This window comes from Pseudoalteromonas sp. 0303 (assembly GCF_013349995.1).
Classification (GTDB): Bacteria; Pseudomonadota; Gammaproteobacteria; order Enterobacterales; family Alteromonadaceae; genus Pseudoalteromonas.
On the sequence record NZ_JABVXF010000024.1, the window covers coordinates 1 to 57,671 of the forward strand.

A 57,671-nucleotide genomic window follows, 5' to 3' on the forward strand; every position below is an offset into this window, starting at 1 on the left:
AGTTAGTTGCCTAACTACGGATTGTGCATGATCATTCTGATCGGTCAACTGATCAACTTCTTAACTGATCAGCATTAGGCGAGCGTGCCGACTTTTTTTTTAGCTATTTTATAACGACTATTCGCGTGTCTGCCCTAAGTATCGTTTGGCTTTACTCGCTTTCACTTTATCTAAGTCGACAAGCACTAAACCATCGATGCAGTTATTAAACTCAGGATCGATGCTAAAACTTAAAAATTGTACGCCACCAGGTTCGCAAAGCTCTGTGTATTGTTTAAATAGGGTTGGGACTTGCGCGCCGATATTGGCAAGTACATGCTTAAGTTCAACAAAGTCTTCTTTAATATCATCCCCAGCAAATAACTGAGCACATTGCTTTTTTTGTGATTCGGTATGGCGATATTCATTCTTGGGGATAGCTAACACTTGTTTAGCACCATAATAATGCTGGTAATAATGAACGAGTAGTGATTTAGCTTGCTCGGGGAGTGCGTTAGATACGCTAACTGCGCCAAACAAATAGCGGTATTGCGGGTAGCGGTTCACAAATGCGCCAATGCCAAACCACAAATAGTCTAGGCTCTTTCTACCCCAGTATTTGGGTTGCACAAAGCTGCGACCAAGCTCAATGCCCTTTTCAAAATACGGCGCCATATCATCGCTGTAGCTAAATAGGCTGTCGGTATATAAACCTTTGCGGCCATGTTTTTCTATAATGTCTTGTGCGCAGGCAAGTCGGTATGCGCCGACTAGTTCAAGTTGCTTAGCATCCCACAGTACAAGGTGTTGATAATCCATGTCGTATTTATCTATATCTCGGCGTTTGCCACTGCCTTCACCGACTGCCCGAAACGCAATTTCACGTAGTCGCCCCAGTTCACGGAAAATCGGTGAGCTACCACAGTATTGATAAAAGTAAATTTTCATACCATCAGAGGTTTCTCCCAATAACTCACACTCTTCAATGGCTTTTTTAAGGTCTTTCGTTGCTTCTGGACTGGCAATAGGGGTTTGCGTTTTTAACGGCAGAGGCTTTTTTGTGATGAGTCGATACAACTGCTTTCTTATCAGCTGAGCTATTTCTTTGTCTTTTAAATTCTCGATTAAATATGACTCAGGTGGGATGGACGCGCCAATTTCAAACTCTAATGATTTTTGTCGTTGTTTAAACATCTCTTTGACTAACAGCAAACTGGCTAAGGGTTTGTAGATCATTGAGGTGCCGTAAAATAATGGGCTGTTTTTCGCTTTAATGTAAATAGGCAAAATAGGTGCGTTGGCTTTCTTTGCCATACGTAAAAAGCCAGTATTCCATTTACAGTCTTTAATACCAGTTGGACTTAAGCGTGACACCTCACCTGCAGGAAAGATTAATAACGCACCGTCTGATTTTAAATGCTTTTGGATATTAGCAAGTTCTTTCTTTTTACTTGTACCAGAGAGGTTATCAACGGGAAGGAGTAACGAGTGCATCGGAGTGATTGACATCAGCATGCGGTTTGCAACGACTTTTAAGTTAGGGCGTACACTTGATAAGACTTTGATTAGCGCTAATGCATCAAGAGAGCCGATAGGGTGGTTAGCGACAATAACGACATTACCTTCACTAGGAATATGTTCCATTTGCTTTGGCTTGTAGCGCGTGTCAAAGTCTAGCTCATCAAGTACTTGCTCTACAAACTCAAGTCCTTGTAAGTGTGGGTATGCATCACCAAAGGCAACAAACTCTTGCTCATGTAATAAATAACCCAGACCTTTCTTTACTAAGCCTTTTACTTTTGGTGAATTTTCTAACTGTGGTAAATTTGCTTCTATTACTTTATCAACACTGATCATACAAACCTCAAACATAAACGCATTCAGCGATGAGGTTAGGGTAAGAGTTCGCTGTGACAGTTAGGTTGCAGTTGTGTGACTTTTTAAAGAGCGCTTCGAGTACGAGGCAAAATGGAGAAGACAATGATTTTACTTGTAGCTGTAACAGGCCGAGATTGCAGCCAATTAATTGCCCGATTACAAGCGTTATTACCAGAGGTTGACGTGCAGCTTTGGTCTGAATGCACTGATTACCAAGCCGTGGAGTTTGTATTGGCTTGGAATGCCCCTGCTGATTTATGGCCTAAGCTGGTAAATTTAAAAGCGGTTTCTTCATTTGGGGCTGGCGTTGATAGCATCGACTTAACAAAGATAGCGGCGCACGTCCCCGTTGTTAGAATTGTTGATGATAATCTTGCAAATGATATGGCAGAGTACGTGCTGACCCATGTGTTGGCACACAAGCTGAGACTCAAAGAATATTATTTAAAACAATCAGCCAGTACTTGGAAGCCAAAGCGAGCGTATTCACATCAACATGTGGGTATTTTGGGTTATGGTGAACTAGGTAAAGTCTGTGCTAAGCGGTTACTCGCAAATGGCTTTAGAGTGAGTGCTTGGTCTAATAGTGAAAAACACGATGCTGAAGTAAGTACCTATTACACACAGCAGGGGTTAGATGACATGCTTGGTCAACTTGATTATCTCGTGTGCTTGCTGCCACTTAACCAACACACTCAGGGTATCATTAACAAATCACTGCTAAGTAAATTGCAAAATCATGCGGTGCTTATTAATGTTGCCAGAGGCAAGCATGTTGTCGATGAAGATTTGCTTGAAGCACTTGATAGTGAGCAATTACGCGGCGCTACCCTTGATGTGTTCAGCGAAGAGCCTTTACCTAAGTCGCATGCTTACTGGTCTCATGAAAAGGTGACCTTAACACCTCACTGTGCTGCATTGTCAGATTTAGAGACTGTGACTTTGCAAATTGCGGGTAATGTCAAAAGATTAATTGAAGGTAAAAATCTAATAAATCAGGTTGATAGAATAAAAGGTTATTGACAAATTACAAATTAGTTTAATATACACCTTGTTAACATCTGTAACTTTGCTATTCTGTTGTTGCTCAATAAAAAACAACAATAAAAAAGAGGCGTTATGAAATCTAATCAAGGTGGAGCTAAATTTAGTCTAGTCGTAGTGTCAGTAATCGTTCTTGGTGTTTCAGCATGGTTTAATCAAGCGAATGCGTCGGAGCAGCCAGCTCAGGCTATTGAAGTAAGCCAATCATAACCAACCAATCACAGTTAATATGTGCAGCATGTTTTTATGCTGCACTTCAATCACTTATTCTATTAACTTCTTTTTGAATGGATTTCTCTGTTCTCGTGTTTCTTCTCGTCTGACTTTTTAATCATCACATACGTCGCACCGCTACCACCATGATGCTTAAGGGCGCTATGAAAGGCTAAAACCGCTGGAATTTCTTGCAGCCACTTATTGGCATAGCTCTTTAAAATACCCGGCTGTGATTTATTTTTGATACCAATACCATGGCGAATTAGTACGACACGAATATTTCGTTTATGGCAGTCATCAATAAAATTAAAAAGCGTACTGCGCGCTCGTTGAAGAGGCTGACCATGCAAATCAAGCGTGGCATCGAGTTGATATTTAGCTAAGCGCAGATTTTTATATACTTGGCCTTGTACGCCATCTTTTTTAAATGCCAATATGGCATGAGGATCTAATAGCTCAACGAATTCAGTACGTAAATAGTTTTCATCAATTGCTAAATCACACTCAGCTGCTTTACGTTTTTCTTGTTGCGCTAAAGAAGGGCCCTGTTTCGTGGAATCAAATTGAACAGTGTCATGCTTAAGAGGTTTTACGTCTTCCATTGATGAGAGAAATAAGTCGAAGTCGTTTAATGACATAAGGTACCTCCAAATTAATTATACCCAAACCACCTCAAGGTGCGAGTTTCAGTTGGAATTAAAAGCGATTTAGGCAAGGCATTGATTGCAAATAATAGTGGTTCTATTGTTAAAATCAATAACGCAGTATAAATCGCTTTTAAACCAACCCTCTGGGCGTTTCACAGGCACTTACTCTCATCGTTGTTACTTCTTAAAAGGGACCACCATTCTTGCAAAGTAACGCCTTGATATTAAGCACCTGTGAAACGCTGAATTCTGCATCTTGAGGTGGCTTGGGTATATGTACGCCATTAATGGTATCTCAGTTCAATCATTTTGTAAGTAAAAAAAAGCCCAAGCAGAGGGCTGCTTGGGCATAAAAGCTGATAGATGGGATAGCCTATTCTATCAATTTATCTTAGGAGAAGATTAACCTTGATTGATATTCAATTGGCCAAATGTGTAGACCTTGAATAAATAAAATGTGTTGATCAACACCAAGCTCATATTTGAGATAACGCTTGATGACATCAGATCTAAACTAAACGATAAAAATAATAAACTACACGCGCTAATCGCTGCAAAACGCAGTAATGTAAGCTGGTTAATAAAAAATGCACCTAGTCCTAGTGCAAGTAACGTTAAGTTTAAAAGCCAATCTAGCTCGTTTAGCATGGTCGTATCTGATCGTGTCTGTGTTGAAAAAGGAGCGCCATTATGGTGATCTTTTACACAGCTTTCAACCAAGTAATTTTAAATTTTCGGATTAGATTTTTTAATCCATTATCAGCTTTTTCATGGCCGCAAAAAATCCACTTTGCTCTGTCACGCGATACTTCTGGCAGGTATCTGGTTTGCGCTTATCTTGGCACAGGTAAATAATGTTGCGGCTTAGGTCTGCACGGGGGCTGAGGGTTGAATCAAATAAGTTTGCACCATAGCCAAAAACCCCTGGCCAAAATATACTTTGTGAGACCATACCTAGCTTTTCATAAGTGATTAACACAGGTTTGGGCGTAATTAGCAGAATTAATACAACTGCTGCGAGCGCGTACCACCGTGTTTTACTTTTTTTAAGTTCGACTTCAGGAACGCTTTGCTGCGCAGCTTGTGCACGCGCTTGTTGCTGGGGGGATGGTCTTTGGCGCTTTGCTTGTGTTGGTTTTTTTCGTGCAGGTGTTTTACCAAGCAAAGATTGTTTTTTTATTTTATTAGACATAAAGCTTATCTGGCCTTTTAAACATAGGTCTCTATAATGAGATTATAACGAAGTTTTTGATATAATAGTCAAATTCAAATCACTTATAGCTTAAATGCGTTACACTCTACAGTGCAATGAGTGTTTATCTTCATAGTTTAAGAGGAATAGTATGGATACGCAGCTTTCAATTCTTATTGTGGACGACGTAGGCACAGTTCGCAGTTTTTTAAATCAAACATTAATGCACCTAGGTATCGATAATGTGCGTGAGGCTTCTACGGCCGCGCAGTGTTTAAGCGCATGTAAAGAAAAAGAGTTCAATATTATCTTTTTAGATATTGAATTACCCGATGGTGACGGCAAAGAGATTATCTCGCAAATCAACGAAATTTCGCCTGAAGCAAATGTGGTCATGGTTTCGGCTCATTCGACAGTAGAAAATGTTAAAGAGGCGATCGAAAAGGGGGCTAAAGGATTTGTTGTTAAACCTTTTACACCTAAGAAAATTGCAGCGATGCTGAAGAAGTTTTACCCTGAGCTGGAAATTGTCTAGCTAATTAATTTAATGAGGTAAATTGAGCGATTACTTTGTTAAATTCTAAATAAAAAAAAACCGGCATAAGCCGGTTTTTTATATATTCATCAAAAACAAATTATAGCGCTTTGATTTTAGCTGCTAAACGGCTCTTATGACGAGCTGCTTTGTTCTTGTGGATTAGACCTTTAGTTGCGTAACGGTCTAGGATAGGTGTTGCAACAGCGAATGCTGCTTGTGCAGCTTCTTTGTCGCCCGCTTCAATAGCAGTAACTACTTTTTTGAAGTAAGTACGCATCATTGAACGACGGCTTGCGTTATGTTGACGATTTTTTTCGCTCGTAATAGCGCGTTTTTTTGCAGACTTGATGTTAGCCAAGGTTTGCTCCTAACAATCTTAAAATAAGCTTAATTTAAAGGCCGTGGAATATGCCTGTTTTTATCATGAATGTCAACGAAATTTTGACATCTCAAGAAAAACTGCTCCTTATAACGAACATCAATTTGCCGCTTTAGCAGTTAATATCGCTATTGTAACAAAGGGTCGGGTTCGAGCCTAGTGCTTTAAAGATATTTTAGGCATAATCGCCCATCTTAGAAGTTTTTTGATAATGGGTTTAAGGTGGCAAAAGGATTATTTCGTTCTGGGATGATTGTTAGTGCAATGACGATGATCTCGCGTATTTTAGGGTTAGTGCGAGATGCTGTTGTGGCAAATCTGCTAGGTGCCAGTGCTGCTGCGGATGTGTTTTTGTTTGCCAATCGAATTCCTAACTTTTTAAGACGTTTGTTTGCCGAAGGAGCCTTTGCCCAAGCTTTTGTGCCGGTTTTATCTGAGATAAAAGAACAACAAGGCGATGATAAAGTCAGGCTGTTTGTTGCTCAAGCTGCCGGTACGTTAGGTACTATTTTATTAATTGTCACCTTGTTTGGGGTGATTGCTTCCCCTGTGATAGCGGCCTTATTCGGAACTGGCTGGTTTATCGATTGGTGGCAAGGAGGCGAAAATGGCGAAAAGTTCGTGCTTGCCAGTGCACTGTTAAAACTGACTTTCCCTTATTTATTTTTTGTGAGCCTGGTTGCCCTGAGTGGTGCGGTTATGAACGTATATAATCGCTTTGCTGTGGCTGCATTTACGCCTGTGCTGTTGAATGTGTCAATTATCACGTGTGCTGTTTTTCTACACGATAAATTTTCAGTGGGAGCATATGCGCTTGCCATCGGCGTGTTTGTAGGGGGCTTAGTACAGTTATTGTTCCAGTTGCCATTTTTGTATCGTGCCCGTATGTTGAGCCGGCCTAAATGGGGCTGGCAAGATGAAAACGTTAAGAAAGTCCGAAAACTTATGCTGCCAGCCTTGTTTGGCGTGTCTATCAGTCAAATAAACCTGTTACTCGACACCATGATCGCCTCTATGTTGATGACCGGCTCTATCGCGTGGCTCTACTACTCAGACCGTTTAATTGAGTTTCCTCTTGGCTTATTCGGTATCGGTATAGCAACGGTCATATTGCCTGCATTGTCTAAGTTACATAGCACCAATAGCACAAAAGATTTTCAACTAACCCTCGACTGGGGGGTGAGGTTTGTTATTTTCTTAGGCTTGCCAGCCATGTTTGGCTTAATGGTGATAAGCCCGCTCATTATTACGGTTTTATTTGATCATGGTGCGTTTCAAAACGGTGAAATTGATCATGTAAAAGCGGTAAGTTACGGTGTGATGGCCTACTCAGTGGGACTGGTTAGCTTTATGTTAATCAAGGTGTTAGCTCCGGGTTTTTATTCACGTCAAGATACTAAAACACCGGTAAAAATAGGCATTAAAACACTGGTGTTAAATATGGTGTTTAACATTATGCTAGCGCCCTTTATTGGCTATTTGGGGTTAGCGTTAGCAACCGCGATGTCGGCCAGTTGTAATGCCTATTTGTTGTACCATCAACTACGTAAAGAAGGCGTTTATCAGTTTTCTGCGATGAGCCTTGGTTTCACCTTTAAGTGTTTGTTTTCAAGTTTATTAATGGCTGCTGCAGTGTGGTATGTTGGCCAGCAATTTGCGTGGAAAACATGGTACTTTACTGAACAAGTACTGCTGTTGAGTGGGTTATTAGTGCTGGCTGTTTTTGTTTACTTTGCGGCCTTATTCATTTTAGGTGTGCGACTAAATACGATAAAAAGTGTTGCAACTACTGAATCAAACTAAAAAAAAGATTATAATCGGCGCTTCAAGCCCGATATCAATGTTTTGGGCTCGCTGATAAAGGCAAAAAGGTGGCATGGAGTTAATTAGAGGTATTCACAATATTCGCGCGCAGCATTATGGCTGTGTGTTGACCATTGGTAATTTTGATGGCGTGCACTTAGGTCATGCAGAAGTGATTAAAGGCTTGCTGCAAGACGCAGAAAAGCATCAATTGCCAAGTACCGTGATGTTATTTGAGCCTCAGCCACAAGAGTTTTTTGCTAAAGATAATGCACCCGCGCGTTTAACTCGACTACGTGATAAGCTCAGTTTGCTTGCTAAATTAGGCGTGGAGCGAGTGATTTGCATTAGCTTTAATCAGCAATTTGCCAACATGGAAGCAGAACAGTTTGTCAGCCAAGTATTAGTTGAAAAGCTAGGCGTTAAAGCATTAACTGTTGGTGATGACTTTTGTTTTGGCAAACGTCGTCGTGGCGATTTTGCGTTACTAAAAACCATGGGCGCTGAGCTGAACATGGATGTGAAAAGTACTGCAAGTTTTCGCAGACTCAATGATAGAGTAAGTAGTACCCTTATTCGCCATGCGCTTGCTGCAGGGCAATTAGAAGATGCAAAAACTATGTTAGGTCATGGTTATGCGATTTCTGGACGTGTTATTCATGGCTGGGCGAAAGGTCGTGAATTAGGGTTCAGAACCGCCAATATAGCTCTAAAACGCCAAGTATGCCCTGTAAATGGGGTATTTGCGGTTCGAGCAAAAGTTGGTGATAAAGAATTATATGGGGTTGCAAATATTGGCAACAAACCCACATTTAATGGAACACGCGCATTGTTAGAAGTCCATCTTTTCGACTTTGCGCAAGACATTTACGGACAATTTATGCACGTGGAGCTAATTAAAAAGCTTCGCGATGAGAAAAAATTCGAGACATTAACACAACTGACGGCGCAGATTGCAGATGATGTAACCGCCGCTAAGCAGTGTTTTGGTTTAAATTAGGTAGCCGATACGGAAAGTAGGATTAATGAGCGACTACAAACATACTTTGAATTTACCGGAAACAGCGTTTCCAATGCGCGGCAATTTGGCACAACGTGAACCAAAGATGCTTAAGACATGGTATGAAGACGATCTTTACGGTCAAATTCGCAGCGCTAAAAAAGGTAAAAAAACCTTCATTTTGCATGACGGTCCTCCGTATGCAAACGGTGATATCCATTTAGGCCACTCGGTAAACAAAATTCTTAAAGATATTATTGTTAAGTCAAAAACTTTGTCTGACTTCGACGCACCTTACGTGCCGGGTTGGGACTGTCACGGTTTACCAATTGAATTAATGGTTGAAAAGAAAGTAGGCAAGCCAGGTGTGAAGGTATCTGCTGCTGAGTTCCGTGAAAAATGTCGCGCATACGCAAAAAAACAAGTCGAAGGTCAAAAAACAGACTTTAAACGTCTTGGTGTATTTGGTGACTGGGACAAGCCTTACTTAACAATGAACTTTGACTTTGAAGCGAATGCAATTCGTGTACTTGGTCGCATCATTAAAAATGGTCACTTACACAAAGGTGCTAAGCCTGTTCACTGGTGTACAGATTGTGGTTCAGCACTTGCTGAAGCGGAAGTTGAATACCAAGATAAACAGTCTCCAGCAATCGATGTGCGTTTTCAGTTTGCTGATCAAGATGCTGTAATCAATGCGTTTGAACTTGCTGAAGGCCATGAAGGTATAGGTGCAGTTAGTACAGTTATCTGGACAACAACACCTTGGACATTACCAGCTAACCGTGCAGTAGCGGTTCACGAAAAGCTTGAATATGCCCTTGTTCAAATTGATGACGAAGGTGCGCAGCAACGTCTAATTTTAGGTTCTGAGCTAGTAAAAGATGCAATGGACCGTTATGGCTTCAAACATTACCACGTACTCGGTTATGTAAAAGGTGCTGCACTTGAGAACTTACAGGTTGCTCACCCATTCTATGACTTCACAGTGCCTGTGATTGTTGCTGATCACGTAACGACTGATTCTGGTACTGGTGTTGTTCATACTGCACCTGGTCATGGTCAAGAGGATTTCGCGGCAGGTCTTGCTTATGGTTTAGAAGTAGCTAACCCAGTTGGTGCTAACGGTGTTTACTTACCTGACACACCAATCTTTGCAGGTCAGCACGTATTTAAAGCGAATGCGAGCGTTATTGACGTATTAACTGAAAACAATGCGTTATTGCATCATCATGCGCTTACGCACAGCTACCCACATTGTTGGCGTCACAAAACACCTATTATCTTCCGTGCTACGCCACAGTGGTTCGTAAGTATGGACCAAGCTAACCTTCGTCAAGATTCATTAAGCGAAATCAAAAAGACTGAGTGGTTACCGGAGTGGGGCGAGAGCCGCATTGCAAATATGGTTGAAGGCCGTCCTGATTGGTGTATTTCACGTCAACGTACATGGGGTGTGCCAATTGCATTATTCGTTGATAAAGACACTGGTGCGCTTCACCCGAATACACAAGAGCTTATCGAAGAAGCTGCGAAATTGGTTGAAAAATCAGGTATTCAAGCTTGGTATGACTTAGACCCAGCTACTTTACTTGGCGATGACGCTGAGCAATACATGAAAGTACAAGATACGCTAGATGTATGGTTTGACTCAGGTGTGACTCACGCATGTGTGGTTGATGCACGTGAAGATTTAACCGGTCCTGCTGATCTTTACTTAGAAGGTTCTGACCAACACCGTGGTTGGTTTATGTCGTCAATGATGACATCGGTTGCTATCAATGGTCATGCGCCATATAAACAAGTGCTAACACATGGTTTCACGGTTGATGAAAATGGCCGTAAGATGTCTAAATCATTAGGCAACGTAATTTCGCCACAAAACGTGATGAACAAACTAGGTGCTGACATCTTACGTTTATGGGTTGCATCAACTGACTTTACAGCTGAAATGACTGTATCTGATGAAATCTTTAAACGTTCAGCTGACCGTTATCGTCGTATTCGTAACACGAGCCGTTACTTACTTGCGAACCTAAATGGTTTTGATCCTAAAACGGATCAAGTCGCCATCGAAGACATGGTTGAGCTTGACCGTTGGATTGTTGGTCGTGCAGCTGAGCTTCAAGATGAAATCTTAGCGGCTTATGACAAGTATCAAATGTTGCTTGTGACGCAAAAGCTAATGAACTTCTGTACTGGTGAACTTGGTTCGTTCTACCTAGACGTAATCAAAGATCGTCAATATACAGCGAAAAGCGACAGCCACGCGCGTCGTTCATGTCAAACTGCGCTTTACCACATTGCCGAAGCAATGACGCGTTGGATGGCACCGATTTTAAGCTTCACCGCGCAAGAAATTTGGGAAGCATTACCAGGTGAGCGTGACAAATTTGTATTCACTTCAGTGTGGTACGATGGCTTACAAGCATCTTCACAAGGTAAATTCAGCAACGATGATTGGTTAACAATCCTTAATGTTCGTGATGAAGTAAACCGTGTACTGGAAGCAGCTCGTAAAGAAGAAGTTATTGGTGCAACTCTACAAGCAAACGTAAGTATTTACGCAGGTGAAGAGCTAAGCGCGAAACTAGCTGCATTAGGTGATGAGTTACGCTTTGTATTATTAACTTCAGGCGTAACTGTTGAAACTGTGACAGCACAGCCAGAAGATACGCAAGCGACAGAAATCGATGGTTTATTCATTAAAGTTGCTGCAACATCCGCTGAAAAGTGTGAGCGTTGTTGGCATTACTGTGATGATGTAGGTGCTGATCCTGCTCACCCTGAAATCTGTGGCCGTTGTGTAAGCAATGTTGATGGCGATGGTGAACAGCGTCAGTTCGCATAGGAGTTGTTTGTGAGCAAACTAGCCGGAAAAAGTGGCTTGGTTTGGTTATGGCTTAGTCTACTACTTTTGGTAGTAGACTATGCGACAAAGTCACTTGTCGTTAGTACCATGGCCTACGAAGAGTCGATAGATATTCTGCCGTTCTTTAATTTCACTTATGTACATAACTATGGTGCAGCCTTCAGCTTTTTAAGTGATTCAGGTGGTTGGCAGCGCTGGTTCTTTAGTTTGATTGCAGTGTCGATCAGTGTGCTTTTAGTGTGGTGGCTTAAACGCTTACCAGCGTCGAACAAGGTGTTATGCTCTGCTTATGCGTTAGTGTTAGCTGGTGCAATTGGCAATTTATATGACCGCATCGCTTATGGCTATGTCATTGACTTCCTGCATGTATATTACGAAAACTGGCACTTTCCTGTTTTTAATATTGCCGATTGTGCAATTTGTATCGGTGCCGCATTACTTTTATTTGATGCCTTCACAGGCGAAAGTCCTAAGGAGCAACAAGCATGAGCCAAGCTGTAATTGGTGAAAACTCTGAAGTGATCTTTCATTTCTCAATTAAGTTAGAAGACGGCTCAGCAGCCGATTCAACTAAGGTACATAATAAACCTGCAAAATTGCGAATGGGTGATGGTAGCCTGACAGCAAACTTTGAAAAGTGTTTACTTGGTTTATCTGCTGGTGACAGTAAGTCATTTGCATTAGAGCCAGAAGATGCATTTGGTCAACCAAATCCAGATAACATTTATTATGTTGATCGCAGCAAGTTTGGTGCAGACACTCCTGCTGAAGTAGGTAATATCATTGCCTTTACTCAGCCTGATGGCACTGAGCTTCCGGGTCTTGTTCGTGAAGTTCAAGGTGACTCAGTCACGATTGACTTTAACCACCCTCTTGCAGGGCAGCGCTTAACCTTTGAAGTTGATATTTTAGAGGTAACAGGTTAATGGACATTTTATTAGCGAATCCACGTGGCTTTTGCGCGGGTGTAGACCGTGCAATTAGCATTGTGGAGCGTGCACTGGATATCTTTGAAAAGCCAATTTATGTGCGCCATGAAGTCGTTCACAACAGATATGTTGTTGATGGCTTAAAAAATCGCGGTGCTGTGTTTGTTGAAGAGCTAGACCAGGTTCCTGACGACAGCATTGTTATCTTCAGTGCGCATGGTGTTTCGCAAGCTGTTCGTAGTGAAGCAAAGCGACGTGACCTTAAAGTGTTTGATGCAACCTGCCCACTGGTAACAAAGGTGCATATGGAAGTTACACGCGCTAGCCGTAAAGGCACTGAGTGTGTGCTAATTGGTCACCATGGCCATCCAGAAGTAGAAGGCACAATGGGGCAGTACGACAACGAAGCAGGTGGTATTTACTTAGTAGAAACTCCTGAAGATGTTGCTGACCTAACGGTTAAAAACCCTGAAAACCTGTTTTACTGTAGCCAAACGACGTTATCTGTAGATGATACGGCAGATGTGATTGATGCACTTCGTACTAAGTTTCCGGCGATTGATGGCCCGCGTAAAGATGACATTTGTTATGCTACGCAGAACCGTCAAGATGCAGTTCGAGATTTAGCAGATAAAGTGGATGTACTGCTTGTAGTGGGGGCTAAAAATAGCTCTAACTCAAATCGTTTACGTGAACTTGCTGACAAAATGGGCACCACTGCTTATTTAATTGATGATGCGAGTAATGTTGAAGCGGATTGGTTTAACAGTGTAAATGCCGTGGGTGTAACTGCAGGTGCATCTGCACCAGAAGTTTTAGTTCAACAGGTTATTACTCGTCTAAAAGAATTGGGTGGTAATCAAGTTGTTGAAAATCCTGGTGAAGAAGAGAACATAGTATTTGCCGTTCCTGTTGAGCTACGCTAATCTAAGCAAATAGTAGTCAACAGTTAAAAGAGGAGCCCATGAGCAAACAGCCTAATTCTAACGGCTTGCTGATTGCGGCTCTTTTTCAATCTCGTGGTGTCCTTGCCACACTGATCGTCAGCCAAGTCATCGCTATTTTGCTCGCCTTCTCACCCATGAGCTTAGGTGATGTTTGGTTACGCCTTGCTATATTTAGTTGCTTTCTACATCTAATCTTTCTTTCAAGCTTATCGCTACTGTATGTGTGCCGAGCCTTACTTACAAAGCTGTCGCACCCTAAACAGTTATTCATTCTGATATCCACTTTACTGGCATTAACATCTGTTTTTAGCTGGCTGTTTTTGTCTGTGTTTTCAGATGTGTTCGCTATGGAGTCGAGAGCTCACTTTATTGTCAGTAATTTACTGATCATATTTTTGGTCACCGCGTTGTTCAGCCAATTCCTGCTTATTCATAATCAAAAAGAGCAACAAACGAAAGCGTTAGCGCAGGCTGAACTTGATGCATTACAAGCAAGAATACGCCCTCACTTTTTGTTTAATAGTTTAAACACTGCTGCTGAGCTTACCCACTATGATGCTGAGGCGGCTGAACAAGCAATTTTGGCGCTGGCGGCGCTGTCGCAGGCCGCAATGCGCAGCGGTAAAGCCATAAAGCTTGCTGATGAAATCACTTTATGCCAGCAGTATGTGGCACTTGAACGTTGGCGCTATGGCGAACGCCTAGCATTAAGCTGGAAATTGCCTGGTGAGTTGCCAGACATTGATATACCGTGTTTAACAATACAGCCGATTATTGAAAATGCTGTATTTTATGGCGTCGAGCCAGCAGAACAAGGCAATATTTCTGTTGAAATGCATCAATCGGATAAAGCTTATACCTTTATTATAATGAATCCTGTAGCTGCAGAAGTGAATAACTCACGAACAGGAAATGGGATGGCACTGGATAATATCCGCCAACGTTTGGCGCTTTTCTATCAACAAAAAGCACAGCTGACGACCACAATTCGTGATGATGTATTTAGAGTGAAGCTGGTAATACCAAAGCAGAGGAATGCATGATAAAAGTTTTGATTGCTGATGATGAACCACTAGCAAGGGCACGTATAAAACGTTTATTAGCTGCAAATGAGGGTTGCACTATTGTTGGTGAAGCAAGTAATGGTGAGCAAGCAATTGAACTTTGTAAGCAACTACAGCCCGATTTAGTGATGCTTGATATTAATATGCCTAAGCAGTCCGGCCTTGAGGTGGCTGCAGAGCTAAAACAGTTTTCGATCCCGCCTGCAGTTATGTTTTTAACGGCCCATTCAGAACATGCTCTAACTGCATTTGAGCTCGCTGTTGATGGCTATCTAGTTAAACCTGTGTCTGAGCAGGCATTAACCAAAGCAATGACGCAACTGAGTAAATTAAACCGTACTCAAGTAACCGCCCCCGAAAATAACTACATTAGTTATCAACTTGCAGGTGTAATACGACGAGTTAATGTAGATGATGTGGTTTGCTGTATCGCAGAGCAAAAATATACCCGAGTAGTGTTTTTTGAAGGTGAGGCACTTGTTGAGCAAAGTTTAAAGCAACTAGAGCAAAGCTATCCGCTGCAGCTACTTAGAATTCATCGAAATACCCTTGTGAATAAGCAACATATTGTTAGCCTTAATACTCCATCTTCAGGTGGGCATACAGTTACGATGAAGCAGTTTGAAGAGCCTTTGGCAGTTAGTCGCCGAGAGCTAAAAAATGTTAAAGCTGTAATGGGTAAATAATAAAAATCTACATTGCTGCATCTCATCTTCAATAATTACTTTCTTTATTAGTCATTATCTAACTTTGAGTAAGGTTAAGTACCGTTTATCGCGCATTTTGACCGCTCGTCCATATACAGGTTGTTATTTATTTGTGCCGTAATACTCTTAATGTATGTAAAAGTATCCATGAAACTTACCATGATTAAACATTCTGAGCAGCAAGGCTTTACCCTTATAGAAGTACTTATTGCCTTTGTTATTTTAAGCTTTGGTTTATTAGGCGCGGTGGCCCTGCAAGCAAAAGCGAAGCAGGCAAGCTTTGATTCTATGCAGCGTGCAGCTGCTGTAGCTCTAGGTAATGACATTATCCAGCGTATGCGAGCGAACGACTCACCTGGCTTTGCAGCGTTATATAATGGCACTTTCGATAGTGATACAGCTCTAAATACGAGTTTGAGTTGCTATAACTCAGCATGTAGTGCTCAGCAATTGGCAGAATTAGATAAACAACAGTGGGTGCGTGCAATTCAGGCTCGTGAAAACACTGGCGCTTTAGACGATGCAACTGTGTGCATTAGTAGTACTCCCGTTGCTGCAGGCAATGCCAGTGAGTTTAATATTGAGGTTGTGATCAGTTGGCAAGGCCGTCAAGAACTTAGTGCTAATAAAGATACCGCTGCAATTGATTGTGGTTCTAAAGGTGATAAGCGACGTTTGATTGTTCTACAAAGCTATATTTATTTAAGGTCTTGATATGAAACAGCATAATGGATTTACTCTCGTCGAGATGATGGTTGCTTTATTCATCGGAGGTGTGGTGCTCGGCGGGGTGATGTTTACCTATATAAGCATGAAGGCAACGACTCGTGACACGATGACAATTGGTGAGCTACAAGAAACTGGCAGACTGGCTATGAATATCATGCAACGTGATATTGAACAGATTGGTTTTTGGGGTACGTTTTATGAAGACTCTTTCTCAGATGCAAATACAAACAGTTTAGGAAATCCCGGTAATGATTGTTCAGAAGGCCTTAATAATGGCAGCTTTCCAGATACGGCTGCAACCAGTAACTTTCGCTCCGTTTATGCAGTGCAAACAACCGGTAACTCAGCCCTTGGATGTATAAACAATGTTGAGAAAAATACAGATGTACTGCAAATTAAGTTTTTAGAAGGCTTACAAATTCAACCTGCCAATACTAGCGATAACTATTACTATTTTATTGCCGAGCAAGAGCTTGCTGAGTTTCAGCGCGGTCCAATCGCGGCTGCAGCTGTAAATGGTAATGCCACGATTTGGCGTTATCGACATCATGTTTATTACATCGCCAAGCAAACGTACACCATTAATGACCAAAGAGTGTCTGTTCCTGTACTTCGACGTAAACGCTTAACTCCTAACAACGGTATGACAACTGAAACCGTTATGGAAGGGGTAGAAAATATGCACTTTGTGTTTGGTCTTGATACTACAAATAACAGTCGTGTTGATACATATAAAAGTATCAGCCAGATGACCAACACTGATTGGGAAAATCGCCGTGGTATTTTGACTGTGCAAGTATTTTTACTTGTGAGATCGCTTTTACCAGGTTCAAACCTTAAGTTAAAAAATCAAACTTATACATTGGGTGAAGATGCAAATAGCCGCGTCCTCACATTTGACGATAACTACCGACGCGCATTATTTACGACCACTATCCGCTTGAACAACGTTGGGGCAAATTTATGGCGCATTTAACTTTGATGCATAAGCAACAAGGCGTTGTATTGATTATTGCCCTGATCATGGTTATTGCGATTACCGGTATTGCTGTGACTTTGATGAGTAGCAGTAGTGTAGATATTAAAATCACAAATGCCGCTCAAGAGAGAGAAACGGCAGAGAATGAATTAATTGGTGATGTACAAAATGTAATTGCTAATGAAGCAAAAAAATTAGGTAACAGCCGGTTTTTCTTTAGTAGAGGGCAAGTTCCTGAAACAGGCCTTGATTTAGGTAATACAAATGACACCTCCAACACTATGTTTAACAAAAATGAAGGCCCTATGGCTTTGAGGTGCCCAAGGCGTTTTGATGATACTGCAGGTTTAAGATGCAATATGGTTGAGATTAATTCAGTGATTGAATATGGCTCTAAAAGTAAGCATAACCTCACTATTACAACAGGGATTGCTCAAGAAATGCTGAGCTTAAATAGTGGAAATTAATGGAGTAAGGCGAGTATGAGAATGAAGCTAAACAGCCTATTTTTTATTTTTGCATGTGTATTTTGCCAAAATCTTTATGCTGAAGATATAGATCTATATGTAAATTATGAAGTAGCGGAAGATGAAAAATTACGAGTACTACTTGTTTTTGATACATCAAATAGCATGGCATTCTCTATAGAGACGGGCAAAGCCTGTAGAAATGAGGGGAAACTTATACTATGTCCAGAAGGAAGTCGTTTAGAAGTCGCACAGGAGGCGATGATTAAATTAATAAACGACAATAGTGATATTGAATTTGGTTTAATGCGGCTTATGAAAGATACTGGTGGATATGTTATTCATGGAATTGGTACAAGTCATAAAGAAATTAAAAATACCATAAGAAACTGGGATGTAACGTCGTTACAGGCAGGAACTCCCCTTGTTGAAACCATTACAGAAGCATGGCGATACCTAACGGGTGATGAAATATCCTATGCTAATTTAGTAGAATCCGTTGTACGTGATACTTCTATTGAACAAAGTGGTAAGTATATTTCTCCTTTCAAGCGGTACTTGGGTGATCCAATTCGTTGCGATAATAGCGTTAATATCATATTAATGACTGACGGTGAACCTTATTGGGATGTTGATCAAGATGACTTTATTAAAGACTTGTACAAAAGTATTTATGGTAGTGTACCTGAACCAGTTGGTAACAGTCATTTATCATCAATGGCAACAATCCTTCATGGGATAGAGAAAGAAAATAGGGACATATATCCCGCAACGAGTATTGTAGATAGCGCGAATGTATACACGATTGGTTTTGGTAAAGGCTTAGGTAAAAACGCACAAGCTATTTTACAGGTGACTGCTGATAATGGTGGTGGTAATTACATCTTTGCTGAGTCTGCAGAAGCGCTAAGTGATGCATTTGATGATGTCGTCGCGAATATCAGAGAAGTCAACTCAACTTTTTCTTCGCCAACGGTAGCATCAAATAATTCAGATAAATTATCACATCGTGATGCAGTTTATTTTCCTATGTTTTTACCTTCAAATAATGCTCGTTGGAGAGGCAATCTTAAAAAGCTAAAAGTTTCCGGTGGTGTCGTAGTCGATGCTAACCTTGACTCCGCCCTTGGTAATGATGGGGCGATTTTATCAACAGCGAAAACATATTGGCAATCCAACAGCAATCTCATTACTGACGGTGGCTCTGTTGATAAAGGTGGGGTTAATGCTTATTTAGCAGAACAATCGAGTATCCCTAATAATGGCCGGAAAGTAATCACAAATTTATCGGGCGGTCGAATGCTCAACTTTACGGTTTATAGAGTTATTATCCACTATGTGAATCGATTTAAAGCTGCCGTTGATTTTAATGCTGACCCAGATGAAGTATTTGATCTCATAAATTGGTCACGAGGACTTGATGTTGATGATGAAGATAAAGACGGTTCAACAGACGACTCTCGCCATGATATTTTTGGAGATGTACTGCACTCTAAGCCTGTTACGGTAGATTATGGCAACAATGATGTTCGTATCCTCATTGGTACTAATGCCGGTTATTTACATATGTTTCAGGACAAAAATGATGTTTTAAGCGAGAGCTGGGCATTTATGCCAGCGGAATTGTATTCAATTATTAAGCCATTACGCGATAAAAAGAAAAGTACAAAAGTGTATGGAGTGGATGGTCCAATAACCGTTTATTTTGATGATAAAAACGAAGACGGCATCGTTAATAATGATGACAGGGTATGGGCATTTTTCGGATTACGTCGAGGTGGTAGCAGCTATTACGGTTTAGATATAACTAACCCTAATTCACCTTCTCTGATGTGGGGAGGGCCATTAAAAAGTGATGATGGAAAATTTTTAGAACTAGCACAAACATGGTCTAAACCTCAAATTACATTTATCAACCTTAAAGGTTATGAAGATAGACCGCTATTAGTATTTGGTGCCGGTTACGACACGAATAAAGATAATTCAATCTCAGCAGATTCTAAAGGTCGAGGCTTATACATTGTAGATGCAGAAACTGGTAAACAAGTATGGGCGTTAACAAGCTCAGAAGGTGGCTTTAAAGGTGAGCATAGTATAGCGTCTGACATACATTTACTTGATTCAGATTACGACGGCTACACTGACAGACTGTATGCAAGTGATACTGGCGGTGGGATCTGGAGAGTTGATTTAGCAACAAACAACCTAAAAAATTGGACGCACTTTCAACTTGCAAAATTAGGCAACAATAACCGCCGCTTTTTTTATGAGCCATATGTTTCAAGAACTTTGTTCAGTAAAGTAACAGAAACAACACTTGATGGTGAAACAACTCACTCAAGAATTGATACCCCATTTGATGCAGTACTTATAGGCAGTGGTGATCGCACAGATCCATTGAATTTAAAAGTTGCTGATAAGCTCTACATGATTCGAGATGTAAACACGGTAACACGAAGTTTTGAAGAAGATGAAATTCCAGGTTTAATTTGGCAATCAGATTTAATGAATGTAAATAGTGATCCGTTCGCCAAAGTGACCGACAGTTTGAAAGACTTTGTTGAATTAGAAGCTGATTTAGCTGAAAAAGATGGTTGGTTTTATAATTTAGGGTGGGGTGAAAAGGCAACCTCTAAGGCTACCGTGTTAGGGGGCGTTGCTTATTTTACTACATATAAACCAGATACCAGTTCTTCATCGGATTCACAGTGCTCAATTGCAGAAGGGCAAGGTTATCTTTATGCATTTCATCTTCACTATGGGACCAAAGTGTATGATTGGTTAAGAACCCCAACAGCGGCAGAGTTACCAGATACACCAACCATGTATGTTGAAGATGGTGAAGTGTATATATTTCCATTACCAAATAAAGACCCAAATTGTACTGAAAACTGTGAGAAAATTGAAGCTAAAGTAGTTAATGGGCCTACCCCTAGCGTTGATGAAAATGGCAATGTTCAGCTTTATGATGAGGAACCACTTAAATTAGAGGTTCATCAAAGTTATATTTATAAGCAAGAAAGAAATGATAATAGCTTATGATTAAACTGTTTGTTGCTTGATTTTTATATTTAATTTTTCTTTATTAAAACTGTGTTTTCAACCCGGGATTTTTTCTGGGTTGAATGCTTTTTATAATCACTTTTTCATTGCTAATTATCTAACTTTATAATCTATCAAAGCAACTTTGTACTGAAAGATTTACACTTAAATTTTTGTAATATCGATCTTTTTTTTATTTTAGCTTTAGGTGGTTTGTAACATTTTAAATTGATTGTAATTTTCTTTTTTACCTTTCTATATTTTCTTGAATTAAATCTTTAAATTTTTTAATAAATAACTGGAATGATATTGTGTATTTATTATAATACTAATTAGTTAGCATTAATAGGTTGTGTTTTTGGAATTTAAAAACACTTTTTACCTGATTTTTCTGACTTAGATACTACTAGGCTAAATGTAGATGAAATATCAACACGAAGGTTTGCTATGAAAAACTTTTCAATTAATCGAAATAGAAAATACAGTGTTCCTAATATACGCAAACAACAAGGCATAGTGCTTATTATTGCTTTGATTATGGTCGTTGCTGTGACAGGTATAGCTGTGACTTTAATGAATAGCAGCAGTGTAGATATAAAAATTACAAATTCAGCTCAAGAGCGTGAAACGGCAGAAAATAGCTTAATTGGTACTGTGCAAAAAGTTATCGCAAATGAAGCAGCAGCAGGTGGCAATAGTGCTTTTTTAATGAAGGCATCTGAAATACCTGAGGGCGGTTTTGGTATGGATGATATGGATGGCGCATCTAATACTATGACAAATCTAAATAATGGTGCGCTAGATTTACCATGCCCACGTAAATTTAACTTTACCGCCGGTGTGTCATGTAACATGGTCCAAGTAGATACCACTATTACTTATGGCACTAAGAGTAAACATACCTTAACGATCAGCACAGGCGTTGCCCAAGAAATGGCTAGCCTCAATACCGGTGGTTAGTGGAGAAAAGTTATGAATTTAGAAAAAATAACTCAATGTATACTGCTAACTTCTTTAGCAGTGTTTAGTTTTTTGGGTCACGCTGAAGATATTGAATTATATGTCAATCACAATGCCAATCTAGATGAAAAACCTCGGGTTCTTATTGTTTTTGATACCTCAGGTAGTATGGCTTTTTCAACTAGTTCAGGTAACAGTTGTGGCTTCTCAAATGGTTTATACATTCCATGTTCAGATAGCCGTTTAGGCGTTGCGCAAGATTCTATTACTAAACTGGTTGATGGTAACGATGACATTGATTTTGGCTTAATGCGTTTTAACAGCACCAATGGTGGCTATGTACTTACAGGCATTGGTTCAGATATATCTGCCTTAAAGACCACAATTGCAGGGCTGCCAGCCGATGGCGGTACACCACTGACCGAAACACTCTGGGAAGCATATCTTTATATAACAGGGCAAAGTCTCTTCTACGGCGAAAAAGTTGATGCCGTACTACGTGATACGTCCATAGAGAAGACCGAAACAAGTACATATATGGAGGAGGTATGTGAATGGCGCTATAACAGTGGGTGGAGGTATGTTTGTTGGGATGAGCCTCGCATTGCTTATAACAGCTCATATATTTCACCGTTTGATAATTCAGAAGAAGTAAAGCGCTGTGATAACTCAGTTAACATTATCTATATGACAGACGGTGACCCATCAGCTGGCTCTGATAATGAACAAGACTCTAATATTAGCGCGTTACACAAGTCGTATTTTGGTAATTATTTAAGTGATAGCGATAAAATTGCCGGAGTGTATTTACACAAGCTTGCAAAAATTATTCACGGTACTGATGATGTTGAAGTTGATTTAAGGCCAACGACGACAGACATTCACGAAACAGGTCGTGTCTATACCATAGGTTTTGGCTCTGGCATGAGTGATAATGGTAAGCGCTTACTATCAGAAACGGCAGCTGAAGGTGGCGGTAAGTACCTACATGCCAATACTGCAGAGCAACTTTCTGAAGCCCTTAAAAATACGATTACTCAAATTCGAGAAGTGAACGATACTTTCACGGCACCATCTATAGCAAGTAACAACGTTGACCAAACACGCAGCCGCGAATCGATTTATTATGCGATGTTTTATCCTAAAACAGGGGCTCGTTGGCGCGGAAATCTGAAAAAGCTAAAAGTATCTGGCGATCAAATTATCGATAGAGATGGTAAATCTGCCTTAAATGAAGATGGTTTAATCGATAAAGACGCTAAAACTTTTTGGCTGCCTAGCGGTGAAAGCGCTGATGGTAATTCAGTTGAGCTAGGTGGTGTAAATCTGTATTTGTCTAACTCTTCTAGCGTGCCGAATGAAGGGCGTAAAGTACTAACAAATGTCAACGGGCGCATGCTTAACTTTACCCGTTATCGGGTTGTATTCCATTACGGGACTATAGACAAGGCTGCCGTTGATTTTGAAGCTGATCCGGATGAAGTTGAAGATCTTATTAACTGGTCAAGAGGTCTCGATGTTGATGATGAAGACAAAGATGGATCGACAACGGATTCACGTAAAGACATCTTTGGTGATCCACTTCATTCAAAACCTGTAACAATTGATTATGGTAATGATGATATCCGAGTTTTAATAGGCACTAATGCCGGTTACTTGCACATGTTCCAAGATAAAAATGATGTGCTAAGTGAAAGCTGGGCGTTTATCCCTAGAAGCTTGTATAAAATAATAAAGCCACTTCGTGATAACCAAGCAGATACCAAGGTTTATGGTGTTGACGGGCCAATCTCAGTATTCTTTGATGATCAAAATAGTGATGGAGTAGTAAATGGCTCAGACCGAGTTTGGGCATTCTTTGGCTTAAGACGCGGTGGAAATTACTACTACGGACTCGACATAACTAACCCAGACTCGCCAAGTTTACTGTGGGATCAACCAATTGTAGGTGGCACAGGTGACTTTAAAGAATTAGGGCAAACTTGGTCTAAACCTACAGTGACGTATGTGAATCTAGATGGTTATAAAGACAGGCCCGTGCTTATTTTTGGTGCGGGTTACGATACAAACAAAGACAATGTTATTCGTACAGATGATACCCATGGACGTGGTATTTTTATTGTTGACGCGCAAACGGGCAAAAAAGTGTGGGCATTAACGCCGAATGAAAATGGCTTTTTAGGTAAGCATAGTATTGCGTCAGATATTAGTATCTTAGATTCTGACTATGATGGTTATATTGATAGGCTATATGCAACGGATACAGGCGGTGATGTGTGGCGTGTTGATATGCCTTCTAACAGTCCCAGCGATTCAGAAAACCCATGGACACATTTTAAATTAGCAAGCTTAGGGAGTGCACTTTCAACCCAAGATCGTCGATTTTTCTATAAGCCTTTAATTGCACGAACTATGTTCAGCAAAGTATCAGAAACGGCCGTCAATGGTGAAACAGTAACTACACGAATTGATACGCCATTTGATGCTGTGCTAATAGGCAGTGGTAACCGCTCTAAACCAACGGGCACTGTTACCAACGATCAGTTATTTATGATCCGTGATATCAATACGGTAACTCAGCCATTCCTTGGTAGTGATGTACCCGCAGCAATTACACAAGCTGACTTGATGAATATGGATTCTGATCCATTTGGAAATGCACTGGACGACGTTGATAAATTTACTGACTTAGAAGTTGAGTTAGGTGAGTATCACGGTTGGTATTACAATTTAGCTTCTGCAGGTGAAAAATCCCTTGCAGCAAGTACAGTTATCGGTGGTGTCGCTTATTTCACAACCTATACACCAGCTTCATCTACAGAAACAGCGAATCAGTGTTCACTAACTGGTGGTTCAGGAAGTTTATACGCTTTCCACTTACATTACGGTACAAAAGTGTATGACAGCTTGAAATTTACTACCTCGAATGATGTTCCTGATACTCCTCAACTTTATTTTGGTGTAGGTGACAGCTGTGTTGATGGTAATAGCGATGGTTACTGTGATGACAATACAGACGAAAAGGTTAAAGAGCAAAGCCAGTTTTTAACCATTGGCCCAGGTATTAAAGGTGAACAAAATCCACTGAAAGTACAGGAGATCCAAGGTCCAGGTTTAGTTATCGAAGATGGTAAAATTAAACTTGTTAGTGATGCAGTTCCCATTGGCTTTGGCTTTAAAACACAACAAACTTTCATCTATAAGCAAGAGCGAAACGATAATAGCCAATAAAGCACTAAGCGACTGCTCTGCCTTACATGTTAAGGCGGAGCATGTGTTAGCTATTTGAATACTCGCCTTAATTGCATAATTATTATTAGCCATCTAAGATAAGAACAAATAGAGGTAAATCCTCTAAAAACAATTATATAGGTTTTAAAAAAATGAACTTTATAAGAACAAAGGGTCATAACGGTTTTACGCTAATCGAGCTGATGATTACTGTAGCTATCTTAGGGATTATCGCGAGCATTGCTATTCCTAGTTATTTTGAGCACGTAAAACGTACCGCTAGAACAGAGGCAATTACTTCGTTATTAGATGCAGCTAATAAACAAGAGCAGTACTTTGTCGATAATCGAGAATATACAAGCACAATTTCTGATTTAGGTATATCTACGACAACAGAGAGTAACTTTTACACCATTAGTGTCGAGGTAGATAACGATGCGGGTACATTTACATTTATGGCAACACCTAAATCAGGCCCACCATTACAAGATGCTGAATGTGAAACATTGTCTATTTCTGATACGGGTTTAAAAACGTCAACAGGGTCTGCTGACTCAAGCACCTGTTGGGGTAAATGAGCTTTATCAATTATCAGTTTGACATTTATCAGTATCAATTAATCTAACTCGGCCTATCGGGCTGACCCTAATTGCAAGCCCTTTGAGGCTTGCTTTACTATATTCTGGGCAGTAGATAAATGTCCCGTTACCTAGCCCCATCGGCATACCTGCTGGGCTAAACGTAACTGCATGACGCGGGTAAGTCAGCATGTCGAACTTACTTATTGCTTCGACTTCCATTAGTTTAGTATCACCACTTTCAAGTACACCAAGCACGCCTCTATCTACAAAAACGGTTAACGATTTGTGCCATATAGCTTTGTTGCATCTGTTGTGTTTTAACGCGCAAAAGGTTACATAGGCATCATTTGTTTGCGCTTTTAGGCGAGTAAACTGCAGCGCTCTTTTCACCGTTTGCATATTGCTTTCTAAACGGTTTTTAGAAAGAAGTGGCTTATATTCAAATAAGGCTATATGCAGCAGGAGTGATAAAATTGATAGCACTACGAGGCTTTCAAACAATGTTGCTCCGTTTAGGCTGCGCAGAGTTATAAGTGCCTTCATCCTTGAAGACTCCGAATAATGGTTATTTATTTAACTGTAATAGAGGTTAAATAGTTGTCAATCTAGTAGTGCTAATTACATGTTTTTGTTGTTTTTCCTTCATACATTGCGGTGCCTGATTTTGAAATAGATAAGGCTTTATTGTTATCATTACTGCTTTTTGAAGGGCAATACACAAATGTACCTGGCTCAGTCCTAATCATACCGCTAGTTTCAAATCTTATAACTCTTGCACCATCAAAACTTAGCGAACTGTGATCGGGTATCTCTTCCATCACGCGCAAAATTATATCGCCTTGGTTAGGGTTAAAAGTACCGTTAGGGCTCTTATCTACAAATACAAAAATACTTCCCAGACTCCAGTCCCCCGAACAAAATACATAGCTATTTTTTTCAATTGCTTCTGTATCGCCTGCGCAAACAATGACTAATTCATCACTACTAGTCGCTTTTGCACGAGCAAAACTAAGTGTGCGTTTTAACTCTAATAAATAACTTTCTGCACGGTCATTTTCTAGCATATCTGAGCTATCCCATAGTGCTATCAGTGCAACGATACCTACAATGGCAAGCGTGACCATCAGCTCTAATAATGTAAAACCCCGTTGTAATGATTTCATTGTTGTCTCTATTTTGAATCACTTTGTTTAATAATATCATGATTGCTGATTTAATCACCGTAATTCATAGCTTTGTTTGCCATCAGCAATGGGATTGTCTAAAATCGAGGCAATCGAGAAATAATAAGTAACCCGAAAATGAAAAAAATCGAAGCAATTATTAAACCATTTAAGCTTGATGATGTACGCGAAGCATTATCAGATGTGGGCATCACAGGTATGACGGTAAGCGAAGTAAAAGGTTTTGGCCGTCAAAAAGGACACACCGAGCTTTATCGGGGTGCTGAGTATATGGTGGACTTTTTACCTAAGGTTAAACTAGACATCGTATTAAGCGACGAAGATGTTGACCGTGCTATCGATGTTATCGTTAAAACATCGCAAACAGGTAAAATTGGTGATGGTAAAATCTTTGTCACTGACGTTGAGCGTGTCGTACGTATTCGTACCGCTGAAGAAGATGAAGACGCGATTTAATTCCAACTGAAAATCGCACCTTGGGGTGGTTTGGGTATATTCGATCGCAAACAGTAAAAAAGGCGCCTAAGGCGCCTTTTTTACTTTAGTCTATTTTAACGCTTGTTAGCTTCTCGCGTTGCTTTAGCGTGTTCACTTAGCTCAGGTAAGCCAAGCTTGTTATAGCTTTTTTCCATGATCTCTAGTGCTTGATCAAGGTAGCTGCTTTGTGAGTAGTGCTCAACCACATATTTACCACGGTTTGCAGCAGCAAGGTATGCCTCACGCTCATAGTAGTATTCAGCAACTTTTAACTCGTAGCGTGCCATTTTATTCAGTAGCCACACTAAACGTTTTTTCGCTTCTGGTGCGTAGGCACTGTTAGGAAAACGTTTTAAAAGTGTTGATAAATCAGTAAATGCGACACGAGTACGGTTTGCATCTCTGTCGGCACGGTCTACACCAAAATATTCTTGGAATGCGTTTTCATCCGCTTTGATGTTTACCAAGCCACGCATGTAATACATGTAGTCTAAATCTTTGTGGTTCGGGTTTAATCGAATAAAACGGTCGATAGTTGCTAGTGCTTGTTCAGTATTACCTGCTTGATAATGCGCAAACACTAAGTCCATTTGTACTTGTTTTGATAGAGGACCAAAAGGGTAGCGAGAATCAATAGCACTTAATAGCTCAATTGCACGAGCATACAAGCCTGAATCTAATGTTTGTTTTGCATCTTCATATAAAGCTTGCGCAGATTTATTAGGAACGCGTTGGATATCTTCTTGATCTGGCGCTGATGAACAGGCACCTAAGCCAAGTACAGATACTGAAAAAACTATGGCGAACGCACGTTTCCCTATTTTATTTATCATTTTATTTCTTACCTTCGATGTCTTCGGCTAGGCCAAGTGAGGAAAACCGAGTAAACTATACGTATTATATTAAAGCGATTCTAACCCAGTCGAGCACAGCTTGCACTGGTAAATTGGGTAAAGTTACTAATGTCAGAGCAAATTTCTCTCCAAGCCGAGGTTCCAATTGACCTTGGCGGTAAACGTCTAGACCAAGTATTAGCGCAATTGTTCCCTGATTATTCTCGTTCACGTATAAAAACGTGGATTTTGGATGATAAAATCACTGTAAACGGCGAAATATTAAACACACCGCGCGAAAAACTACTCGGTGGCGAAGTGGTGAGTGTAGAAACAACCATCGAAGCCCCTCGTGAATACGAGGCACAAAATATCAAATTAAACATCGTTTATGAAGACGATGATATTTTGGTGATCAATAAACCTATGGGATTAGTTGTACATCCTGGTGCGGGTAACCCAGATGGCACGGTATTAAATGCTTTGCTACATCATTACCCTGACATCATTAATGTGCCTCGTGCAGGTATTGTGCATCGTCTAGATAAAGACACCACCGGTTTAATGGTGGTGGCGAAAACAATTCCGGCACAAACTCATTTAGTTTCTGCTTTACAAAAGCGTGAAAACTTCACCCGTGAATACGAAGCAATTTGTAATGGCACAATGACAGCGGGTGGCATGGTTGAAAAACCAATTGGTCGACATGCAACAAAACGTACTCACATGGCCGTGCATGAAATGGGCAAACCAGCTGTGACGCATTATCGTGTTGCAGAAAAATTCCGTGCACATACACGCTTACGTTTACGCCTAGAAACAGGCCGTACTCACCAAATTCGTGTACACATGGCTTATTTAAACCATCCATTAGTTGGCGATCAACTGTATGGTGGTCGTCCGCGCCCGCCAAAAGGCGCGACACCTGAGCTGTTTCAAATGCTACGCGACTTTAAACGCCAAGCATTACATGCTGTTAAGTTATCAATTGCGCATCCAATCACTGGTGAGCTAATGACCTGGCAAGCGCCAATTCCAGATGATATGGCTGCAATGACAGAAGCATTACGCGCTGATACTAAAGCAAACCCAAATATCGAGTTTTAAGCGTTATGATCACACCAGCATGGACTGCCCCAAACTCTGTTAGCGCGCTGAGTACCACCCGACAGGGCGGTGTTTCGGTTGCACCCTTTGATAGTTTTAATGTGGGTTTACATGTTGGTGATGATGAGCAAGCCGTGCTTGCAAATCGTGCCTTACTTGCAAATCAGCTGCCTAATCCTGCTGTGTGGTTAAACCAAACACATAGCAGCGATGTAGTCGTAATTGATGAGCAGTCTGACTTAAGCCAAGTACGCTCTGCTGATGCGCTTTACACCCGTTTAATAAAGCAGCCGCTGGCGATAATGACCGCAGACTGTTTACCAGTATTGCTTTGCTCGAGTTCTGGGGATGAAGTCGCTGCTGTCCATGGTGGCTGGCGTGGTTTAGCGCAAGGTATATTGGCAAACACGGTTTCGCACTTTCAAGCGCCAGCAAGCGATATCATTGCTTGGTTAGGCCCAGCCATCGGTCCTTTACAATTTGAAGTTGGGCAAGAAGTTAAAGAGTGTTTTTGCTCACAAAACCCAGAGCATCAACAAGCTTTTACAGCCAAGCACGAAAAATACATGGCTGATATCTATTTACTAGCACGCCAGCAATTGGCACAATTAGGTGTGGTCAAAATATATGGTGGTGAGCACTGCACCGTCACTGAAAAATCACTGTTTTTCTCTTATCGCCGCGATGGACAAACAGGCCGTATGGCTAGCTTGATCTGGCGCAATTAATACGCCTTTTTTGCGATTAAATTTTCTTCTTTTACTTGAACAAATCACTAAGCATACCCATTAATTAAGCAATTAGATTTTTTAATAGGTAAACCCTTATGCGTTTAGATAGATTTACAAGTAAATTTCAATCTGCGCTTTCAGATGCGCAGTCATTAGCACTTGGGCGCGATCATCAATTTATTGAGCCTGTGCATTTAATGTATTCATTGCTTCAACAAAATGGTTCAAGTGTGCGTGCGTTACTTGCACAAGCAGGCGTCAGTGCTGATGAGTTAAACACTAAGTTATCCCAAGAAATCGAAAAACTGTTTAAAGTTGAAGGTATTGGTGGCGATGTTCAGCTGTCAAATAACCTGATTTCGTTAATTAACTTATGCGATAAATATGCTCAAAAACGAAAAGATAAATTCATTTCGAGTGAGTTGTTTGTTCTTGCCGCGTGTGATGATAAAGGTCCATTAGGTGACATTTTTAAAGCGCTGAATATTACTTCTAGCAAGATTGAAGCTGCAATTGAAGCCATTCGTGGTGGCCAAAAAGTAGAAGACCCAAATGCTGAAGAAACTCGTCAGGCATTAAAAAAATTCACCATCGATTTAACTGAGCGAGCAGAGCAAGGTAAGCTTGACCCTGTCATTGGTCGTGATGACGAAATTCGTCGTACTATCCAAGTATTACAACGCCGCACTAAAAATAATCCGGTATTAATTGGTGAGCCAGGTGTGGGTAAAACAGCGATTGCTGAGGGCCTTGCACAACGTATTATCAATGGTGAAGTACCTGAAGGTTTAAAAAACAAGCGAGTATTATCCCTTGATTTAGGTGCTTTGGTTGCTGGTGCTAAATATCGTGGTGAATTTGAAGAGCGTTTAAAATCAGTATTGAATGAACTTGCCAAAGAAGAAGGCCAAGTCATCCTCTTTATTGATGAAATCCATACTATGGTAGGCGCAGGTAAAACAGACGGTGCAATGGATGCGGGTAATATGTTAAAGCCTGCACTTGCCCGTGGTGAGTTACATTGCGTGGGTGCCACAACCCTTGATGAATATCGTCAATACATCGAAAAAGATGCGGCACTTGAGCGTCGTTTCCAAAAGGTGTTTGTTGATGAACCATCGGTTGAAGACACCATTGCAATTTTACGTGGTTTAAAAGAGCGTTATGAGCTGCATCACTCAGTTGATATTACCGATCCGGCCATTGTTGCCGCGGCGCAGTTGTCGCACCGTTACATCAGCGATCGCCAATTACCAGATAAGGCAATAGATTTAATTGACGAAGCGGGTTCTTCAATTCGTTTGCAAATTGACTCAAAACCAGAGTCTTTAGATAAGCTAGAGCGTCGTATTATTCAGTTAAAACTGGAAGATAATGCGTTGGCGAAAGAAAAAGATGAAGCGAGTCAAAAGCGCCGCACTGAAATGCAAGAACTGATCACTGAACTTGAAGCGCAATACCGCGAACTAGATGAAGTGTGGAATGCTGAGAAGGCCTCACTGCAAGGCACGCAAGTTATCAAAGCAGAACTTGAGCAGGCACGTCTTGATTTAGATGTGGCACGCCGTGCCAGCGATTTACAGCGTATGTCTGAACTGCAATATGGTCGTATCCCTGAACTTGAGCGCAAACTCGACCTTGCTTCACAAGCAGAAATGCAAGAAATGAGCTTGCTTAAAAACCAAGTAGGTGAAGACGAAATCGCTGAGATTTTATCGCGTTGGACAGGTATTCCGGTATCGAAAATGCTGCAAGGTGAACGTGAAAAGCTTCTGCAAATGGAAGATCAATTACACCACAAAGTGATTGGTCAAGATGAAGCCGTTGTAGCTGTTGCGAATGCAATTCGCCGCTCTCGCGCAGGACTTGCTGATCCAAATCGCCCAATCGGTTCATTCCTATTCTTAGGCCCGACAGGGGTAGGTAAAACTGAGCTGACCAAAGCACTAGCCAGTTTCATGTTTGACACTGAAGATGCCATGGTGCGCATTGATATGTCGGAGTTTATGGAGAAACACTCGGTGGCACGTTTAGTCGGTGCACCTCCGGGTTATGTTGGCTATGAAGAGGGTGGCTATTTAACTGAAGCGGTACGCCGTCGTCCGTATTCTGTCATTTTATTGGATGAGGTCGAAAAAGCGCACCCTGATGTATTTAACATCTTACTGCAAGTTCTTGATGATGGCCGCTTAACGGATGGTCAGGGCCGTACCGTTGATTTTAAAAATACGGTGATAATCATGACCTCTAACTTGGGTTCGGATATTATCCAAGAGCAAGCAGGTTCAAATGATTATGCCGGGTTAAAAGAAAAAGTGATGGGCGTATTAGTCAGTCAGTTCCGCCCTGAGTTTATTAACCGCATCGACGAAACCGTGGTATTCCATCCACTTGCTAATGAGCACATTAAGGAAATTGCTGACATTCAGTTAAGTAAGCTACGTGAGCGATTAACTGAAAAAGGCTACATTCTTGAAGTTACGGATGCAGCTTTAGACCGCATCGCTGAAAGTGGTTTTGATCCTGTTTATGGGGCAAGGCCTTTAAAACGAGCTATTCAACATACCATTGAAAATCCGTTAGCACAGCGTCTGCTCGGTGGCGATTACCAACCAGGTGCCATCATCCATATTGATGCTGATGAGAATGGACTTGTTTTCTCGAGTCGTTAATTAGCCCTAAAAACAAAAGCCGCATCAATTATGATGCGGCTTTTTTGTATCAGTTAAGTTTAAACTTTAAAGGTTAACAGCATATCGTTAACTTTGCGTGAGCCTTCAACAAGCCCCGCTGCATCTTTAGCTACGTTGTAGCTAAGCTTCAAGTTCTCTTCGCTGTGTCCTTTAATGCTTTCTACATTTTCGCGTATATCGGTGCTGACAACTTGTTGTTCCTCAGCAGCCGTCGATATCTCAGTGGCAAGACCTGATATTTCATCAATTTGCGCGAAGATGCTCGCAAGCTCAGTTTGAGTGTGTGCAGTCGTATCAACACAACTATCTGCTTGCGCTTTAGTTGATTGCATCACTTTAGACCAGCGAAATAACGTATCTTGGATCTCTTTAATTGAGCTATGTATTTGTGCTGTTGCATTTTGAGTACGTGAAGAAAGTGCGCGTACTTCATCTGCTACAACCGCAAAACCTCGGCCATGCTCACCGGCACGTGCTGCTTCAATTGCTGCATTCAGCGCTAATAAGTTTGTTTGTTCAGCAATGCCTTCAATCTCACTCATTACTTGGCCTATTTTGTCTGCTTCACTAGCAAGAGAATTAGCGGTAGTGGCTGCTTGCTCTACTTGGTTAGCTAGATCAGACACCATGCTGCTATTATCTTCAATATGCAGTTTGATATCGTTACAGCTTTGGTAAGTGGTTTTAACCTTATCAGCAGTGTGATGAGTATTTGCTGAAATTTCGCCAATAGTCGCACTCATTTGTGTCATTGCCGTAGCAATATCACTTAAACGTTGGCCTTGTGCAGCAATACCTTGCTCGGTTTGTGACGATTGTTTATCTAAGTTAGTAGCAATGTCTTTGAATGAGTAAGTAGAGTCTTTCACGCGACCCAATACAGTTCTAAGCTTAGCGAACAACATCTGCTGATTATAGGCAGCAATACTAAATGGATGAGAGCCCGAATACACATAACGTGAGACTGAATCAAACTCTGCACGTTGCTGCTTTAAGTGGCTTGGCGTAACAACCAGTTCGTCATAATTTAGCGCAAAAAGTAGTGCTAAAAGGACACATGCGATTAAAGCAACCATCCATGAGGTGGTCATTGCTAACCCAGTAATACCTGCAAGCAATAAAATCGCAGACACTATTTGTCTAAGTGAAATATTCTCACGAAATGATGCGATTGATTTACCGCCATTTATTTTAGTGTACAGTGCCATCGCACGGGTTTTTAATTGCTCAGATGGCTTGGTACGCACTGATTGATAGCCAACTAGCTGGCCATGCTCATAAATAGGCGTAACGAACGCATCGACCCAATAGTAGCGACCATCTTTACAGAGGTTTTTTACCATGCCACGCCAAGAGTGGCCCTCTTTAAGTTTTTCCCACATCTCTTTAAATGCCGCTTTAGGCATATCAGGGTGGCGTACAATATTATGATTTTTTCCGAGAAGCTCTTCTTCGGTGTAACCTGCTATAGTACAAAATTCCTTATTTACGTATGTGATTACACCGCGTAAATCTGTGGTAGAGACAAGCTCTTGGTTATCAGAGTATGTCACTTCTTGATTGACGATTTCTTGCCCACGACGCATATGAGTCCTCGAAATATACTTTTTTATGGTGTGCGGATTATAGTCTCAGAAAAATGTAAGGGAAGGGGTGGCGTAGTGTTAACAGTGATACTTTTAATAATTTCACCTTCCCTTTGATCTAAAACAATATCTTGTCTGAATTATTATGTTTAGCCTCAGTCTTTTATATTAGTTAAAAGACCTAATATCCTCAAGGAAAAAGCCTAAATTGTATTTTTAACCGTTTTAGCAACAATGAAGTGCCACCAAAGCAATTGTATATTGTGACTCACAATGGCAAGATTGAGCTTCAAGTGTATGGGTAAATAATGAAACTGATGTTTCTGACTTGAGTAATTGTTTTTTGCCCCCATACACTTAGGATTACAGCCACGCGGCTCGAGGAAGCATTTTTGATAAAACATGATTTAAATAAAACGCTAGAAGCGTTAACGGCACAATTTCCTAACGCAATTAATGGGATTCAACGTGGTATCGAGCGAGAAGCATTAAGGATAAAACCAAGTGGTGTTATCTCTCAGCAAGGTCATCCACAAGGCGTTGGCAGCGCTTTAACGAATGATCATGTCACCACTGATTTTTCAGAATCATTATTAGAATTTATCACGCCGGTTAGTACATCTGCAGAGCAAACACTCGCGCAGCTAAAAGACTTGCAAAAGTTCACCTTATCGCAGATGGGCGATGAGCTGTTATGGCCGATCAGTATGCCATGCTTTATTGAACATCAAGATGACATTGTACTTGCACAGTTTGGTGACTCAAACATTGGCCGCATGAAAACACTTTATCGTGAAGGCTTAAAGAACCGTTATGGTAGCATGATGCAGGCCATTGCTGGTGTGCATTTCAATATCTCTTTCCCTGAGAGCTTATGGCAAAGCCTATATAGCTTAAACGGTAAACAAGGTACATTAGCTGACTTTATTTCGAGTGGCTATTTAGGGCTTATTCGTAACTTTAAGCGTGAGCTTTGGTTGATCAGCTTTTTATTTGGTGCATCACCAGCATTATGTAGTTCATTCTTACAAGGGCGCGAAACTGATTTACCATTCAAAAAGCTAGGTAAAGGTACCCTTTATTTAGAAGTGGGCACAGCGCTGCGTTTGGGTAACCTTGGTTACACTAATAGTGCGCAATCGTCTTTACGTGTTATGTATAACTCACTAGAAGAATATGTAGCAGGCTTAAAAGAGGCAATTCATACGCCATCGGATATCTATGGTCATATTGATGATTACACGAGCGCGGAGCCAAAGCAGTTAAATAAAAATATTCTGCAAATCGAAAACGAGTTTTACTCGCCTATTCGCCCTAAGCGCAATGCAGCATCGGGCGAAACACCGACCGATGCATTACTTCGCGGAGGTATAGAATATATCGAAGTACGTGCGCTTGATGTTAACCCGTTTAGTGAAACTGGTATCGATTTACAGCAAATTCGTTTCTTAGACGTATTCTTAACTTATTGCTTATTAAATGACTCGCCAGAAATGGATTGGCAAGAGCAAAAGTTAAGCACCACTAACCTTGATGCGGTTGTCAATGAAGGCCGAGCCCCTGAGCTAATGCTTAACAAGCAGGGTGAGATGGTGCGTCTAACTGATTGGGCTGAGACAATTTTTACTCAGCTATCTGAAGTTGCCCGTTACATGGATAATGCATATGGCGTGAGTTATTACAGTGAAACCATAGCTGAGCTTGCAACTTGGGTGAACAGCCCAAGTAAAACTTTCTCTGGCAAATATGTTAATGCGCTGGCTAATGAGAACCAAGATAATGGTCATTTCGCTTTAGCACTTGCACAGCAGTACAAGCAAAGCCACCTTGATGCTGATTACCAATTTTATGATCAAGCATTTTTGGCAAAGCAAGCGGCTGACTCTGTACTTAAAGAGCGTGAAGTTAAAGCAGCAGACAGTGTATCTTTTACTGCATTTTTAGATGACTATTTTGCTAAAGCTTAGTATGGTGAAGGCATAAAAAAACGCAGCCTAGGGAGGCTGCGTCAAAGATTCTTCAGGGATGAAACAATGCTATACTGCTGCATTCATAAGTTCAGACTGACCTGATGAGAAAAAGTTCAGCGAGATCCATAAAAAAATGAAAAAAAGTATAATTATTTTATCGCTGGCCGCATCTTTGGCTGGTTGTGCAACGGCTCCTCCTGAGCAACCTCATGATATATGTAAGATTTTTGAAGAAAAACCTGACTGGTACTACGATGCTCGTGATGCACAAGAAAAATGGGGTTCGCCAAAACATGTGCTAATGAGCATGATGTATCAAGAAAGCTCATTCCGCCATGATGCAGCGCCACCAATGGAATATTTCTTGTGGGTAATTCCAATCGGACGTGCTAGCTCTGCATATGGCTACTCTCAAGCAAAAACCCCAACATGGTCAGATTACATTCGTGAAACAGGTAACAGCGGTGCAGACAGAGATGATTTTGATGATGCTATCGACTTTATGGCTTGGTTCGTTTACAAAACTCATAAAGTAAATGGTATATCGAAATGGGACGCCTACGCGCAGTACTTAAATTACCACGAAGGGTGGGGCGGCTATAAGCGAGGCACTTATAAAAGTAAAAAATGGCTAATGAGCGTTGCTAATAAAGTTAAACATCGAGCTAGCCGTTATGGCGCACAACTCAAAAAGTGTGAAGCCGATTTAGACAAAAACTGGTTTGAACGTTTATTTAGTTAGTAAATTAACACAGTTTTTGGATGTTAAATTTTTACAACATTGATTTATAAAAAAGGCTATCAAATATTTGATAGCCTTTTTTATGCTTTATTCGTATTCGAGAGGGTCTGTAACCTTATTTAATGCAAAGGCTTCTAAGCGCTCTTGGCAAGCCCCACATTTACCACAGGCTTTATCGCGGCCGTTGTAACAGGTCCATGTTTGGCTGTAATCAAGACCCATTTTTAAACCGTCTGTCAAAATGTCGATTTTGGTATTGTTTAGGTACGGGCTGAAAATTTCAACAGCGTCGTAGTTGGCAATACGGCAAACATCATCCATTTTTTGTACGAACTCAGGGCGACAGTCCGGGTAAATTGCATGATCGCCTGAATGGGCACCGTAATAAACTTTACTAGCTTTTAAAGACACCGCATAACCTACAGCAAGTGATAGTAAAATCATGTTGCGGTTAGGCACAATTGTGCTCTTCATGCTTTCTTCTTCGTAGTGACCTTCTGGTACTTCGATATCATCAGTTAGTGATGAGCCACCAATCAACTGGTTGATTGCTGAAATATCAACAATCTTGTGAGAAACACCTAACTTTTCACATACTTGAGCTGCTACTTTAAGCTCTTTAACATGACGCTGGCCGTAGTCGAAAGACAGGGCATATACTTCATGGCCTTGTTGCAGGGCTTTATTTAATACGGTAAACGAGTCCATACCGCCGGAATAAATCACAACTACTTTTTGCGTCATATCTGTTTTGCTCTTACTTTTGATAGAGGTTTACTTCAGGGCGCGATATACTACACGGCTCGGGCCTAAATAACAATTTTTGCGCGTGTTTTTGGTTTTTTTGATGGTATGTATTTTATACCGTTGCGTCGTAAGTGAGATGTCTTTTGTACAAAATTAACGAAGTGTTTGAAACAATTCAAGGTGAAGCGAGTTTTACGGGTACACCTTCAATCTTTTTACGTTTACAAGGCTGCCCAGTGGGTTGTGCTTGGTGTGATACAAAACAAACATGGGACGTTGATAATGTATATAAAGTGTCACTTGATGACACTGTTGAGAAAAAAGCAGACTCAGATCATTGGGCTGAAGCTACAGCGGAGCAAGTGTTAGCGCTATTTAAAGAACGTGGCTACAACGCAAAGCATGTGGTGATCACCGGTGGTGAGCCTTGCATGTATGACCTAAATCCAGTGTGTGAATTATTACACGCAAATGGCTATTCGACTCAAATTGAAACCAGCGGTACATTTGAAATTTTAGTCCCTGAGCAGACATGGGTGACTGTATCACCAAAAATTAATATGCGTGGTGGCTATAAAGTATTACGCAGTGCAATGCAGCGTGCTGATGAGATTAAACACCCAGTGGCAATGCAAAAGCATGTGGAAGAGCTCGAAGATTTATTCTTAAAAACAGGTGTGAATCCGCGTTTAGTGTATCTACAACCAATTAGCCAAAAAACCTCAGCAACCAAACTTGCCATTGAAACCTGTATTGCAAAGAACTGGCGTTTATCGGTTCAAGTACATAAGTATTTAGGAATTAGTTAGGGTTTAGCCGTCAGCCGTCCCCGATAAAGTAGACACGGGGTTTAATATTTCTAGTTAAAAACAAAAAAGCGTTGCACCATGGCAACGCTTTTTTACTATGTTCTCGTAACGATCAATTCTGCGCTAAATAGTCCAACACCACCTGATGATGGTCTTTGGTTTTGAACTTATCAAACACATGTTTGATTTTACCGTCTTGGCCTACAAGGAAGCTAATACGATGAATTCCTTCGTACTCTTTACCCATAAACTTCTTATAGCCCCAAATACCAAAGGCATCAGCAATCGCGTGATCTTCGTCGGCTAGTAAATCAAAATTAAGCTCTTTTTTGGTTTCAAAATTCTTTAAACGCTTGATTGGATCTGGGCTGATACCCACAACACGCGTATTTAATTTAGCAAGCTCAGCTTTTTCATCACGTAAGTTCTCTGCTTGTACAGTACAACCTGGTGTTGACGCTTTAGGGTAGAAATAAACCAGTACTTGCTGCTCTTTTAAAAGATCAGCTAGCACGATAGTTTCGTCATTCTGATTTTGTAAGCTAAAAGCAGGGGCTGTATCGCCTGCTTGTAATGGATTAATTGTTTTCATGCTTTGCTCCTTAGCGAATGCGTCTGAAAATATAATCTACGTTCAAACTACGAGAAAGATCTTCAAAGCTCACTTTAAAGTTATCAATATCGACTTCAACAGGAATATTAAACTCGAGTTCGCAGCGCATTTTAAGCTCGTCATCTTCATCGTAAGTGTCTGACTTAAGAGAGCAAATGCTGATGTTGTTATCAGCAAAAAAGCGCGTAACTTTACTTAATGTTCCTGGTGTATCAATACCTGTGTATTCGAGGGTGTAACCGGCACAAAATTCACATGCAACATGGCTTGCGGTGCGTTTCATCATGGTTAAAAGACCAAGTTCCATACCTTTAGTTGGCAATGTATGTTCAATACGGCTAATTGCCGACATATCACCTGCTAATAGCATGATAAAGGTAAATTCGTTGCCCAAAATAGCAATGCGACTGTCAATTATATTGCAATGGCAATCACTCACTAACTGAGTTAATTCGCTAACGATACCGGGTCTATCTTCGCCAATCGCAGTGAGCACTATCTGATGATTTGTAAAAGCAGTCATGGAATTTTAAATACCTAGTAAATAACAATACCAATGGATATAAGCTTAAATAAGCTTTGATTTCACGTGAGTTTAATACCGCACGGCGGCGAAGTTTAACATAATTTGCTCCGTTAACGATAGCGGCGATTAATTAAGCCGTGAATAAAGTGCGCTCTTTCTTGTTTTTAGGGGCATCAGAAAGTACCATAGTTAAAATTTTGCAAGGCGATAAGCAATCAAGTACGTTAAGCTAGCCCAATCTATTCGGGTTTTTTGCATAAAAACAATAAATGTAAAGTTAAAAGTGATTTTACAGTGAACCAAATCGGCATTACCCACTCATATATTTGTTAAAAAAATTAAGGGTTTGCTAAGGAGAAATATCTGTGCAGTATTGGATCTCAAAGGCGCTTGCTGTAAGCGTAATGGTAAGTTTAACAGGGTGCGGTGTTTTTACCGATGAAGCGCACCACAAACGCAATTATCGTGCTAACGAAGCGGTGAAAGCTCCAGCAGGATTAGCGCAACCAGCTCAAGATCCAACTTATAAAATGGATGTTGCGCAATACGACAACAACCCTGAAGCTAAAAACTATCGTCCGCCAGCTCAAGTGATTACTATCGCTCAAGGTAGCTGGGTTGAAGAAGGTGATAAAGATGCGCGTGTCTACTTTGATAAAAATGACGGAATTGTCGATTTAGATGAATTTATCTGGGATTCTATCAAAGCTGTTTTAACTGAAAAAAATACCGGGGCTCTAAAAGAAGATAAACTTTTAGGAAGTGTAGAAACTGATTGGTACAGTATTATAAAGCCTGAAGACACCTGGTTTTGGGAAAACGATTTTGAAGTGTCCCAACAACGGTTTTTATTCACGATTGAAGAAAAGTCTCACCAACGTACTGCGTCTTTGAATGCAAAATTAGTTGATTACAAAAGCGATAGCCAACCACTTACACCGCTGTTGCAGCAACAGCTTGAAGTCCGTGCGTTAAATCAAGTCATCGCCGAATTTGATTATCGCTACCGCCAACTTGAAGTGGAAAACCGCAAAAAACAGGGCATTATTTCACTTGAAATGGGCTTTGATAACAAAGGAAATGCAGCATTAGTTACAGAGCAAGATTATTTTGTTGTATTTGATCGTTTCTCAGGTTTCTTAGAGCGTTTATCTTTCACTATCGTAGAGATTGATCAAGAACGTGGCTTGATCACGGCTGATTACAAAAAGCCTGAGTCAAGCGTGTGGGATTCAATTTGGGGCGAAGAGTTAGCTGAGCTGCCAATTGAAGATGGCCAATACCAAATACTTGTTAGTCGTACCAATGATGGCGGCACAAGTTTAACTTGGATGGACTCTGAAGGTTCGACATTAGAGCCTGGTACAATGAATGACCTCCAGCAAGCATTGGAAAATGCACTGCGTCAGCGCGGTATCAATATTTAATAACTAAAAAAGTCAAAACCACCACAAAAAGAGCTTAGCCGCTCTTTTTGTGGTTTTTACAGGTTGAAAATATGTCTAACTTAAACACAGCAAATCGCAGTGACTTGCGAACCTTGTTTACCTTTTTCGTTCCTTCACTTATAGGTGTCTTCTTGTTTATGACGCCGGTACCCATAGGTGAAGCAATGACCATTCCGATTGCTGTTATGGCAAAAGCAGTGCAAGAGTGGATTGGCCCATTTGCACTGGGTTTAATTACCAGCATTGTTTGCATTACCGGTATTTTATCTTTAGTGATAAAGTTGTTTAAACCGCAGCCATTACTTAAGTTCTTTATAATTAAACATTTATTTGATGTTAGTTGGCTTTGGCTGAGTGTTCGATTACTGGGTATGGTTTTTATCGTTTTGACCTACACAAAACAAGGGCCAGAAATGATTATTTCCGGTAATACCGGCGCACTGGTTTTAAACGACTTGTTGCCAGTATTGTTTTCTGTGTTTGTTTTAGCGGGCTTACTATTACCGTTATTACTAAATTTTGGCTTGTTAGAGCTAGTCGGTACCTTATTAACTAAAGTTATGCGCCCGCTTTTTGGTGTGCCAGGCCGAAGTGCGGTTAACTGTGTGGCATCATGGTTAGGCGATGGCAGTGTGGGTATTTTGATGACCGCTCGTCAGTATGAAGATAAACATTATACGCAGCGCGAAGCGGCCATTATTGGTACCACTTTCTCAGCTGTATCAATTACCTTTTGTTTAGTTGTGATTGGCCAAGTGAAGCTTGAGCACCTTTTCGCACCGTTTTACTTAACAGTGTGTTTAGCAGGTTTAGCCGCAGCGCTAATTGTGCCTCGTTTACCACCGCTACGCTTTAAAAAAGACCTCTATGTAGATGGAACAGAGCCTGATAAAGACGCAGAATCAGTGCCTGAAGGTAAAACACTGGTTTCTCATTCACTTGATGTGGCACTTGCTAAAGCACGCACTGCGCCGGGCTTTGCTGGTACAGTAAAAGAAGGCTTACATAACGCATTTGATATGGTATTTGCTGTATTACCTGTGGTTATGGCTGTGGGCACATTTGCCTTGATTATTGCTGAATATACGCCAATTTTTGAATATATGGGCAAACCGTTTGTACCATTCTTAGAGCTATTACAAGTACCAGAAGCTGAAGCTGCGGCACAAACAATTATGGTTGGCTTTGCTGATATGTTTATTCCGTCGATTCTTGCGGCTGGTAGTATCGAAAGTGATGTAACACGCTTTATCATTGCTGCAATGAGTGTGACGCAATTGATTTATATGTCGGAAGTAGGTGCACTGCTTTTAGGTAGCAAAATTCCGGTTAATATTATCGAATTGTTCTTCATCTTTATTTTAAGAACCTTAGTAACATTACCGGTGATTGTCTTAATGGCACACTGGTTAGTGTAAACTAAGCTGAAGTCTTAAATAGAAAAGCCCTGATTATTCATCAGGGCTTTTTTTATCTTCATTATCATCGCTTTTAGGCACTTTGAAGTCCATTTTTGCTGCATGCTTTAGCAACATAAGGTTACCAATTACTACACCAAATACGGCAACAAAAATGGCTATAATTTGCCAAGTTTCCATCTTTAAATCCTGCCGATATACATAGCGATATAGTAGCACTTAAAATCGTCTTGCATAAGACAGTGAAATAAAATCAAGGCCAGGGTTTGGGCTTTTGAAACCCGCATTTGAGTAATGTAAATATCTAAGTGCTAAGGTTGAGTTGTCACCTAAGTCTGTAACTAAACCCAATCTATCCTCAAACTGATAGTGAGTACTAACGTTTTTGCCAGCAAAATGGGTGTCATCCAACAGTGAAACGCCAATACCAAACTCTACATAAACAGGTATGTTTTTCACATTAAATACAGGGTATTGGATCACCGGAGAAATAGCTAACACGATATTTGTTTGATGTTTATTGTCTTTGCCATACTGCCAAATATTAAAACTAGACTCGAAGTACAAACGGGCGTGTTGAAAGGGCAGCTTTTCATTGGGGATATGGTATTGGTAGGCTAGCTTTAAGCCTTTTACATCACCTTCACCTTGAATGTAATCAACGGCATAGCCATGGTTTGAAGCAGCATAAGTCGGTGTTGCTAGTAGGGCGGCTACACCTAACATAAGTGCTTTTAGTGGGGGTTTTAGTTTCATCTCGGTACTTCTCATTATGACTGTGAGCAAGTAGATAAGGGCGGAGGTAAGAACTTTTCAATGTGCGTAAAAACACAGAAGCTGTGCACATTCTCATATTTTTTAGCAATTAACTGAAAACTATGGGAAAAATCGATTGGTGCTTAATTGGCATTAAAACGGTGTCGGATTGTTTCTTTTTTTATAGGTTTAATATCGGTATATTAGCGAAAATTTTCGTTGAGAGGTGAATACGATGACCAAACTAGTTAACTCATTTTTGCTAATTGCTGCGCTTTTTACTGCAACTGCTTTTGCCAGTGAAGACCGCTCGCCTAAGCAACTATTAGAATCAGTCACAGCAGATTTATTTGTTGATATCGCAAATGTAAATGCAAAAGGCGATGCAAGCTCAGAAGCAATGGCGAACATTGTAGAAAAACGCTTATTGCCGCACATGGATATTAAGTTTGTATCGTATAAGCTTTTAGGTAAGCACATTAAAGGCCTACGCCGTGAGCAAGCTGTTGATTTTATTGCTGCGGTTGAGCATTACTTAACAGTAACTTATGCTGGCGCACTAATGAAATACACAGGGCAAAAAGTTATTTTTGATCAATCGCAGCTCATCGACGATGGTTATGCAACTGTTAAAACGCAAATTGTTGATGATAATGCGCCAGCCATCGATCTGCACTTTAAATTACGTCAAGGCAAAGATAAGCAGTGGAAAGTATACGATATCGTTGCTGAAGGTATTTCACTGTTAAGCGCGAAGCAAAAAGAAGTATTGCAGCGCATCAGTCAAGTAGGTATTGACGAAGTCACAAGCGAATTAGCAAGTAAGTAAGTTAGCCAAAAGCTCGATTACCTTCACCTCATCGAGTATTTTAGCTACTTTCAGTCTCCAACCAAGCAGTGAGTACCGTCCATGTGCCGCTGCTTTTCTATTTTCTTTAAAAATCACCTACTTTGCGCTAGCACCTGTGACCCTCTGTGGTAGAATCATGCTACTTTTCTTGTTTACCAAAGTATCTGTTCAGATACTGTGTTATTGGTCGCAATATTAAGCAAACTGTCAGTTAAATTTTGCTATAACTAGTTGCTTAATAAGACATCGAATAATGTGCAGCGGAGTTGTGTTTTTTTAATGGAAAATGTACTGATTTGGCCAAAGGAATACCCGTTACTAATCAAAGGATTAGCTGAGCAAAACGGGGCCTATATTTTAGATGCTTTAGAAGCTTGGCCGGCATGTCGTTCTACTAATGAAGATGACGGTGTGTGTACGACGGTTCTTCCGCCTATTTACTACCTTACTTGGTTGACTCCTCTTGAACCGTTTGAAGAGTGTTATTTCCAACATATTTCTGAGTTTGATGAAGCTGCGTTGCATTATATTAATGCTATGAAAACGCATTTTTTAGAAAACGACTACACCCCTGAAAGTCTTGTTTTAATGTTATGCCAGCGCTTAGAGAAGTATGCTAGTGCATTTGCTCAATCGGCTGTTAAAACGCCTATAACTCTCATCCACCAGTTATTTAATCGTCGCTATTTTACTGTGATTGAACATGTTCTTAATCACGGTGCAAAAATGTCTGCGGACGATGTATTAGAGTTGTGGACCGAAGTTGACTTTAGAGAGCGTTTTAGTGGTTTTATTCCTGATTCAGTGGCTGATCTTGAACCATTAACAGCGCTTGCGGCTGAAAAAGTTGCTCACGGTGAAGATTACTTCACCTTACTAAAACTTGTATCACCAGATGTTGATTCAGCATCGTTACTTGAACAAGCTTTGCTTGCCCATTTAAGTCACGAAAATGCTAAACAAACCATGGCAAAGCGTTTTATTGAGCAAGGCGCAACCGGGGCATTAGCTGACGAAAACGGTAAAACTGCGTTTATGTGGGCAACTGAAAAAGGCTATGTGAATGTTGTTGAGACAATACTTGAACATCAAGATAAGAAGGCCCAAGACAATAAAGGTAATACAGCATTACATTACGCTGTATTAGCCGAGAATGGACCTTTACTGGTATTGCTTCTAAAAGCGGGTTATGACTTTAGAGTTCGTAACAACGACGGTCTAAGTTGCTATCGACTAGCAGTTAGCATTAAAGCGGATAACTTAGTGAAGTGCCTTGAGCATGACTTTGGCATTAAGGAACTTTCGCCAGAAGGGCAGTTTGATCGCGTTAAAAAAGTGCACTTACTACATGCGATTGTAACTGTGTTACTACCTGTGCAGTTGTTTTTCTTTTTTGACGATAGCATTGCTATTAAAAGTGAGTTAACGCTGAGTTTTACGCTGGTTTCGATCTTATGCTTTTTCTTTGCCACAAGCTTGAAACGCTGTGCGCTTTATCCGCATATTCGCCATCCATGGGGGCTGTTTATTTTAAGGTTGTTCTCATTATTTAGCTTAATAGGCCAAGTGGGTCTGGCAAGTATTGTCGCACTAGCCACCTTAGCAGAGTTGGTGTGATCGCATAAAAATTATATAAAGTGACATAAAAAAACGGCAACCTAAGTTGCCGTTTTTTGTTTCATTTTTTGATAAACGAATCGGTATTATTTATCGTGTTCATGAGCGGCTTTTTCTTCGGCCAGCTCTTCTTTTAATTTGCGTATCTTAAGGCCAAGCTCTTGTCCGCGATGGCGAGCATAATAGGTGCAGCCAATAAACATCAGACTAGCAAAGGTTAACTCAAGTAATACCCAAATCAGCTGTTCTTGTGCGACCCATAGTAATGTAAATCCATGAATAAAATAGAACATCACGATAAAGTTTGCCCACGCGTAGGTGTAAGGCTTATCTTGAATAATGCCCTTAAGTGGTAACAGTAGAGGCAGTATATAAACAACAAAGATAAAGGCGTTACTGTGGCCTTCTCTTGGGGCAATTAAAAACAGCCAAATTGGCATTAAAACTAATAAGCCGATATAACCAATCAGTGCAAAACGTTGGAATCGTTTTGTAATTGGTTTTTTGGCAACAGGCTGACTTAGCTCAGGTTCCAAGCTCATTGTAATTTACTCGCAATCAGTGCCAAGCGTTTTCCAACGCTTTGGCAAATTTTAATTTCGTCTTTACTTAACACATTGCTGTTATTGCTACCGGCCACATGACTCGCGCCGTACGGCGTACCGCCGGTTTCAGTTGCTAATAACTCAGGTACCTCATAAGGCACACCAAGCAACATCATGCCGTGATGTAACAACGGCAGTGATAGATTCAACAAGGTAGCTTCGTTACCACCGTGCATACTGCTTGATGATGAAAAAACGCAAGCAGGCTTATCTATTAGCTGACCTTTGAGCCATAGATCACTAGTGGTTTCCCAAAAGCTCTTAGCTTGTGAGGCCATCATGCCAAATCGAGTAGGGGTGCCAAAGGCTAAGCCATCACAATGAATTAGATCATCTTTACTGATCACAATATCGTGTGGCTGACGCTTTACGAACGTGCGCAATAAAGCTGTTGCACCGTGTTGCTCAATCGACTCGGCTATCTCATGTGCCATTGCTTCTACAGAGCCATGGCTTGAGTGGTATAGCACAACAATGTTTATAGCCATTAAAGTACGCTTAATACGTTTTCTGGTGGACGACCTAGAGCAGCTTTGCCGTTATTTTCAACAATTGGGCGCTCGATTAGTTTTGGATTGGCAGCCATTGCAGCAATTAATTTGTCTTCGTTTTGTTCGTTTTTAAGCTCAAGCTCTTTGTAGATGTCTTCTTTAGTACGCATTAATTCACGCGCTGAAGTAAAGCCCAGTTGGCTAATTAAAGTCGAGATTTGTTGTTCATTAAGCGGTGTTTTTAGGTATTCAACAACACTTGGTTGTACGTTATTGCTTTCTAATAGGGCAAGAGTTTCACGCGATTTTGAACAACGTGGATTATGATAAATAGTCACAGACATAGTGTGTTCTCACATTTAATAATTTGGCTTATTTTAGGGCAAGCGCCGCGAGACTTAAAGTCTCGCAAGCTCTTTTTGTAATTGACGGTATTGTGTAAGTAGGGCTTTTAAACGTTGTTGTTTAACTAGCTCTTCAGGCTCAACAAAGTTTAGTGCTTTTTGAATTTCATCAGCTGCTTTTAAATAAGCGCCATATTGGGCAAGCACATCGGCATGCGCTTCATGGTAGGAAGCCATATTTTCTTGCTTTTTATAGACATCAGCAATGAGCTCTTTGGCAAGATTGTTCTCAGGTTTTGCTAATAAATAAGATTTTAAGATACGTTCAGCAAGCTCAAATTGTTTAGCTTCAATAGCGGCATTTGCATAGTTTAAGGCAATCACCTGATTGTTAGGTCTATCGATATCTAGCTTAGCTAAAAACTCTACTGCTTCATTCGCTTTACCTTGCGCAATGAGTAAGTCGGTGTGGGTATCAATATAAAATAAGTTCTTTGGATCTTGCTCAAGCAATGGATTCAAAATGCTGGCTGCTTCATCAAGCTTTTTTTGGTCCAACAAGCTAACACCCAAACCATATTTAAGTGCAGTGTCGTTATGAACGGTATTTTCACGCATTAATTTACGAAATAAATCTTCCGCGGCTTTTGACTTTTGCTGATAGCGAGCAATGACACGGCTCTTAGCTAGGTTAAACTCTAGGCTGTCGGAGTAGTGTCTTTTTGGATACTGCTCGGCACGTAAGCGTACATCAGAGACACGGCTTTCAGGCAATGGGTGAGTGAGCAAAAAGGCTGGCGGCTTATATTTGTAGCGAATTTGTGCAGCAAGTTTAGTTAAAAACTCACTCGATTGGCGAGGATCAAACCCTGCATTGTTTAAGGTCTGCATACCAATACGGTCTGCCTCTTGTTCAGCAGCACGGCTATGAGTTAATTGACTAAATGCCGCTTGTGTTTGGTTTGCTGAGATAATGGCTATGCCGGCATCTGGTGCAACAACGGTTGCTAAAATACCTGCAATCATACCAGCGATAGTTAACGCGCTGTTATCTTGTTGCTGTTGAATACGACGGGCTAAATGGCGCTGCGTTACGTGAGCTATCTCGTGCCCAAGTACTGAGGCAAATTGGCTTTCGTTATCGGCTTGTGCGATAAGACCCGTATGCACACCTACATGGCCACCATAAAAGGCAAAAGCATTAATTTCAGCGTTGTTTAACCAGAAAAATGAAAATGGAAAACGTACATCGTTGGCGTTTGCGACTAAACGACGGCCCAAAGTGGTCAGGTATTCATCAAGAACAGGATCACTTACAACGGGTGATGAGCCACGAATTTGCATCATCATCACTTCACCGATCGCTTGCTCTTTTTCAATCGGCAAAGCCTGTAAAGCTGAGGTCCCTAAATCGGGCAGCTTGAAGTTTGTTTGCGCCTTCAACGGCTCACTATGCAGTATTGAAAATGTCAGCAATGCACTGCACAGTGTAATAAAGGCTGATTTTAGTCGCATCTTATTCCTTGTTGATTTGCTCACCTAACATGACTTTTGCTATGTCTATTTCGTCGCTGCATGCTCGGCTGTCTTTTTCGCACAATTGATAGAAATCTTTTATTGTGACTCCATCTAGCTTAACAACGTTCAACTCTCGTTGTAAAAAAGTTATGATTTTATGCGCTACTTTATGGGCGTGTAGAATTAAGGCTTTGTCAGCTTTATCGCCTCTTTCAAAGTAAAAAGCGATGAATTTATGAAGCTGGTTAAAGCGAATAAGGTTTTTCATGGTGTGCGGGTCCCACACCTTAAATTCCATAAAGCGGTTGTCTTTGATGTATTGGTCTACCGTCACATCTTTTGCATAAGGGTAGGCCCACAATTCGAAACCTCGGTCTGTAAAGCTTTGATGCAAAGCAATTCGCGGTTTTTGCTCACAGACAATTTCGCCCATGTCGGTTTCATGACCACCTAATAAATCAAGGTTCCAGTTGCGTGGGTTAATTAATTGCTTTACGGCATTATCAAAACCGTGGTCTAAAATCCCTTCAGATTCGCTAACCGATGATGCCACCATATGATAAAAAGGCGGTAGCTCGCCCCAGTTTATTTGTTTTTTATACCAGTTTATCTCTTTAAGAGTTGGATTCGCAGGTAATTGCGCTTTATTATGCGAGCCAGGCATGGAGTTTCCTTTACTACCAGTTATAGATTAAGGATAAACTATTGTTTTGCGTGTTTTAAGAAAAAAATGAGTTGTTTCTCATTATAAAGACTTATTTTCGCAAACGGCCTACACCTTATACTTATTATTCATATTAATAACGCAGTTGATTCGCTATGTTAACGGTTGATTTAAGAGGCTATAAGTGCCCTCAACAATTTATTCAGTTTAAATTAGGGTTGAATAAGGCAATATCAGTTAAACAGCCCGTGACTTTTACATTTAATGCTGCTGAGGCATCGGACGATATGCAGCGATTTTTAGAAAAACATCATTACCATTTTAAAATTGACCTAGAATTAGGTGTACTAACTGTGGAGCCCATTCGTGTTTGAGTATGTAAAAGCCTGGTACGAAAATAAATTTTCTGATCCCCATTCAGTAACCTTGTTGTTACTGCTTATTGCAACCTTTGCATTTTTCTACTTTTTTGGCTCGTTAATCGTGCCAGTTTTAGTTGCCTTGGTGATTGCCTATTTACTTGATTGGCCTGTTGCTCACTTAGAAAAGCTGGGTTTAAAACGCTTTACCGCAACGATTCTTGTTATGTTGGTATTCAGTGGCTTGATGATCATGATTATTGTCGGCATGGGGCCTGTGCTTTGGCAGCAAACCAGCAATCTAGTTCAAGAAACCCCTTACATGATTGAAAAAGGTAAAGCGCTGCTTTTACATCTTCCTGAAGATTACCCAAGTTTGATTACTGAAGATCAGGTTAAATCAATTGTTACCAGCGTAGAGACCAAAGCGATTGAGTTTGGTCAGTTGGTGCTATCGGTGTCACTTACCTCGATAAAAGATGTGGCAGCTTGGCTGATTTATCTGATCTTAGTGCCGCTCTTGGTGTTCTTTATGCTTAAAGATAAATTAGAGCTCACACAAAGTGCCGAACGCTTATTGCCTAAGCAGCGCCGCTTGATCATTCAAGTATGGCAAGAAATGAATCAGCAAATCATGAATTATATCCGCGGTAAGGTATTTGAGATTTTAATTGTGGGTACAGCATCATTTATTGCTTTTGCAGTGCTTGATCTTCGCTATGCGGCTTTACTCGGCGTGTTGGTTGGCTTATCTGTGCTTATTCCATTTGTTGGGGCGGCATTGGTGACCATTCCTGTCGCTGCGGTGGCGTTATTCCAATTTGGTTTAGAAACACAATTTTGGACCATATTAATTATCTATGGCGTGATCCAAGCACTTGATGGCAATGTGTTAGTGCCGTTACTGTTCTCTGAAGCGGTAGATTTAAACCCTGTGTTTATCATCGTTGCGGTATTGTTTTTTGGCGGTTTATGGGGCTTTTGGGGCGTGTTCTTCGCAATACCGCTGGCTTCATTAGTAAAAGCGCTTATTAATGCCTGGTCTTCTAAGCAGGTTGAGCTAATTGAAAGTTAGCTTAGTCTTAAAAAGTATAGAAAACGCACTTTACTGACTAATTGATTATTATAATTTAGCCGTGAAAAATGTAAAATAGGTTATAAGATATATCTTTTAGTAATATGGTGCGTTTTACATGGCAAATTTTTACCTTCCTGACGATGCTAATCAGCAAATATATTTAGATGCGAATGCAACGACTCCTGTACTTCCTGAAATTGCCGATGTGGTTTCGCACACGATGCAAGTTTGTTTTGGTAATCCATCAAGCTCTCATATTACGGGTATTCAAGCAAAACACTTATTAGAACAAACACGTAACAAAGCACGTGAAGTCATTGGCGCTACCGATGGCGATATTTTATTTACCTCAGGTGCAACAGAAGGTATTCAAACGGCGGTTGTTTCTACGCTTATTGCTGCAAAAAATCATCAAATCGAGAACCCTGTATTACTGTATGGGGCAACAGAGCATAAAGCGGTGCCAAATACCCTAAAACATTGGAACAGTGTGCTTGATATAAACGCACAGGTATTAGCTATTCCTGTCGATAATAACGGTATTTTAGATCACGATTTTATTCGCAAACATGCTGCGAATGCACTGATGATTTGTACCATGGCAGTGAACAACGAAACCGGTGTATTCCAAGATTTAAGTGCTATTGAGCAAGTCATTCGTAGTGAAAACAGCCATGTGGCTTGGATGGTTGACTGCGTACAGGCATTAGGTAAAACCAACTTAGCGCTAAGCCAAACAACCATTGATTACGCTCCATTCTCTGGCCATAAATTGTATGCCCCTAAAGGTATTGGCGTACTTTATATTCGTAAAGGCAGTGCGTATACACCATTTATTGCTGGCGGCGGTCAAGAAAGCGGTATGCGTTCAGGCACCGAAAACTTACCAGGCATTGCCGGTTTAAATAAGCTGTTCTCGTTATTACTTGATAAACAAAACCAAACATTCAAGCCAATTGAGCAGCTACATGCTTTTCGCGAGCAATTATTAGCTGCATTAACAGGCACCTTTGGTAGCATCACGTTTAATCACAGTTTTGAGCATTCAGTGCCAACAACATTAAACTTTGCTGTGAACGAATTAACCAGTAAAGAGGTGATGGATTTATTTGATGCGGCGGGTATCCGTGTTAGTGGCGGTTCTGCATGTAGCTCAGGCGCAAATCGTAGTTTTGTTTTAGATGCGATGGGAGCCAGTGATTGGCAAAGTGAAAACGCGATACGTATGTCGTTTGGCCCAGCTGTTAACCAACAAGAGATTGACTTTGCTTGCGATAAAATTCGTTCATTAAAACCGATTCTAGAAGCAAACTGCTTGGTTGTATCTGATAGTACATCGCCTCAACACGAAGTGTGTGCGATTGGCTTAACACAGCTACGTCATCAAGCAGCGTGCTGTTGGCTATATGTAGACAGCGATAAAAACGCAGTGGTGATTGATCCTATTATCGAGCTTATTCCGCGTATGGCGAAAATAGTCGCAACACAAGGTCTAACAGTAAAAGCGATTTTAGATACCCATAATCACCAAGAGCGTTTATCGGCTCGTTGTTTATTATCAAAAGAGCTCGCAGAACGCTTTGTTGCTAATGAAATAGATGAACTTGGCTGGCCTAAAGATTCAGCAACCATCGAATTAAGCGATGCACGCTTAACTAAAGTAGCGACATCGGGTCATAGTGACGATAGTGTTAGCTATTTATTGTCAGATACACAAAGCGGTGATATCAGCTATTGCTTCTGTGGTGATTTAATCTTACCAGGTGGCTTAGGTAACACAGCAATTAGCGGTGGCGATGCTGCGAAAATGGCTCAATCATTAAAACAGCTTGCTATGGCAATACAAGATTCTACGGTAATTTGTTCAGGGCATGATTATCAGCAATGTTTTGCTATGGATTGGCATGCTCAAAAGGCAACGACGCCGTTATTAGCAAAACTATTAAGTGAACAAGTATCAGATGATGAGTTTGTTGAATTAAAGCAACATGCGGATGAGCAAAAGCATACTGTAAGTCATTCTCTTTGTGGCTATGTTGAAACACTTGAAAGTGCGCCAATGAAACAGCTTGCTGCAAGTGATGCTAAAGTAATGCTAAACGATAAAGCCACTTACTTAATTGATACTCGTGAACCGTATGAGCATGGTGCGAATAATTTGGCTGAAATATTCACAATTGCTGATAGCAAAGTGATCAATATTCCACTCAGTCGTATGGCAAACGCCATCGTGCAAGGGCAGCTTGAGAAAGACCATAGTTATATTTTGGTTTGCCGAAGTGGTAATCGTTCAAAACAAGCGGCAAACAATCTGTCGCAGTTAGGGTTTGAAAACGTTTATAACTTAAATGGCGGTTTAGCATTGCTTTAATGTTTAGTAATTACATATAAATCAGTCATTAAAAAAGCCGCTATAGAGCGGCTTTTCCGTAACTTGAATAAATTAAGCTGAGGTTGGGCCTGAGCTTTCCCGTACCACTAATGAAGGGGTAAAGGTCGTGATGATGTCTTTATCTTGATTACGTGCACCACGGGTTTTTCTAAACAGTAAACGCGCTGCATGCTGCGAAATCACATCATTCGCCTGATGAGCTGTAGTGAGTTTAGGCCAAGTCTGACGCGAGAACGGTGAGTCCTCGAAGCCGGTAATTGATAACTGCTGTGGAATTTCGATCCCCATTAAGCGTGAGGCGAATAACGCGCCTGCTGCCATTTCATCGTTACCGCCTAGTAAGGCAGTGATGTTTTTAGGGTTATTTTCACCCAGCAATGCTTTTGCACCTTCTACACCTGATTCAAAAGAATACTGGCCTTCATAGATCAGCTCATCATTCATCGAGATGCTGTGATCTTTTAATGCGGCCTGATAACCCTCTAAGCGTTCAGTTGTTGATTTATGCTCTTTGTCACCACATAAAAAACCAATATTCTTATGGCCTAGCGAGAGTAGGTGAGAAGTAATTTCGTACGCAGCGGCGTAGTCGTTCACATAGATACAAGTGTCTTGGTCTTCTTCTGTAGGGCGACCAGAGAGTACGCGTACATAATGAATACCCATTTCATCAAGCATCTCGATGATACTGCTTTGCTCTGACAGCGGTGGCGTTAATACAAGGCCTGCTAAGCGAGAGCGCTTGATCATGGTTTTAAAGTCTTCTTCCATGTTGCCATCAAGGTAGTTACATGGATGAATCACCAGCTCATAGCCTTCTTCTTTACAGCGCGACAACACACCATTTTGCATATCGATGACATAATAAGCATTCGGGTTGTCATAAACTAAACCAACAGTAAAAGACGATGTGCCTGCTAGGTTTCGAGCTGCAAGGTTTGGTTGATAGTTCAACGTGTTAACAGCGTCCATCACTATGTCGTACGTTTTTTTTCTGACCGATGGCTCTTTATTAATTACTCGCGATACGGTTTTCATTGAAACACCAGCGAGTTTGGCTACATCATTTATGGTTACTTTCATACTGTTACTTTATAGTTAGTTATATTTGTATTATAATAATATTGAAAAGTGTTCACCAGAGCGCTTTTTCTGAATAGGTACATCAATATTTAATATAAGTTAGTTAGTGTATCTAATGTTCTACCAAATTAGCAGTAAAATAATTGAGATAATTTTTATGATACCGGTGTCAAAAGAGAAAAATTGCGCTATTATCTCGACTATAAAATGTAAAAGTAGAACATTGACAGCGTTGTCATTTTAACTTAGTGTTAATTTTCATCGTGTTTTTAATTGCTGTCTTTATTCAACATTAATAAAAAGATAGTTAAAAATCAGTTTGTTGCAAGTTTTGAGGGGATTATATATATGAGCAGCCGTTCGCAATTAGCTAGTTGGCAAGCACTATCTGAAAGTGCCAAGAAGATGAAACAAATTCATCTTAAAGATTTATTTGCCAAAGATAGCACGCGTTTCGAGCAATTCTCTGCTCAGATCCCAGGTGTATTATTCGATTACTCAAAACAACAAATTGATAAGACTGTTTTTGAACAATTAATTGCTTTAGCGAAAGAGTGCGATATCAGCGCATGGCGCGAAAAGATGTTCAGTGGTGAGAAAATTAACATTACTGAAGACCGTGCTGTACTTCATACTGCTTTACGTAACCGCGCTAACACAGCTGTAATGGTTGATGGTGAAAACGTAACAGACGCTGTTAACGCTGAGCTTGCTAAAATGAAAGCCTTTGTTGGCAAAGTACGCAGTGGCGAGTGGTTAGGCTACACAGGTAAAGCTGTAAAAGATGTTGTTGCTATTGGTGTAGGTGGTTCAAACCTTGGTCCGCAAATGGCAACCGAAGCACTTGCTGCTTATGCTGACGACACATTAAATGTTCACTATGTATCAAATGTTGATGGTGTTCAAATTGCATCTGTTTTACAGGCTTTAGATGTTGAGACAACATTATTTGTTATCTCATCTAAAACATTTACAACCTCAGAAACCATGACTAACGCTAAATCGGCTGTTGAGTGGTTTTTACAAACAGCACAAGCGCAAGAACATATTGCTAAGCACTTTGTAGCTGTAAGCACTAATTTAGAAAAAACAGCGGCCTTTGGTATCGCTGATGAAAACGTATTCACAATGTGGGATTGGGTCGGCGGTCGCTTTTCTTTATGGAGTGCGATAGGATTACCAATCGCACTGTACCTAGGCTTCGACGCGTTCGAAGAGATCCTAGAAGGTGCGTTTGAAATTGATGAGCATTTTAAAAATGCTGAATTTGAAAATAACGTACCATTGTTAATGGCGCTTTTAAGTGTTTGGAACACTAGCTTTTTAGGTTATACGGCACAAGCTATTTTACCGTATGACCAAGCACTACACATGTTACCTGCGTATTTACAGCAAGGTGAGATGGAAAGTAACGGTAAGCATGTTACTTTTGCTGGTGAAACGGTTCCTTACACGACGGTTCCAATTATTTGGGGTATGACAGGTATTAATGGTCAACATGCTTTTTACCAATGTCTGCACCAAGGTAATGTAATTGTACCTGCTGACTTTATTGCCTCAATTGAGCCGCAAGTAAATGTTGGTAAGCACCATGATATTTTATTATCAAACTTCTTTGCACAAACCGAAGCGATGATGGCTGGTGTTGATGCAGAGCAAGTAACTGCAGATTTAACCGCAAAAGGTAAATCTGAAGCAGAAATTGCAGAATTATTGAATCATAAGATTCACCAAGGCAATCGCCCAACAACGTCAATGTTGTTAGATAAAGTTGATGCGAAAACGGTAGGACGTTTAATTGCGCTTTATGAGCACAAGATCTTCTGCCAAGGCATTATCTTAGAAATCTGTTCATTTGACCAATGGGGTGTAGAGCTAGGTAAGGGACTTGCCTCTAAAATTGAAGCTGAATTATTTGATGACGCAGTCAGTCATCCACACGACAGCTCAACCAACGGACTGATCGCTTACTATAAAACACATCGTAAGCAGTAATAGATTCGCAGCAACAGCTGCAAACCGAATACCTTTGAACGGGTAGCGCTGGAGTTCTTAGGGCCTGTATTTTTGTGAGAGGATTTACAGAGCCCCTAAGACTCATTTACTTCAGCCAACATAAGAATAATGAGCAAACTACTTACAACAAATTCAACAGGCTTTGTTAAAGGGATCATCTAACACAGCCAATCAACCAGATAACAACACGCACTGCCATACTGTATGAGTCGATTAACATGGCATTGCCAATGTAGAGAGTGATATATGTTAAATCCATTTGATATCGTAATTTTTGGGGGCGGCGGTGATCTTGCGTTACGTAAGTTACTTCCTGCAATGTATCGCGCTTATCAAGAGGGCAACCTTCCTCAAGGTTCTCGTATCCTTCCTACGGTACGTGAAGAAAGCAAACGTAAAGAATACATCGAAACAGCACATAAAGCGTTACAAGACTTTTTAGGTAAAGGTGAGTACAACGCAAAAGATTGGAAAGCATTTTCAGCTTATCTTGTGCCAGTTGTAACGAATGTAACCGAAGCCGATGATGACTGGGATAAACTAAAAGATATCCTTGATGAACACGATGCTGATAAGTCTCGTGTTTTTTACCTTTCATTACCACCTGCAGTGTACGGTAGCTGTTGTGAAATCTTATCTAAGAAAGGTCTGATCACAGAAACGTCACGCGTTGTTGTTGAAAAACCGATTGGTTACTGTGGTGAGTCTGCTGAAGCAATCAATGCAAAAATTGCTGAATACTTCAAAGAAGAGCAAGTATTCCGTATTGACCATTACTTAGGTAAAGAAACAGTACAAAACTTAATGGCACTGCGTTTTTCAAACTCACTGTTTGAAAACCTGTGGGATGCAAAATCAATCGATAACATCCAAATCAGCTTATCAGAAACAGTGGGCCTAGAAAGCCGCGCTGGTTTCTACGATAAAGCGGGTGCATTACGCGATATGGTACAAAACCACTTGTTACAATTACTTTGCTTAGTGGCAATGGAATCACCAAACAAATTAAACGCGAACAGCATCCGTACTGAGAAATTAAAAGTACTTGAGTCGTTACGTCCGTTAGTGGCTGAAGATGTTGATGCAAACATTGTACGTGGTCAGTATGTACCAGGTAACTTAGACGGTAAAATCGTCCCAGGTTACTTAGAAGAATTAAACGAAGGTGCGAGCAAAACAGAAACTTTTGTTGCTATTCGTGCGCACATCGATAACTGGCGTTGGGCAGGTGTGCCTTTCTATCTTCGTACTGGTAAACGTATGAAAAAGCGTTGTGCTGAAATCGTTGTTGAATACAAAAAAGTATCTCACAACGTTTATACTGACAACGTAGGTAACATTGAGCCAAATCGTCTTGTTATTCGTCTGCAACCAGAAGAAACAATTCAATTAACACTGATGTCTAAGCGCCTTGATAACCTTGAGATGCAATTAGAACCAGTAACCATGAACATTGAGTTATCGCAAGCGTACAGTAATGGTTTCCATTCAGATGCTTACAAGCGCTTAATGTTAGATGCCGCAGCAAATAACCCATCACTGTTTATTCACCGTGATGAAGTGCGTCAAGCATGGAAATGGATTGACCCAATCATTGAGCGTTGGCAAGAAAAAGGTGCACCATCGTTATACCGAGCTGGTACATGGGGCCCTGAAGATGCAGATGAGCTTTTAGAAGAAAACAACCACGTTTGGTTTAACACAGGCGATAAGGCGTAATTAAGATGGCAACAATTGTTGAAAAATTCTTTGCAAACAAAGACGAATTAACAGCTGAGCTTTCTTCAAGCCTTGAACAAAGCCTTGTTGCTGGTATTAAAGAAGATGGTC

The 57,671-nt window shown here is 40.7% G+C and carries 55 protein-coding genes (1 of these 55 running past the window's edge); 35 read left to right on the top strand and 20 right to left on the bottom strand.

Annotated elements, in window-relative coordinates:
• Positions 1–117: 117 nt before the first annotated feature.
• Positions 118–1,836, bottom strand: coding sequence for a lysophospholipid acyltransferase family protein (locus tag HUS62_RS15225; RefSeq protein ID WP_175080194.1), 1,719 nt, complete (start codon positions 1,834–1,836; stop codon positions 118–120).
• A 123-nt stretch (positions 1,837–1,959) separates the two neighbouring features.
• Between HUS62_RS15225 and HUS62_RS15230 the strand changes: the two genes are divergently transcribed.
• Positions 1,960–2,880: a glyoxylate/hydroxypyruvate reductase A gene (locus HUS62_RS15230; protein ID WP_175080195.1), complete on the top strand. Its 921-nt coding sequence runs from the start codon at positions 1,960–1,962 to the stop codon at positions 2,878–2,880.
• A 96-nt stretch (positions 2,881–2,976) separates the two neighbouring features.
• Positions 2,977–3,111 carry a hypothetical protein gene (locus HUS62_RS23155; protein WP_258535966.1) on the top strand — a complete coding sequence of 45 codons (135 nt, stop codon included), beginning with the start codon at positions 2,977–2,979 and terminating at the stop codon, positions 3,109–3,111.
• Between the two features lie 62 nt (positions 3,112–3,173).
• Here the strand turns inward: HUS62_RS23155 and smrA are convergent, their stop codons facing one another.
• The 3 genes from smrA to HUS62_RS15245 form a co-directional block, all read right to left on the bottom strand.
• The gene (gene smrA / locus HUS62_RS15235) at positions 3,174–3,755 is read right to left on the bottom strand and encodes a DNA endonuclease SmrA (RefSeq protein ID WP_175080196.1); all 582 of its coding nucleotides are present in this window, start codon (positions 3,753–3,755) and stop codon (positions 3,174–3,176) included.
• A gap of 411 nt (positions 3,756–4,166) precedes the next feature.
• The gene (locus HUS62_RS15240; RefSeq protein WP_054551958.1) at positions 4,167–4,412 is read right to left on the bottom strand and encodes a hypothetical protein; all 246 of its coding nucleotides are present in this window, start codon (positions 4,410–4,412) and stop codon (positions 4,167–4,169) included.
• Positions 4,413–4,512: 100 nt separating this feature from the next.
• Positions 4,513–4,956: a hypothetical protein gene (locus tag HUS62_RS15245; RefSeq protein WP_175080197.1), complete on the bottom strand. Its 444-nt coding sequence runs from the start codon at positions 4,954–4,956 to the stop codon at positions 4,513–4,515.
• A 151-nt stretch (positions 4,957–5,107) separates the two neighbouring features.
• Between HUS62_RS15245 and HUS62_RS15250 the strand changes: the two genes are divergently transcribed.
• Entirely contained in the window at positions 5,108–5,491 is a 384-nt protein-coding gene (locus HUS62_RS15250) for a response regulator (RefSeq protein ID WP_054561914.1), read from the top strand.
• Between the two features lie 100 nt (positions 5,492–5,591).
• On the opposite strand, the gene rpsT is transcribed toward HUS62_RS15250, so the two are convergent.
• Complete coding sequence (gene rpsT, locus HUS62_RS15255; protein ID WP_054561913.1) at positions 5,592–5,852, bottom strand: 30S ribosomal protein S20; 261 nt, start codon at positions 5,850–5,852, stop codon at positions 5,592–5,594.
• Positions 5,853–6,095: 243 nt separating this feature from the next.
• On the opposite strand from rpsT, the gene murJ reads away from it, so the two are divergent.
• From murJ to HUS62_RS15330, 15 genes are all read left to right on the top strand, one after another.
• Positions 6,096–7,676, top strand: a complete 1,581-nt coding sequence (murJ, locus tag HUS62_RS15260; RefSeq protein ID WP_282658478.1) for a murein biosynthesis integral membrane protein MurJ — start codon at positions 6,096–6,098, stop codon at positions 7,674–7,676.
• A gap of 73 nt (positions 7,677–7,749) precedes the next feature.
• Positions 7,750–8,676 carry a bifunctional riboflavin kinase/FAD synthetase gene (gene ribF, locus HUS62_RS15265; RefSeq protein WP_062564282.1) on the top strand — a complete coding sequence of 309 codons (927 nt, stop codon included), beginning with the start codon at positions 7,750–7,752 and terminating at the stop codon, positions 8,674–8,676.
• 25 nt (positions 8,677–8,701) lie between these two features.
• Entirely contained in the window at positions 8,702–11,527 is a 2,826-nt protein-coding gene (gene ileS, locus HUS62_RS15270) for an isoleucine--tRNA ligase (RefSeq protein WP_175080198.1), read from the top strand.
• Positions 11,528–11,536: 9 nt separating this feature from the next.
• Positions 11,537–12,037: a signal peptidase II gene (gene lspA, locus HUS62_RS15275; RefSeq protein ID WP_054561910.1), complete on the top strand. Its 501-nt coding sequence runs from the start codon at positions 11,537–11,539 to the stop codon at positions 12,035–12,037.
• A complete protein-coding gene (gene fkpB / locus HUS62_RS15280) occupies positions 12,034–12,474 on the top strand; it encodes an FKBP-type peptidyl-prolyl cis-trans isomerase (protein WP_058585475.1) in 441 nt (146 codons plus the stop codon). Before lspA ends, fkpB begins: the two co-directional genes overlap by 4 nt.
• Positions 12,474–13,403, top strand: coding sequence for a 4-hydroxy-3-methylbut-2-enyl diphosphate reductase (gene ispH / locus HUS62_RS15285; RefSeq protein WP_175080199.1), 930 nt, complete (start codon positions 12,474–12,476; stop codon positions 13,401–13,403). Before fkpB ends, ispH begins: the two co-directional genes overlap by 1 nt.
• A 38-nt stretch (positions 13,404–13,441) precedes the next feature.
• Entirely contained in the window at positions 13,442–14,467 is a 1,026-nt protein-coding gene (locus tag HUS62_RS15290; RefSeq protein WP_175080200.1) for a sensor histidine kinase, read from the top strand.
• A complete protein-coding gene (locus HUS62_RS15295) occupies positions 14,464–15,174 on the top strand; it encodes a LytTR family DNA-binding domain-containing protein (protein ID WP_220095046.1) in 711 nt (236 codons plus the stop codon). The genes HUS62_RS15290 and HUS62_RS15295 overlap by 4 nt, the downstream gene beginning before the upstream one ends.
• 180 nt (positions 15,175–15,354) lie before the next feature.
• A complete protein-coding gene (pilV, locus tag HUS62_RS15300) occupies positions 15,355–15,909 on the top strand; it encodes a type IV pilus modification protein PilV (protein WP_062564361.1) in 555 nt (184 codons plus the stop codon).
• A gap of 1 nt (position 15,910) precedes the next feature.
• Positions 15,911–16,900, top strand: coding sequence for a PilW family protein (locus HUS62_RS15305; RefSeq protein WP_175080201.1), 990 nt, complete (start codon positions 15,911–15,913; stop codon positions 16,898–16,900).
• Positions 16,888–17,370 (top strand): pilus assembly protein PilX, encoded by a 483-nt coding sequence (locus HUS62_RS15310; RefSeq protein WP_175080202.1) that lies wholly within the window; start codon positions 16,888–16,890, stop codon positions 17,368–17,370. Before HUS62_RS15305 ends, HUS62_RS15310 begins: the two co-directional genes overlap by 13 nt.
• A gap of 21 nt (positions 17,371–17,391) precedes the next feature.
• Positions 17,392–20,412 carry a PilC/PilY family type IV pilus protein gene (locus HUS62_RS15315; RefSeq protein WP_175080203.1) on the top strand — a complete coding sequence of 1,007 codons (3,021 nt, stop codon included), beginning with the start codon at positions 17,392–17,394 and terminating at the stop codon, positions 20,410–20,412.
• Positions 20,413–20,859: 447 nt separating this feature from the next.
• The gene (locus HUS62_RS15320; RefSeq protein WP_175080204.1) at positions 20,860–21,372 is read left to right on the top strand and encodes a pilus assembly protein PilX; all 513 of its coding nucleotides are present in this window, start codon (positions 20,860–20,862) and stop codon (positions 21,370–21,372) included.
• Between the two features lie 12 nt (positions 21,373–21,384).
• Complete coding sequence (locus tag HUS62_RS15325; protein WP_175080205.1) at positions 21,385–24,603, top strand: pilus assembly protein; 3,219 nt, start codon at positions 21,385–21,387, stop codon at positions 24,601–24,603.
• A gap of 152 nt (positions 24,604–24,755) precedes the next feature.
• Positions 24,756–25,181 (top strand): type IV pilin protein, encoded by a 426-nt coding sequence (locus HUS62_RS15330; protein ID WP_175080206.1) that lies wholly within the window; start codon positions 24,756–24,758, stop codon positions 25,179–25,181.
• Between the two features lie 6 nt (positions 25,182–25,187).
• Here the strand turns inward: HUS62_RS15330 and HUS62_RS15335 are convergent, their stop codons facing one another.
• Together HUS62_RS15335 and HUS62_RS15340 are read right to left on the bottom strand one after the other, a co-directional pair.
• Positions 25,188–25,685: a GspH/FimT family protein gene (locus HUS62_RS15335; protein WP_175080207.1), complete on the bottom strand. Its 498-nt coding sequence runs from the start codon at positions 25,683–25,685 to the stop codon at positions 25,188–25,190.
• Positions 25,686–25,798: 113 nt separating this feature from the next.
• On the bottom strand, positions 25,799–26,347 hold the full coding sequence (locus tag HUS62_RS15340; RefSeq protein WP_175080208.1) for a GspH/FimT family pseudopilin: 549 nt from the start codon (positions 26,345–26,347) through the stop codon (positions 25,799–25,801).
• Positions 26,348–26,485: 138 nt separating this feature from the next.
• Here HUS62_RS15340 and HUS62_RS15345 point away from each other — a divergent pair, with 138 nt between their 5' ends.
• Positions 26,486–26,824 carry a P-II family nitrogen regulator gene (locus tag HUS62_RS15345; RefSeq protein WP_054551748.1) on the top strand — a complete coding sequence of 113 codons (339 nt, stop codon included), beginning with the start codon at positions 26,486–26,488 and terminating at the stop codon, positions 26,822–26,824.
• Between the two features lie 95 nt (positions 26,825–26,919).
• On the opposite strand, the gene HUS62_RS15350 is transcribed toward HUS62_RS15345, so the two are convergent.
• Entirely contained in the window at positions 26,920–27,678 is a 759-nt protein-coding gene (locus tag HUS62_RS15350) for an outer membrane protein assembly factor BamD (protein WP_054561898.1), read from the bottom strand.
• 129 nt (positions 27,679–27,807) lie between these two features.
• Here HUS62_RS15350 and rluD point away from each other — a divergent pair, with 129 nt between their 5' ends.
• The 3 genes from rluD to clpB all read left to right on the top strand — a co-directional run bounded on the left by rluD (position 27,808) and on the right by clpB (position 32,188).
• On the top strand, positions 27,808–28,785 hold the full coding sequence (rluD, locus tag HUS62_RS15355) for a 23S rRNA pseudouridine(1911/1915/1917) synthase RluD (protein ID WP_058585463.1): 978 nt from the start codon (positions 27,808–27,810) through the stop codon (positions 28,783–28,785).
• Positions 28,786–28,790: 5 nt separating this feature from the next.
• Complete coding sequence (gene pgeF, locus HUS62_RS15360) at positions 28,791–29,513, top strand: peptidoglycan editing factor PgeF (protein ID WP_175080209.1); 723 nt, start codon at positions 28,791–28,793, stop codon at positions 29,511–29,513.
• A 98-nt stretch (positions 29,514–29,611) separates the two neighbouring features.
• Positions 29,612–32,188 carry an ATP-dependent chaperone ClpB gene (gene clpB / locus HUS62_RS15365; RefSeq protein WP_175080210.1) on the top strand — a complete coding sequence of 859 codons (2,577 nt, stop codon included), beginning with the start codon at positions 29,612–29,614 and terminating at the stop codon, positions 32,186–32,188.
• A gap of 59 nt (positions 32,189–32,247) precedes the next feature.
• On the opposite strand, the gene HUS62_RS15370 is transcribed toward clpB, so the two are convergent.
• Positions 32,248–33,795: a methyl-accepting chemotaxis protein gene (locus HUS62_RS15370; RefSeq protein ID WP_175080211.1), complete on the bottom strand. Its 1,548-nt coding sequence runs from the start codon at positions 33,793–33,795 to the stop codon at positions 32,248–32,250.
• A 392-nt stretch (positions 33,796–34,187) separates the two neighbouring features.
• Here HUS62_RS15370 and gshA point away from each other — a divergent pair, with 392 nt between their 5' ends.
• On the top strand, positions 34,188–35,762 hold the full coding sequence (gene gshA, locus HUS62_RS15375; protein ID WP_175080212.1) for a glutamate--cysteine ligase: 1,575 nt from the start codon (positions 34,188–34,190) through the stop codon (positions 35,760–35,762).
• 136 nt (positions 35,763–35,898) lie between these two features.
• Positions 35,899–36,507, top strand: coding sequence for a hypothetical protein (locus tag HUS62_RS15380; protein ID WP_054551741.1), 609 nt, complete (start codon positions 35,899–35,901; stop codon positions 36,505–36,507).
• Positions 36,508–36,594: 87 nt separating this feature from the next.
• Here the strand turns inward: HUS62_RS15380 and queC are convergent, their stop codons facing one another.
• Positions 36,595–37,275 carry a 7-cyano-7-deazaguanine synthase QueC gene (queC, locus tag HUS62_RS15385; RefSeq protein ID WP_282658480.1) on the bottom strand — a complete coding sequence of 227 codons (681 nt, stop codon included), beginning with the start codon at positions 37,273–37,275 and terminating at the stop codon, positions 36,595–36,597.
• A gap of 122 nt (positions 37,276–37,397) precedes the next feature.
• Here queC and queE point away from each other — a divergent pair, with 122 nt between their 5' ends.
• A complete protein-coding gene (gene queE, locus HUS62_RS15390; protein WP_130051902.1) occupies positions 37,398–38,063 on the top strand; it encodes a 7-carboxy-7-deazaguanine synthase QueE in 666 nt (221 codons plus the stop codon).
• 112 nt (positions 38,064–38,175) lie between these two features.
• Here the strand turns inward: queE and bcp are convergent, their stop codons facing one another.
• Together bcp and HUS62_RS15400 are read right to left on the bottom strand one after the other, a co-directional pair.
• Positions 38,176–38,655 (bottom strand): thioredoxin-dependent thiol peroxidase, encoded by a 480-nt coding sequence (bcp, locus tag HUS62_RS15395; RefSeq protein ID WP_055199277.1) that lies wholly within the window; start codon positions 38,653–38,655, stop codon positions 38,176–38,178.
• Positions 38,656–38,665: 10 nt separating this feature from the next.
• Positions 38,666–39,199 carry a glycine cleavage system protein R gene (locus HUS62_RS15400; RefSeq protein ID WP_054553746.1) on the bottom strand — a complete coding sequence of 178 codons (534 nt, stop codon included), beginning with the start codon at positions 39,197–39,199 and terminating at the stop codon, positions 38,666–38,668.
• Between the two features lie 368 nt (positions 39,200–39,567).
• Here HUS62_RS15400 and bamC point away from each other — a divergent pair, with 368 nt between their 5' ends.
• Both bamC and HUS62_RS15410 read left to right on the top strand, forming a co-directional pair.
• A complete protein-coding gene (gene bamC, locus HUS62_RS15405) occupies positions 39,568–40,629 on the top strand; it encodes an outer membrane protein assembly factor BamC (RefSeq protein WP_175080214.1) in 1,062 nt (353 codons plus the stop codon).
• Positions 40,630–40,700: 71 nt separating this feature from the next.
• Positions 40,701–42,068, top strand: a complete 1,368-nt coding sequence (locus tag HUS62_RS15410; RefSeq protein ID WP_175080215.1) for a YjiH family protein — start codon at positions 40,701–40,703, stop codon at positions 42,066–42,068.
• Between the two features lie 33 nt (positions 42,069–42,101).
• Here the strand turns inward: HUS62_RS15410 and HUS62_RS15415 are convergent, their stop codons facing one another.
• Positions 42,102–42,248, bottom strand: a complete 147-nt coding sequence (locus tag HUS62_RS15415; RefSeq protein WP_175080216.1) for a DUF2897 family protein — start codon at positions 42,246–42,248, stop codon at positions 42,102–42,104.
• Positions 42,249–42,287: 39 nt separating this feature from the next.
• Complete coding sequence (locus HUS62_RS15420) at positions 42,288–42,824, bottom strand: acyloxyacyl hydrolase (protein ID WP_175080217.1); 537 nt, start codon at positions 42,822–42,824, stop codon at positions 42,288–42,290.
• A 235-nt stretch (positions 42,825–43,059) separates the two neighbouring features.
• Here HUS62_RS15420 and HUS62_RS15425 point away from each other — a divergent pair, with 235 nt between their 5' ends.
• Together HUS62_RS15425 and HUS62_RS15430 are read left to right on the top strand one after the other, a co-directional pair.
• Positions 43,060–43,653: a phospholipid-binding protein MlaC gene (locus HUS62_RS15425; RefSeq protein WP_062566938.1), complete on the top strand. Its 594-nt coding sequence runs from the start codon at positions 43,060–43,062 to the stop codon at positions 43,651–43,653.
• A 300-nt stretch (positions 43,654–43,953) separates the two neighbouring features.
• The gene (locus HUS62_RS15430; RefSeq protein ID WP_054563599.1) at positions 43,954–45,291 is read left to right on the top strand and encodes an ankyrin repeat domain-containing protein; all 1,338 of its coding nucleotides are present in this window, start codon (positions 43,954–43,956) and stop codon (positions 45,289–45,291) included.
• An 86-nt stretch (positions 45,292–45,377) separates the two neighbouring features.
• Here the strand turns inward: HUS62_RS15430 and HUS62_RS15435 are convergent, their stop codons facing one another.
• Genes HUS62_RS15435 through HUS62_RS15455 form a run of 5 tightly spaced genes read right to left on the bottom strand, consistent with a single transcriptional unit; the run spans position 45,378 to position 48,913 of the window.
• Complete coding sequence (locus tag HUS62_RS15435; RefSeq protein WP_175080218.1) at positions 45,378–45,833, bottom strand: DUF2069 domain-containing protein; 456 nt, start codon at positions 45,831–45,833, stop codon at positions 45,378–45,380.
• Positions 45,830–46,384 (bottom strand): NAD(P)H:quinone oxidoreductase, encoded by a 555-nt coding sequence (wrbA, locus tag HUS62_RS15440; RefSeq protein ID WP_175080219.1) that lies wholly within the window; start codon positions 46,382–46,384, stop codon positions 45,830–45,832. Before wrbA ends, HUS62_RS15435 begins: the two co-directional genes overlap by 4 nt.
• Positions 46,384–46,731 carry an arsenate reductase (glutaredoxin) gene (arsC, locus tag HUS62_RS15445; protein ID WP_054563602.1) on the bottom strand — a complete coding sequence of 116 codons (348 nt, stop codon included), beginning with the start codon at positions 46,729–46,731 and terminating at the stop codon, positions 46,384–46,386. Before arsC ends, wrbA begins: the two co-directional genes overlap by 1 nt.
• A 54-nt stretch (positions 46,732–46,785) precedes the next feature.
• A complete protein-coding gene (locus HUS62_RS15450) occupies positions 46,786–48,246 on the bottom strand; it encodes a M48 family metalloprotease (RefSeq protein ID WP_175080220.1) in 1,461 nt (486 codons plus the stop codon).
• Between the two features lies 1 nt (position 48,247).
• Entirely contained in the window at positions 48,248–48,913 is a 666-nt protein-coding gene (locus HUS62_RS15455; RefSeq protein WP_175080221.1) for a hypothetical protein, read from the bottom strand.
• A 155-nt stretch (positions 48,914–49,068) separates the two neighbouring features.
• On the opposite strand from HUS62_RS15455, the gene HUS62_RS22915 reads away from it, so the two are divergent.
• From HUS62_RS22915 to HUS62_RS15465, 3 genes are all read left to right on the top strand, one after another.
• Entirely contained in the window at positions 49,069–49,287 is a 219-nt protein-coding gene (locus tag HUS62_RS22915) for a sulfurtransferase TusA family protein (RefSeq protein WP_220095047.1), read from the top strand.
• Positions 49,280–50,347 (top strand): AI-2E family transporter, encoded by a 1,068-nt coding sequence (locus tag HUS62_RS15460; RefSeq protein WP_055021923.1) that lies wholly within the window; start codon positions 49,280–49,282, stop codon positions 50,345–50,347. Before HUS62_RS22915 ends, HUS62_RS15460 begins: the two co-directional genes overlap by 8 nt.
• 118 nt (positions 50,348–50,465) lie before the next feature.
• Positions 50,466–52,721 carry an aminotransferase class V-fold PLP-dependent enzyme gene (locus HUS62_RS15465; RefSeq protein ID WP_175080222.1) on the top strand — a complete coding sequence of 752 codons (2,256 nt, stop codon included), beginning with the start codon at positions 50,466–50,468 and terminating at the stop codon, positions 52,719–52,721.
• Positions 52,722–52,793: 72 nt separating this feature from the next.
• Here HUS62_RS15465 and HUS62_RS15470 read toward each other — a convergent pair whose 3' ends face one another.
• Positions 52,794–53,825, bottom strand: a complete 1,032-nt coding sequence (locus HUS62_RS15470; protein WP_175080223.1) for a LacI family DNA-binding transcriptional regulator — start codon at positions 53,823–53,825, stop codon at positions 52,794–52,796.
• 348 nt (positions 53,826–54,173) lie between these two features.
• On the opposite strand from HUS62_RS15470, the gene pgi reads away from it, so the two are divergent.
• From pgi to pgl, 3 genes are all read left to right on the top strand, one after another.
• A complete protein-coding gene (pgi, locus tag HUS62_RS15475; RefSeq protein ID WP_175080224.1) occupies positions 54,174–55,820 on the top strand; it encodes a glucose-6-phosphate isomerase in 1,647 nt (548 codons plus the stop codon).
• Between the two features lie 267 nt (positions 55,821–56,087).
• Positions 56,088–57,560: a glucose-6-phosphate dehydrogenase gene (gene zwf / locus HUS62_RS15480; protein WP_054563610.1), complete on the top strand. Its 1,473-nt coding sequence runs from the start codon at positions 56,088–56,090 to the stop codon at positions 57,558–57,560.
• A gap of 5 nt (positions 57,561–57,565) precedes the next feature.
• Positions 57,566–57,671, top strand: the 5' end (the start) of a protein-coding gene (gene pgl, locus HUS62_RS15485) for a 6-phosphogluconolactonase (protein ID WP_058586230.1). It continues 605 nt past the right edge of the window; only the first 106 of its 711 coding nucleotides appear in the window; it begins with the start codon at positions 57,566–57,568; its stop codon lies beyond the right edge, outside the window.

Bases quoted from the DNA above. Each gene is read 5' to 3' on its own strand.
- HUS62_RS15240 (WP_054551958.1), bottom strand. From the start codon at position 4,412: ATGCTAAACGAGCTAGATTGGCTTTTAAACTTAACGTTACTTGCACTA.
- zwf (WP_054563610.1), top strand. From the start codon at position 56,088: ATGTTAAATCCATTTGATATCGTAATTTTTGGGGGCGGCGGTGATCTT.
- ribF (WP_062564282.1), top strand. From the start codon at position 7,750: ATGGAGTTAATTAGAGGTATTCACAATATTCGCGCGCAGCATTATGGC.
- HUS62_RS15435 (WP_175080218.1), bottom strand. From the start codon at position 45,833: ATGAGCTTGGAACCTGAGCTAAGTCAGCCTGTTGCCAAAAAACCAATT.
- HUS62_RS15430 (WP_054563599.1), top strand. From the start codon at position 43,954: ATGGAAAATGTACTGATTTGGCCAAAGGAATACCCGTTACTAATCAAA.
- HUS62_RS15380 (WP_054551741.1), top strand. From the start codon at position 35,899: ATGAAAAAAAGTATAATTATTTTATCGCTGGCCGCATCTTTGGCTGGT.
- HUS62_RS15370 (WP_175080211.1), bottom strand. From the start codon at position 33,795: ATGCGTCGTGGGCAAGAAATCGTCAATCAAGAAGTGACATACTCTGAT.
- HUS62_RS15320 (WP_175080204.1), top strand. From the start codon at position 20,860: ATGAAAAACTTTTCAATTAATCGAAATAGAAAATACAGTGTTCCTAAT.
- HUS62_RS15400 (WP_054553746.1), bottom strand. From the start codon at position 39,199: ATGACTGCTTTTACAAATCATCAGATAGTGCTCACTGCGATTGGCGAA.
- bcp (WP_055199277.1), bottom strand. From the start codon at position 38,655: ATGAAAACAATTAATCCATTACAAGCAGGCGATACAGCCCCTGCTTTT.
- pilV (WP_062564361.1), top strand. From the start codon at position 15,355: ATGATTAAACATTCTGAGCAGCAAGGCTTTACCCTTATAGAAGTACTT.
- clpB (WP_175080210.1), top strand. From the start codon at position 29,612: ATGCGTTTAGATAGATTTACAAGTAAATTTCAATCTGCGCTTTCAGAT.
- HUS62_RS15245 (WP_175080197.1), bottom strand. From the start codon at position 4,956: ATGTCTAATAAAATAAAAAAACAATCTTTGCTTGGTAAAACACCTGCA.
- HUS62_RS23155 (WP_258535966.1), top strand. From the start codon at position 2,977: ATGAAATCTAATCAAGGTGGAGCTAAATTTAGTCTAGTCGTAGTGTCA.
- HUS62_RS15230 (WP_175080195.1), top strand. From the start codon at position 1,960: ATGATTTTACTTGTAGCTGTAACAGGCCGAGATTGCAGCCAATTAATT.
- HUS62_RS15295 (WP_220095046.1), top strand. From the start codon at position 14,464: ATGATAAAAGTTTTGATTGCTGATGATGAACCACTAGCAAGGGCACGT.
- arsC (WP_054563602.1), bottom strand. From the start codon at position 46,731: ATGTCTGTGACTATTTATCATAATCCACGTTGTTCAAAATCGCGTGAA.
- HUS62_RS15290 (WP_175080200.1), top strand. From the start codon at position 13,442: ATGAGCAAACAGCCTAATTCTAACGGCTTGCTGATTGCGGCTCTTTTT.
- HUS62_RS15415 (WP_175080216.1), bottom strand. From the start codon at position 42,248: ATGGAAACTTGGCAAATTATAGCCATTTTTGTTGCCGTATTTGGTGTA.
- wrbA (WP_175080219.1), bottom strand. From the start codon at position 46,384: ATGGCTATAAACATTGTTGTGCTATACCACTCAAGCCATGGCTCTGTA.
- HUS62_RS15345 (WP_054551748.1), top strand. From the start codon at position 26,486: ATGAAAAAAATCGAAGCAATTATTAAACCATTTAAGCTTGATGATGTA.
- HUS62_RS15470 (WP_175080223.1), bottom strand. From the start codon at position 53,825: ATGAAAGTAACCATAAATGATGTAGCCAAACTCGCTGGTGTTTCAATG.
- HUS62_RS15465 (WP_175080222.1), top strand. From the start codon at position 50,466: ATGGCAAATTTTTACCTTCCTGACGATGCTAATCAGCAAATATATTTA.
- HUS62_RS15450 (WP_175080220.1), bottom strand. From the start codon at position 48,246: ATGCGACTAAAATCAGCCTTTATTACACTGTGCAGTGCATTGCTGACA.
- HUS62_RS15225 (WP_175080194.1), bottom strand. From the start codon at position 1,836: ATGATCAGTGTTGATAAAGTAATAGAAGCAAATTTACCACAGTTAGAA.
- HUS62_RS15350 (WP_054561898.1), bottom strand. From the start codon at position 27,678: ATGATAAATAAAATAGGGAAACGTGCGTTCGCCATAGTTTTTTCAGTA.
- HUS62_RS15315 (WP_175080203.1), top strand. From the start codon at position 17,392: ATGAAGCTAAACAGCCTATTTTTTATTTTTGCATGTGTATTTTGCCAA.
- HUS62_RS15330 (WP_175080206.1), top strand. From the start codon at position 24,756: ATGAACTTTATAAGAACAAAGGGTCATAACGGTTTTACGCTAATCGAG.
- fkpB (WP_058585475.1), top strand. From the start codon at position 12,034: ATGAGCCAAGCTGTAATTGGTGAAAACTCTGAAGTGATCTTTCATTTC.
- HUS62_RS22915 (WP_220095047.1), top strand. From the start codon at position 49,069: ATGTTAACGGTTGATTTAAGAGGCTATAAGTGCCCTCAACAATTTATT.
- rluD (WP_058585463.1), top strand. From the start codon at position 27,808: ATGTCAGAGCAAATTTCTCTCCAAGCCGAGGTTCCAATTGACCTTGGC.
- HUS62_RS15455 (WP_175080221.1), bottom strand. From the start codon at position 48,913: ATGCCTGGCTCGCATAATAAAGCGCAATTACCTGCGAATCCAACTCTT.
- HUS62_RS15305 (WP_175080201.1), top strand. From the start codon at position 15,911: ATGAAACAGCATAATGGATTTACTCTCGTCGAGATGATGGTTGCTTTA.
- HUS62_RS15425 (WP_062566938.1), top strand. From the start codon at position 43,060: ATGACCAAACTAGTTAACTCATTTTTGCTAATTGCTGCGCTTTTTACT.
- HUS62_RS15310 (WP_175080202.1), top strand. From the start codon at position 16,888: ATGGCGCATTTAACTTTGATGCATAAGCAACAAGGCGTTGTATTGATT.
- pgeF (WP_175080209.1), top strand. From the start codon at position 28,791: ATGATCACACCAGCATGGACTGCCCCAAACTCTGTTAGCGCGCTGAGT.
- smrA (WP_175080196.1), bottom strand. From the start codon at position 3,755: ATGTCATTAAACGACTTCGACTTATTTCTCTCATCAATGGAAGACGTA.
- pgi (WP_175080224.1), top strand. From the start codon at position 54,174: ATGAGCAGCCGTTCGCAATTAGCTAGTTGGCAAGCACTATCTGAAAGT.
- HUS62_RS15325 (WP_175080205.1), top strand. From the start codon at position 21,385: ATGAATTTAGAAAAAATAACTCAATGTATACTGCTAACTTCTTTAGCA.
- HUS62_RS15410 (WP_175080215.1), top strand. From the start codon at position 40,701: ATGTCTAACTTAAACACAGCAAATCGCAGTGACTTGCGAACCTTGTTT.
- HUS62_RS15250 (WP_054561914.1), top strand. From the start codon at position 5,108: ATGGATACGCAGCTTTCAATTCTTATTGTGGACGACGTAGGCACAGTT.
- HUS62_RS15340 (WP_175080208.1), bottom strand. From the start codon at position 26,347: ATGAAATCATTACAACGGGGTTTTACATTATTAGAGCTGATGGTCACG.
- HUS62_RS15420 (WP_175080217.1), bottom strand. From the start codon at position 42,824: ATGAAACTAAAACCCCCACTAAAAGCACTTATGTTAGGTGTAGCCGCC.
- ileS (WP_175080198.1), top strand. From the start codon at position 8,702: ATGAGCGACTACAAACATACTTTGAATTTACCGGAAACAGCGTTTCCA.
- ispH (WP_175080199.1), top strand. From the start codon at position 12,474: ATGGACATTTTATTAGCGAATCCACGTGGCTTTTGCGCGGGTGTAGAC.